This window comes from Cellulomonas fimi, from assembly GCF_028583725.1.
In the GTDB taxonomy this organism is placed as follows: Bacteria; Actinomycetota; Actinomycetes; order Actinomycetales; family Cellulomonadaceae; genus Cellulomonas; species Cellulomonas fimi_B.
Window position 1 is genome coordinate 2872170 of record NZ_CP110680.1, and the last position, 56735, is coordinate 2928904.

52 protein-coding genes, 4 tRNA genes and 1 pseudogene (2 of these 57 cut by a window edge) are annotated in these 56735 nt (G+C 75.4%); 22 read left to right on the forward strand and 35 right to left on the reverse strand.

Annotated elements, in window-relative coordinates; genetic code table 11:
- Nucleotides 1-367: the 5' portion of a DsbA family protein gene (locus OOT42_RS12975; protein WP_273651617.1), read on the reverse strand. 248 nt of this gene lie to the left of the window's left edge; the window shows 367 of its 615 coding nt (coding positions 1-367); it begins with the start codon at nt 365-367; its stop codon lies off the left edge, out of view.
- Between the two features lie 209 nt (nt 368-576).
- Between OOT42_RS12975 and pepN the strand changes: the two genes are divergently transcribed.
- The gene (gene pepN, locus OOT42_RS12980; protein ID WP_273651618.1) at nt 577-3177 is read left to right on the forward strand and encodes an aminopeptidase N; all 2601 of its coding nucleotides are present in this window, start codon (nt 577-579) and stop codon (nt 3175-3177) included.
- A gap of 141 nt (nt 3178-3318) precedes the next feature.
- Here pepN and OOT42_RS12985 read toward each other — a convergent pair whose 3' ends face one another.
- Nucleotides 3319-3900, reverse strand: coding sequence for a toxin (locus OOT42_RS12985; protein WP_273651619.1), 582 nt, complete (start codon nt 3898-3900; stop codon nt 3319-3321).
- 32 nt (nt 3901-3932) lie between these two features.
- Nucleotides 3933-6089 (reverse strand): 4-alpha-glucanotransferase, encoded by a 2157-nt coding sequence (malQ, locus tag OOT42_RS12990; protein WP_273651620.1) that lies wholly within the window; start codon nt 6087-6089, stop codon nt 3933-3935.
- A 155-nt stretch (nt 6090-6244) separates the two neighbouring features.
- Here malQ and OOT42_RS12995 point away from each other — a divergent pair, with 155 nt between their 5' ends.
- Nucleotides 6245-8416 (forward strand): prolyl oligopeptidase family serine peptidase, encoded by a 2172-nt coding sequence (locus OOT42_RS12995; protein ID WP_273651621.1) that lies wholly within the window; start codon nt 6245-6247, stop codon nt 8414-8416.
- Complete coding sequence (locus OOT42_RS13000) at nt 8413-9606, forward strand: mechanosensitive ion channel family protein (RefSeq protein WP_273651622.1); 1194 nt, start codon at nt 8413-8415, stop codon at nt 9604-9606. The genes OOT42_RS12995 and OOT42_RS13000 overlap by 4 nt, the downstream gene beginning before the upstream one ends.
- Before the next feature lie 82 nt (nt 9607-9688).
- Here OOT42_RS13000 and OOT42_RS20305 read toward each other — a convergent pair whose 3' ends face one another.
- On the reverse strand, nt 9689-9919 hold the full coding sequence (locus tag OOT42_RS20305; RefSeq protein ID WP_041553366.1) for a glucose PTS transporter subunit EIIB: 231 nt from the start codon (nt 9917-9919) through the stop codon (nt 9689-9691).
- 151 nt (nt 9920-10070) lie between these two features.
- On the opposite strand from OOT42_RS20305, the gene ptsP reads away from it, so the two are divergent.
- From ptsP to OOT42_RS13035, 6 genes are all read left to right on the forward strand, one after another.
- Nucleotides 10071-11762: a phosphoenolpyruvate--protein phosphotransferase gene (gene ptsP, locus OOT42_RS13010; RefSeq protein WP_273651624.1), complete on the forward strand. Its 1692-nt coding sequence runs from the start codon at nt 10071-10073 to the stop codon at nt 11760-11762.
- 76 nt (nt 11763-11838) lie between these two features.
- Nucleotides 11839-12222: a globin gene (locus OOT42_RS13015; RefSeq protein ID WP_273651625.1), complete on the forward strand. Its 384-nt coding sequence runs from the start codon at nt 11839-11841 to the stop codon at nt 12220-12222.
- Nucleotides 12223-12247: 25 nt separating this feature from the next.
- Complete coding sequence (locus tag OOT42_RS13020; protein WP_273651626.1) at nt 12248-13120, forward strand: acyl-CoA thioesterase; 873 nt, start codon at nt 12248-12250, stop codon at nt 13118-13120.
- A gap of 51 nt (nt 13121-13171) precedes the next feature.
- Nucleotides 13172-14170: a DNA topoisomerase IB gene (locus tag OOT42_RS13025; RefSeq protein ID WP_273651627.1), complete on the forward strand. Its 999-nt coding sequence runs from the start codon at nt 13172-13174 to the stop codon at nt 14168-14170.
- A 106-nt stretch (nt 14171-14276) separates the two neighbouring features.
- Nucleotides 14277-16034, forward strand: coding sequence for an SDR family oxidoreductase (locus OOT42_RS13030; RefSeq protein ID WP_273654840.1), 1758 nt, complete (start codon nt 14277-14279; stop codon nt 16032-16034).
- On the forward strand, nt 16031-16783 hold the full coding sequence (locus OOT42_RS13035; RefSeq protein WP_273651628.1) for a glycosyltransferase: 753 nt from the start codon (nt 16031-16033) through the stop codon (nt 16781-16783). Before OOT42_RS13030 ends, OOT42_RS13035 begins: the two co-directional genes overlap by 4 nt.
- Nucleotides 16784-16805: 22 nt before the next feature.
- Here the strand turns inward: OOT42_RS13035 and OOT42_RS13040 are convergent, their stop codons facing one another.
- The 7 genes from OOT42_RS13040 to OOT42_RS13070 form a co-directional block, all read right to left on the reverse strand.
- Entirely contained in the window at nt 16806-17306 is a 501-nt protein-coding gene (locus tag OOT42_RS13040) for an acyl-CoA thioesterase (RefSeq protein ID WP_273651629.1), read from the reverse strand.
- A 52-nt stretch (nt 17307-17358) separates the two neighbouring features.
- Nucleotides 17359-19131, reverse strand: a complete 1773-nt coding sequence (locus OOT42_RS13045; RefSeq protein WP_273651630.1) for a dynamin family protein — start codon at nt 19129-19131, stop codon at nt 17359-17361.
- Nucleotides 19128-21095 (reverse strand): dynamin family protein, encoded by a 1968-nt coding sequence (locus OOT42_RS13050; RefSeq protein ID WP_273651631.1) that lies wholly within the window; start codon nt 21093-21095, stop codon nt 19128-19130. Before OOT42_RS13050 ends, OOT42_RS13045 begins: the two co-directional genes overlap by 4 nt.
- Nucleotides 21096-21328: 233 nt before the next feature.
- Entirely contained in the window at nt 21329-23011 is a 1683-nt protein-coding gene (gene ettA / locus OOT42_RS13055) for an energy-dependent translational throttle protein EttA (RefSeq protein WP_273651632.1), read from the reverse strand.
- 115 nt (nt 23012-23126) lie between these two features.
- Nucleotides 23127-23681 carry a single-stranded DNA-binding protein gene (locus OOT42_RS13060; RefSeq protein WP_273651633.1) on the reverse strand — a complete coding sequence of 185 codons (555 nt, stop codon included), beginning with the start codon at nt 23679-23681 and terminating at the stop codon, nt 23127-23129.
- Between the two features lie 170 nt (nt 23682-23851).
- On the reverse strand, nt 23852-25372 hold the full coding sequence (locus OOT42_RS13065; protein ID WP_273651634.1) for a GTPase: 1521 nt from the start codon (nt 25370-25372) through the stop codon (nt 23852-23854).
- Nucleotides 25369-27138 carry a dynamin family protein gene (locus tag OOT42_RS13070; RefSeq protein WP_273651635.1) on the reverse strand — a complete coding sequence of 590 codons (1770 nt, stop codon included), beginning with the start codon at nt 27136-27138 and terminating at the stop codon, nt 25369-25371. Before OOT42_RS13070 ends, OOT42_RS13065 begins: the two co-directional genes overlap by 4 nt.
- A gap of 163 nt (nt 27139-27301) precedes the next feature.
- Here OOT42_RS13070 and OOT42_RS13075 point away from each other — a divergent pair.
- A tRNA-Arg gene (locus tag OOT42_RS13075) sits at nt 27302-27377 on the forward strand.
- 31 nt (nt 27378-27408) lie between these two features.
- Here OOT42_RS13075 and OOT42_RS13080 read toward each other — a convergent pair.
- The 5 genes from OOT42_RS13080 to OOT42_RS13100 all read right to left on the reverse strand — a co-directional run bounded on the left by OOT42_RS13080 (nt 27409) and on the right by OOT42_RS13100 (nt 31598).
- Complete coding sequence (locus tag OOT42_RS13080) at nt 27409-27810, reverse strand: ATP-binding protein (RefSeq protein WP_273651636.1); 402 nt, start codon at nt 27808-27810, stop codon at nt 27409-27411.
- Complete coding sequence (locus tag OOT42_RS13085) at nt 27800-28132, reverse strand: STAS domain-containing protein (protein WP_273651637.1); 333 nt, start codon at nt 28130-28132, stop codon at nt 27800-27802. The genes OOT42_RS13080 and OOT42_RS13085 overlap by 11 nt, the downstream gene beginning before the upstream one ends.
- Complete coding sequence (locus OOT42_RS13090) at nt 28132-30069, reverse strand: glycosyltransferase family 2 protein (RefSeq protein ID WP_273651638.1); 1938 nt, start codon at nt 30067-30069, stop codon at nt 28132-28134. Before OOT42_RS13090 ends, OOT42_RS13085 begins: the two co-directional genes overlap by 1 nt.
- On the reverse strand, nt 30066-31259 hold the full coding sequence (locus OOT42_RS13095; protein WP_273651639.1) for a PP2C family protein-serine/threonine phosphatase: 1194 nt from the start codon (nt 31257-31259) through the stop codon (nt 30066-30068). Before OOT42_RS13095 ends, OOT42_RS13090 begins: the two co-directional genes overlap by 4 nt.
- A gap of 96 nt (nt 31260-31355) precedes the next feature.
- On the reverse strand, nt 31356-31598 hold the full coding sequence (locus OOT42_RS13100) for a hypothetical protein (RefSeq protein ID WP_273651640.1): 243 nt from the start codon (nt 31596-31598) through the stop codon (nt 31356-31358).
- 236 nt (nt 31599-31834) lie between these two features.
- Here OOT42_RS13100 and OOT42_RS13105 point away from each other — a divergent pair, with 236 nt between their 5' ends.
- The 3 genes from OOT42_RS13105 to orn all read left to right on the forward strand — a co-directional run bounded on the left by OOT42_RS13105 (nt 31835) and on the right by orn (nt 33274).
- Nucleotides 31835-32044 carry a hypothetical protein gene (locus OOT42_RS13105; protein WP_273651641.1) on the forward strand — a complete coding sequence of 70 codons (210 nt, stop codon included), beginning with the start codon at nt 31835-31837 and terminating at the stop codon, nt 32042-32044.
- A gap of 228 nt (nt 32045-32272) precedes the next feature.
- Nucleotides 32273-32533, forward strand: coding sequence for a hypothetical protein (locus tag OOT42_RS13110; protein WP_273651642.1), 261 nt, complete (start codon nt 32273-32275; stop codon nt 32531-32533).
- 60 nt (nt 32534-32593) lie between these two features.
- Entirely contained in the window at nt 32594-33274 is a 681-nt protein-coding gene (gene orn, locus OOT42_RS13115) for an oligoribonuclease (RefSeq protein WP_273651643.1), read from the forward strand.
- A gap of 74 nt (nt 33275-33348) precedes the next feature.
- Here the strand turns inward: orn and OOT42_RS13120 are convergent.
- The 3 genes from OOT42_RS13120 to OOT42_RS13130 all read right to left on the reverse strand — a co-directional run bounded on the left by OOT42_RS13120 (nt 33349) and on the right by OOT42_RS13130 (nt 35536).
- A tRNA-His gene (locus OOT42_RS13120) sits at nt 33349-33424 on the reverse strand.
- Nucleotides 33425-33527: 103 nt separating this feature from the next.
- Nucleotides 33528-34457 carry an ATP-grasp domain-containing protein gene (locus tag OOT42_RS13125; protein ID WP_273651644.1) on the reverse strand — a complete coding sequence of 310 codons (930 nt, stop codon included), beginning with the start codon at nt 34455-34457 and terminating at the stop codon, nt 33528-33530.
- Nucleotides 34454-35536: an ABC transporter ATP-binding protein gene (locus tag OOT42_RS13130; protein WP_423775898.1), complete on the reverse strand. Its 1083-nt coding sequence runs from the start codon at nt 35534-35536 to the stop codon at nt 34454-34456. Before OOT42_RS13130 ends, OOT42_RS13125 begins: the two co-directional genes overlap by 4 nt.
- Nucleotides 35537-35658: 122 nt before the next feature.
- Between OOT42_RS13130 and OOT42_RS13135 the strand changes: the two genes are divergently transcribed.
- The 3 genes from OOT42_RS13135 (at nt 35659) to OOT42_RS13145 (ending at nt 38190) form a co-directional block, all read left to right on the forward strand.
- Nucleotides 35659-36333: an ABC transporter permease gene (locus OOT42_RS13135; RefSeq protein ID WP_273651645.1), complete on the forward strand. Its 675-nt coding sequence runs from the start codon at nt 35659-35661 to the stop codon at nt 36331-36333.
- A gap of 11 nt (nt 36334-36344) precedes the next feature.
- A complete protein-coding gene (locus OOT42_RS13140) occupies nt 36345-37115 on the forward strand; it encodes an ABC transporter permease (RefSeq protein ID WP_273651646.1) in 771 nt (256 codons plus the stop codon).
- 70 nt (nt 37116-37185) lie between these two features.
- The gene (locus tag OOT42_RS13145; RefSeq protein ID WP_273651647.1) at nt 37186-38190 is read left to right on the forward strand and encodes a glycine betaine ABC transporter substrate-binding protein; all 1005 of its coding nucleotides are present in this window, start codon (nt 37186-37188) and stop codon (nt 38188-38190) included.
- A 130-nt stretch (nt 38191-38320) separates the two neighbouring features.
- Here OOT42_RS13145 and OOT42_RS13150 read toward each other — a convergent pair whose 3' ends face one another.
- Nucleotides 38321-39799 carry a dihydrolipoyl dehydrogenase family protein gene (locus OOT42_RS13150; protein ID WP_273651648.1) on the reverse strand — a complete coding sequence of 493 codons (1479 nt, stop codon included), beginning with the start codon at nt 39797-39799 and terminating at the stop codon, nt 38321-38323.
- 158 nt (nt 39800-39957) lie between these two features.
- Here OOT42_RS13150 and OOT42_RS13155 point away from each other — a divergent pair, with 158 nt between their 5' ends.
- Together OOT42_RS13155 and OOT42_RS13160 are read left to right on the forward strand one after the other, a co-directional pair.
- On the forward strand, nt 39958-41379 hold the full coding sequence (locus OOT42_RS13155; protein WP_273651649.1) for a glutamate decarboxylase: 1422 nt from the start codon (nt 39958-39960) through the stop codon (nt 41377-41379).
- The gene (locus tag OOT42_RS13160) at nt 41376-42335 is read left to right on the forward strand and encodes a YrhK family protein (protein WP_273651650.1); all 960 of its coding nucleotides are present in this window, start codon (nt 41376-41378) and stop codon (nt 42333-42335) included. Before OOT42_RS13155 ends, OOT42_RS13160 begins: the two co-directional genes overlap by 4 nt.
- Before the next feature lie 13 nt (nt 42336-42348).
- Here OOT42_RS13160 and OOT42_RS13165 read toward each other — a convergent pair.
- From OOT42_RS13165 to OOT42_RS13175, 3 genes are all read right to left on the reverse strand, one after another.
- A tRNA-Lys gene (locus OOT42_RS13165) sits at nt 42349-42424 on the reverse strand.
- Nucleotides 42425-42500: 76 nt separating this feature from the next.
- Nucleotides 42501-42719, reverse strand: coding sequence for a hypothetical protein (locus tag OOT42_RS13170; protein WP_273651651.1), 219 nt, complete (start codon nt 42717-42719; stop codon nt 42501-42503).
- 98 nt (nt 42720-42817) lie between these two features.
- Nucleotides 42818-43114: a GroES family chaperonin gene (locus tag OOT42_RS13175; RefSeq protein ID WP_124343865.1), complete on the reverse strand. Its 297-nt coding sequence runs from the start codon at nt 43112-43114 to the stop codon at nt 42818-42820.
- A gap of 131 nt (nt 43115-43245) precedes the next feature.
- Here OOT42_RS13175 and bcp point away from each other — a divergent pair, with 131 nt between their 5' ends.
- Both bcp and OOT42_RS13185 read left to right on the forward strand, forming a co-directional pair.
- Nucleotides 43246-43713, forward strand: a complete 468-nt coding sequence (gene bcp, locus OOT42_RS13180; RefSeq protein ID WP_273651652.1) for a thioredoxin-dependent thiol peroxidase — start codon at nt 43246-43248, stop codon at nt 43711-43713.
- A gap of 68 nt (nt 43714-43781) precedes the next feature.
- Nucleotides 43782-43867: transfer RNA gene (locus OOT42_RS13185), tRNA-Leu, on the forward strand.
- 56 nt (nt 43868-43923) lie between these two features.
- On the opposite strand, the gene OOT42_RS13190 is transcribed toward OOT42_RS13185, so the two are convergent.
- Both OOT42_RS13190 and trxA read right to left on the reverse strand, forming a co-directional pair.
- Complete coding sequence (locus OOT42_RS13190) at nt 43924-46890, reverse strand: glycosyl hydrolase (RefSeq protein WP_273651653.1); 2967 nt, start codon at nt 46888-46890, stop codon at nt 43924-43926.
- 278 nt (nt 46891-47168) lie between these two features.
- Nucleotides 47169-47549 (reverse strand): thioredoxin, encoded by a 381-nt coding sequence (gene trxA / locus OOT42_RS13195; RefSeq protein ID WP_273651654.1) that lies wholly within the window; start codon nt 47547-47549, stop codon nt 47169-47171.
- 128 nt (nt 47550-47677) lie between these two features.
- Between trxA and OOT42_RS13200 the strand changes: the two genes are divergently transcribed.
- Nucleotides 47678-48232: an NUDIX hydrolase family protein gene (locus OOT42_RS13200; RefSeq protein WP_124344645.1), complete on the forward strand. Its 555-nt coding sequence runs from the start codon at nt 47678-47680 to the stop codon at nt 48230-48232.
- 53 nt (nt 48233-48285) lie between these two features.
- On the opposite strand, the gene OOT42_RS13205 is transcribed toward OOT42_RS13200, so the two are convergent.
- From OOT42_RS13205 to clpS, 10 genes and pseudogenes are all read right to left on the reverse strand, one after another.
- Nucleotides 48286-49995, reverse strand: a complete 1710-nt coding sequence (locus OOT42_RS13205; protein WP_273651655.1) for an ABC-F family ATP-binding cassette domain-containing protein — start codon at nt 49993-49995, stop codon at nt 48286-48288.
- Entirely contained in the window at nt 49992-50618 is a 627-nt protein-coding gene (gene rdgB, locus OOT42_RS13210; protein ID WP_273651656.1) for an RdgB/HAM1 family non-canonical purine NTP pyrophosphatase, read from the reverse strand. Before rdgB ends, OOT42_RS13205 begins: the two co-directional genes overlap by 4 nt.
- Nucleotides 50615-51406: a ribonuclease PH gene (gene rph / locus OOT42_RS13215; RefSeq protein WP_273651657.1), complete on the reverse strand. Its 792-nt coding sequence runs from the start codon at nt 51404-51406 to the stop codon at nt 50615-50617. Before rph ends, rdgB begins: the two co-directional genes overlap by 4 nt.
- 94 nt (nt 51407-51500) lie before the next feature.
- Nucleotides 51501-52343, reverse strand: coding sequence for a transposase (locus OOT42_RS13220; protein ID WP_273651658.1), 843 nt, complete (start codon nt 52341-52343; stop codon nt 51501-51503).
- A gap of 10 nt (nt 52344-52353) precedes the next feature.
- A pseudogene (locus OOT42_RS20310) lies at nt 52354-52560 on the reverse strand (hypothetical protein); the annotation flags it as partial.
- Between the two features lie 247 nt (nt 52561-52807).
- Nucleotides 52808-53380, reverse strand: coding sequence for a hypothetical protein (locus OOT42_RS13225; RefSeq protein ID WP_273651659.1), 573 nt, complete (start codon nt 53378-53380; stop codon nt 52808-52810).
- Nucleotides 53381-53438: 58 nt separating this feature from the next.
- A complete protein-coding gene (locus OOT42_RS13230; RefSeq protein ID WP_273651660.1) occupies nt 53439-54227 on the reverse strand; it encodes an MBL fold metallo-hydrolase in 789 nt (262 codons plus the stop codon).
- Entirely contained in the window at nt 54224-55039 is an 816-nt protein-coding gene (murI, locus tag OOT42_RS13235) for a glutamate racemase (RefSeq protein WP_273651661.1), read from the reverse strand. The genes OOT42_RS13230 and murI overlap by 4 nt, the downstream gene beginning before the upstream one ends.
- Nucleotides 55040-55049: 10 nt before the next feature.
- Nucleotides 55050-55679 (reverse strand): DUF2017 domain-containing protein, encoded by a 630-nt coding sequence (locus OOT42_RS13240; protein WP_273651662.1) that lies wholly within the window; start codon nt 55677-55679, stop codon nt 55050-55052.
- Complete coding sequence (gene clpS / locus OOT42_RS13245; RefSeq protein ID WP_124344637.1) at nt 55679-55972, reverse strand: ATP-dependent Clp protease adapter ClpS; 294 nt, start codon at nt 55970-55972, stop codon at nt 55679-55681. Before clpS ends, OOT42_RS13240 begins: the two co-directional genes overlap by 1 nt.
- Before the next feature lie 67 nt (nt 55973-56039).
- On the opposite strand from clpS, the gene OOT42_RS13250 reads away from it, so the two are divergent.
- Nucleotides 56040-56735 carry the 5' portion of a nicotinate phosphoribosyltransferase gene (locus OOT42_RS13250; RefSeq protein ID WP_273651663.1) on the forward strand. Its footprint extends 663 nt past the window's final position, so the window shows 696 of its 1359 coding nt (coding positions 1-696); the start codon lies at nt 56040-56042; the stop codon falls past the right edge of the window.

Here is a 56735-nt window from a genome sequence, read left to right on the forward strand (position 1 = left end):
CGGCGAGCTCGGGCGGCAGGCCGACCTCGGCGAGGGCCTCCTCGACGATCGCCGCCGTGTCGGTGCGCCGGTCGGTGTGGCGGCGGGACCCGAGCGCGTCGTAGAGCGGCTTGAGGACCTTGTCGCCGTGGTCGCGCGCGGCCGCGACGAGCACGCGCACCGGCGCCCACGAGTCGTCCATGAGCGCGCGGTACGTCTCCGGGAGGTCGCGCCCCTCGTTGAGGACGGACAGGCTCATGACGTGCCAGCGCACCTCGACGTCCCGCACGCGCGTCACCTCGTCCATCCAGCGCGACGTCAGCCACGCCCACGGGCAGGCCGGGTCGAACCAGAAGTCCACGACGGGGCGGGTGTCGGTGACGGTCACGGGTGCTCCTCGGGTCGGGCGGCGGTCGCGGGCGCGGCCGCCCGCAGTCTCACCCGCGGCGGGTGCCGGGCGCACATCGAGCCGTCCACAGCCCACCCCTCGGGACGGGCGTCCCACAGGCGGGCGCCGCGGGTCGGCGGACGGAACCCTCGCGCGTGCGATGATCGGTCCCGGCCACGAGCCGTACCCCTTCTCGAAGGAGAGCCAGCGTGCCCGCTGAGAACCTCACCCGTGCCGAGGCGCGCGAGCGTGCCTCGGTCGTCAGCCCGCAGTCGTACGACGTCACGCTCGACCTGACGACCGGCCCGGCGACGTTCGCGTCGCGGACCGTCGTGCGGTTCACGGCGACGCCCGGCGCGAGCACGTTCATCGACCTCATCGCACCGGCGGTGCACGAGGTCACGCTCAACGGCCGCACGCTCGACGTGGCCGAGGTGTTCGCCGACTCGCGGATCGCGCTCGACGGGCTCGCCGCCGAGAACGAGCTCGTGGTGGTCGCGGACGCCGCGTACATGAACACGGGCGAGGGCCTGCACCGCTTCGTCGACCCGGTCGACGACGAGGTCTACCTGTACTCGCAGTTCGAGGTCGCCGACTCCCGTCGCGTGTTCGCGGTCTTCGAGCAGCCCGACCTCAAGGCGACCTTCACGTTCACCGTGACCGCGCCCGCGCACTGGGTCGTCGTGTCGAACTACCCGCAGGTCGGCGAGCCGCAGCCCGTCGAGGGCGGGGTCAACCGCAACGGCGGCGTCGACAAGGGCACCGCGACGTGGCGGTTCGAGACGACCCCCCGCATGTCGTCGTACATCACCGCGGTCATCGCCGGTCCGTACCACGGCGAGCACGGCGAGCTCACGAGCAGCGACGGCCGGACCGTCCCGCTCAGCGTCTACTGCCGCGGGTCGCTCGCCGAGCACCTCGACACCGACAACATCCTCGACATCACGCGCGCCGGCTTCGCGTTCTTCGAGGACAAGTTCGGCGTCCCCTACCCGTTCGCGAAGTACGACCAGCTCTTCGTCCCCGAGTTCAACGCGGGCGCGATGGAGAACGCGGGCGCGGTCACGTTCCTCGAGTCCTACGTGTTCCGCTCCAAGGTCCCCGAGGCGACCATCGAGCGCCGCGCGGTCACGATCCTGCACGAGCTCGCCCACATGTGGTTCGGCGACCTCGTGACGATGCGCTGGTGGGACGACCTGTGGCTCAACGAGTCGTTCGCCGAGTACGTCTCGACCCTCGCGACCGCCGAGGCGACCGCCTGGACGAGCGCCTGGACGACGTTCTCGTCGCTCGAGAAGAACTGGGCGTACCGGCAGGACCAGCTCCCGTCGACGCACCCGATCGTGGCCGACATGCGCGACCTCGAGGACGTCGAGGTCAACTTCGACGGCATCACGTACGCCAAGGGCGCGAGCGTCCTCAAGCAGCTCGTGTCGTGGGTCGGCCAGGACGAGTTCTTCGCCGGTGTCCGGGCCTACTTCGCGAAGCACGCGTGGGGCAACACCGAGCTGCGCGACCTGCTCACCGAGCTCGAGACGACGAGCGGCCGGGACCTGTCGTCGTGGTCGGCGCTCTGGCTCGAGAAGGCCGGCGTCACGCTGCTGCGCCCGGAGATCGAGGTGGACGCCGACGGCACCATCACGTCGTTCGCCGTCCTGCAGGAGGTGCCCGACGAGCACCCGGTGCAGCGCCCGCACCGCCTCGCGATCGGCGGCTACGACCTCGACCCCGCCACCGGCCGCCTGGCGCGGACCCTGCACCTGGAGCTCGACGTCGACGGCGCCCGCACCGAGGTCCCGCAGCTCGTGGGGCAGCGCCGCCCGGCGCTCGTGCTCGTGAACGACGACGACCTCGCGTACGCCAAGATCCGGCTCGACGACGCGTCGCTCGCGGCGGCCATCGAGCACCTCGGCGCGTTCGACGACTCGCTGCCGCGCACGCTCGTCTGGACGGCGGCCTGGGACGCCACGCGCGACGGCGAGACGCCCGCCCGCGACTTCGTCGACCTCGTGCTCGGCAACATCCTCCACGAGACCGACTCCTCGGTCGTGCTCGTGCTGCTCCGCCAGCTCACGACGTCGCTGGACCTGTACGTCGCGCCCGAGCACCGTCGCACGACCGCCGTCGCGGCCGCCGACCGGCTGCTCGAGCTCGCCCGCGCCGCGCAGGCGGGGTCGGACACGCAGCTCCAGCTCGTCAAGGCGTTCGCCGCCCGTGCCGAGACCGACGCCCAGCTCGACGCGGTCGCCGCGCTCCTGGACGGTCGCGAGGCGCTCGACGGCCTGACCATCGACACCGACCTGCGCTGGGAGCTCCTCACGTCGCTGGTCACCGGCGGCCGCGCGGGCGAGACGGACATCGCCGTGCAGCTCTCGGCCGACGCCACCGCCACGGGCCAGCGGGCCGCCGCAGCGGCGCGTGCCGCGGTGCCGACCGCCGAGGCCAAGGCTGCCGCGTGGGCGGCCGTCGTGGACGGGGACGACCTGCCGAACGCGATCCAGGCCGCCACGATCGCCGGCTTCGGGCGCGTGCACGACCGCGGTCTGCTGCTCCCCTACGTCGAGCCGTACTTCGCCGCGCTCGCCACGGTGTGGGCTGACAAGACCAACGAGATGGCGCAGAACATCGTCCTCGGGCTCTACCCGACGGACCTCGCCGACGACGACCGCGTCGACGTGCTCGGCGCGACCGACGCGTGGCTCGCGGCCCAGCCCGACGCGGCGCCCGCGCTGCGCCGGCTCGTCGCCGAGAACCGCGACGGTGTGCGACGCGCGCTCGCCGCGCAGGAGACGGACCGCCGCAGGGCGTGACGGCCCGACGGCGGCCCGGCGGCACGCCCGCCGGGCCGCCGTCGTCGCCGGCTCGTCCCTCGTGCGTCGAGCCGAGCCCGGTGTGACGGCGCTGCGGTTCGACCGGGCTCGGGTTGCTCGCGTGCGGGCGTGGAGGGGCGGTCAGCCGGACTCGGGTGACGAGCGCGCGGCCACCGGGCGCAACGACTCCAGCCAGCGCTGGGTCTCCCGCGGGTGCCGCAGCCGGATCATCGCGACGTCGCCCGCGTCGTGCAGCGCGCCGTACTGGGCCCGGTAGCGGGCGTGCTGCGTCCACGACCACAGCACGACGTTCTCGTCGGGGTCGCGGCGCAGCAGGTTGCGCAGCCGCTCCCGGTTGCCGTGCCACAGCTCCTCGCGCAGCAGACCTCGGCGCAGCGTGCGGACGACGACGCGCCGCATGACGACCCGTCGCGGGTAGTCGAGCCAGACCAGCGCGTCGGCGTCGTCCAGCAGACCGTGCCGGTGCGAGTTCCAGTTGCCGTCGGTGACCCAGCCGTCGCGCGCCTCGGGCGAGGCGAGGAACTCCCGGACGATCGCGTGCGCCTCGGCGAGGTCGCGCTTCGTCCACTCCTCGGCCCAGAACACCGCGTCCAGCTCGAGGTGACCGACCCCCAGGCGCGCGGCGGCCGCGCGGGCGAGCGTCGTCTTGCCGGAGCCGGTGTTGCCCACCACGCGCAGGCGGCGGAGGACGGGTTCGGGCATCCGACGATGCTCCCACGCGCCCGCGCGCACGGTCAGGGTGTGATCGACCAGCGACCCTCGTTGAGCACCTGCGCGAGCGAGTGCAGCCGCGCGTTCGTGAACAGGTCGTCGACCAGCACGACCTGCCCGGAGCTGTCCGCGAGCGGCACCTTCCAGTTCGGGTACTCCTGGTCCGTGCCGGGCTGGTTCTGCGCGCGCCGCTCCCCCACGGCGTCCGCGAGCGACACCCCGACGAGCACCGACGGCGTCGCGAGCACGTACCGGTGCAGCGCCTCGACGATCTCCCGCTCGGACGGGTCGTCGCCGAGCAGGTCCCGGGCGCGCAGCGCCGCGAGCATCCGGTCGCGCTCGGCGGCGGCCGCGGCCCGGACGGTGGCGACGGGTTCGGTGAGCAGGCCGAGGCGCTCGCGGATCGCGACGTGCTCGCCCGCGAGGTAGCCGGCCGTCGGGGGCAGGTCGTGCGTCGTCACGGTCGCGAGGACGAGCTCGCGGTAGTGCTCGGGCGCGAGCGGGTCGCCGTTCATGTCCCGCTCGAACCACAGCACCGACGTGCCGAGGATGCCGCGCTCGGACAGGTAGTCGCGCACCCACGGCTCGACGACGCCGAGATCCTCGCCGATGACGATCGCGCCCGCTCTGTACGCCTCGAGCGCGAGGATCCCGACGAGCGCCTCGTGGTCGTAGCGCACGTACGCGCCCTCGGACGGCGTCGCCGCCCCCTCGGGGACCCACCAGAGACGGAACAGGCCCAGGACGTGGTCGATGCGGATGGCGCCCGCGTGCCGCAGCACGGTGCGGAGCATGTCGCGGTACGGGCGGTAGGCGGCGCGCGCGAGGGCGTCGGGCTGCCACGGCGGCTGCGACCAGTTCTGGCCCTGCTGGTTGTACATGTCGGGCGGCGCGCCGACGCTCGCGCCGCGGGCGAGCACCTCGCCGAGCGACCACACGTCGGCCCCCTGCGGGTGCACGCCGACGGCGAGGTCGTGCATGATCCCGATGGTCATGCCGTTGTCGAGCGCGGCGCGGTGCGCGGCGGAGAGCTGCTCGTCGGCGACCCACTGCAGCCAGCGGTGGAAGGTCACGCGCTCGGCGAGCTCGGCGCCCGCGGCGGCGACCGCGTCCGAGCCCGGGTCGAGCAGCTCGGACGGCCAGGTGCGCAGGTCGGGGCCGTGCTTCTCCGCGAGCGCGCACCACAGCGCGAACACGTCAAGGCCGGGTCCCTGCTCCTCGACGAACGCGTCGAACGCGGCCTGGCGCGCCGCGGACCGCTCGAACGCGAACACGACCTCGAGCGCCGCGCGCTTCGCGGTCCACGCCGCGTCGCGGTCGATCGGGCCGGGGTCGGTGTCGAGGGCGATCGCCTGCTCGCCCGCCCACTCGACGAGCGTCCGGTCGGCCGCGGACAGGTACGCGGCCTCCGGCACCTCCTCGACGCGGACGTACAGCGGGTTGACGAAGCGGCGGGTGGTCGGGAGGTAGGGCGACGGCGTGAGCGGGACCTGCGGCTCGGCGGCGTGCAGCGGGTTGATGAGCAGGAAGTCGGCGCCGCGCCGAGCGGTCATGGCACCGAGGTCCGCGAGGTCGACGAGGTCGCCGACACCCCACGACCGGCGCGATCGCACGGAGTACAGCTGGGCCATGAAGCCCCACGCGCGGCCCCCGTCGAGCGTGTCGGGCACCTCGAGCCGGTCCGGGGTGACGACGACCGCGCAGCGTGCGCCGGCACTCGGCCCCTCGGCGTGGATCTCGTGCCAGCCGAGCGGGAGGTCCGCCGGAAGCGTGAACGTCGCACGTCCGACGAGCCGGCCGTCGACCAGCCGCGGGGGCACCGGCACGTCGGCCTGCGTGACCTCGCGCCGCCCGCCGCCGACCTCGGGGTCCAGCTCGAGCCACACCTCGACGGGGTCCTCGTGCGTGACGTGCACGGGCACGTGCGCCTGCCGGCCCTCCCGGACGACGACGACTGGGGGCAGCGTGCGCCGCCACGGCGAGTCCTCGCGGTGCGCGAGCGCGAGCTCGATGCGCTCGGGGGACGACGCGTCGACGCCGAGCGCCCGGAGGACGCCCTGCAGGGTCTGCGCGGACGCGACCTTGTGCCGGCCGTCGAACCCCCAGTAGTCGGGGGTGATGTCGTAGGCGGCCGCGAGGCGCAGCAGCGCCTCGGACGGGGTCTGCTGGTCGTCGGCCACGCCCCGATCCTGCCAGAGGCCCCCGGCCGGACGCAGGACGAAGAGGGCGCGCCGACCAGCGGCGACACGCACCGTCCCGGCGGGCAGACCGCCTCCGGCGTGCGCGCGCCGCCCTGGACGCGGGTCGCCCGGAGCGCGTCGTAGCCTTGCGGACCATGACGGTCCCCGCACTGCGCCCCTACCCGTCCGCCCACCGCCTCGACCTCGTCGAGGACCTGCACGGTCATCGCGTCGCCGACCCGTACCGCTGGCTCGAGGACGCGACCGACGCCGACACCCGGGCGTGGTCGCAGGCCCAGGACGAGCTGTACGCCGAGTACCGCCAGACGCTGACCGCGCGCGTCGGCGACGGCCCGTGGTCCGCGGACCGGCTCACCGCCCGGCTGCGCGAGCTGCTGGGCGCGGGCGTCGTCGGTGCTCCGGCGTGGCGCGGCGACCGGTACTTCTTCGTCCGGCGCACCGGCGAGCAGGAGCACGCGGTCGTGCTGGTCTCCGAGCCGGACCCCGACGCGGAGGGCGGGCGCCGCGAGCGCGTGCTGATCGACCCCGTGGCGCTCGACCCCGCGGGCACGACGACGCTCGACTCGTGGCAGCCGTCGAAGGAGGGGCACCTGCTCGCGTACCAGGTGTCGCACGGCGGCACCGAGGAGAGCGTGCTCCACGTGCTCGACGTCGCGACGGGCGAGCTCGTCGACGGGCCGGTCGACCGGGCGCGCTACTCCCCCGTCGCCTGGCTGCCGGGCGGGGAGGCGTTCTTCTACGTGCGTCGGCTCGCCCCGGACTTCGTGCCCGCCGACGAGCAGCAGTACCACCGTCGTGTCTGGCTGCACCGCGTCGGCACGTCACCGGACTCCGACGTCGAGGTCTTCGGCGACGGGCTCGACCTGACGAACTACTACGGCGTGTCCGTGTCGCGCGACGGCCGGTGGCTGATCGTGTCCGCGTCGGCCGGGACGGCGCCGCGCACCGACGTGTGGATCGCCGACCTGACCGCGCCCGGAGGCGTCGAGGCGCCCGCGTTCGTCGAGGTCGCCGTCGGGCTCGACGCGCAGACGGGCGCGTGGGTCGGGCGTGACGGGCGGCTCTACGTCCACACGGACCTCGACGCGCCGCGCGGGCGCCTCGCGGTCACCGACCCCACGAGCCCCGGGGTCCCGCACTGGCGCACGCTCCTCGCGGAGGACGAGACGGCGGTCCTGGAGGACGTCGCGTTCACCGACGGGGGCGGCGACGACCGCACGCCCACGCTCCTGGTCGCGTCGTGGCGGCGGCACACGGTGTCCGAGCTGACGGTGCACGACCCGGCGACGGGCGCACCGCGCGGCACCGTCGGCCTGCCCGGGCTCGGCTCGGTGTCCGGACTGGTCACGCGCCCCGACGGCGGACCCGACGTGTGGTTCTCCTACACCGACCACACGACCGTCCCGAGCGTCCAGCGCTTCGACGCGACCACCCGCACCACGACGCTCTGGGCGGCTCCGCCCGGGACGGTCGCGGACGTCCCGCCCGTGCGGGCGCAGCAGGTCGAGGTGACGAGCGCCGACGGGACCGTCGTGCGCGCGTTCGTGCTCGCGCGGGCTGACGCGCTCGACGCCGACGGCCGCCCGCACGCGCCCGCGCCGACGATCCTCTACGGCTACGGCGGCTTCCAGATCTCGCTCGACCCGGCCTACTCGGCCGCGACGCTCGCCTGGGTCGAGGCCGGTGGCGTGTACGTCGTCGCGAACCTGCGCGGCGGCGGCGAGGAGGGCGAGGGCTGGCACCGGTCGGGCATGCGCGCCCACAAGCAGAACGTGTTCGACGACTTCCACGCGGTCGCGGAGCACCTCGTCGCAGCGGGCTGGACCACGCCCGACCGGCTCGCCTGCTGGGGCGGCTCGAACGGCGGCCTGCTCGTCGGCGCGGCCCTCACGCAGCGTCCCGACCTTTTCGCGGCCGTCGTCTGCTCGGCGCCGCTGCTCGACATGGTGCGGTACCAGCGCTTCGGGCTCGGGGTGACGTGGACCGAGGAGTACGGCGACGCCGACGACCCCGTCGAGCTCGGCTGGCTGCTCGGGTACTCGCCGTACCACCGCGTCGTCGACGGCACCGCCTACCCCGCGACGCTGTTCACCGTCTTCGACGGCGACACGCGCGTCGACCCGCTGCACGCGCGCAAGCTCGCCGCCGCGCTCCAGGCCGCGACGAGCGCCGACGCCGACCGGTCGCCCGTCCTCGTGCGCCGGGAGACCGGCGTGGGGCACGGCGCGCGCGCCCTGTCCCGCTCGATCGCGCTGACCGTCGAGCAGCTGCAGTTCGTCGCCGACCGCACCGGGGCCGCCCGATGAGCCGCACGCTCGCGGGTGCGGTCGCCGCCGCGCCGTCGCCCGCCCCGTCCGAGTCGGACGTCGTCCTGCTGCCGGACGACAAGACGTCGCCCAACGCGTGGCTCGAGTGGTTCCTCGGGCTCCCGCTGCGGATCCTCATCATCGTCGCGGTCGGCAGCATCACGCTGGTCCTGCTGCGGCGGGCGATCCGCGGCGTCACCGACCACGTCGCCGACGGCACCCCGTGGTTCCAGCGCGGCGTCATGCGCCCCCTCGGCGACTCCGACGTCGCCCGCACGCTGCTGCGCGCCGCCGACCCGCTCGCGACCGCCCGCCGCGCGCAGCGCGCCCGCACGCTCGGGTCGGTCCTGCGGTCGACCGCCACGGTGGTCGTCGGGACGATCATGGTGCTGCTGATCCTCGCCGAGCTCGGGGTCAACATCGCGCCGTTCATCGCGTCGGCCGGCATCGTCGGCGTCGCGCTCGGCTTCGGTGCGCAGAGCCTCGTCAAGGACTTCCTCACCGGCCTGTTCATGCTGCTGGAGGACCAGTACGGCGTCGGTGACGTCGTCGACGTCGGCCCCGCGACGGGCACCGTCGAGGCCGTGACGCTGCGCGTCACCAAGATCCGCGACTCCGACGGCACGCTCTGGTACGTCCCGAACGGGACGATGCTGCGCGTCGGCAACAAGACGCAGGGCTGGGCGACGGCCGTCGTCGAGATCGACGTCGACTACTTCGCCGACCTCGACGAGGTGCGCGCGCTCCTGCACGAGGCCGCCGCGCGCGTCGAGGCCGACCCGGCGCTCGGGGCGCACCTGCAGGGCACACCCACCATCACCGGGATCGAGCGGCTCAGCGCCGACGCGATCACGCTGCGGCTCAAGGTCCGCACGTCGCCCGCGATGCAGTGGGACGTCGCCCGGGCGCTGCGGACCGCGACCCGCGACGTGCTCGAGCGCGCCGACGTGCCGCTCGCGGGCCAGCGCGACCTGCTCAAGGCCCATCGTGACGCGCTCGCGGGCGTGGAGCCGGCCGCGCAGGCCGCCGAGCCGGACGACGGCCAGGACGACCCCGACCGGGCCACCGGGCCGCAGGACGAGGAGACGCGGGACGCCCCGCCGCCGCGCGACCCGCACGACACACCCGTGCACGACGCCGTCGAGCAGCGCGACGCGCGCCGTGCGGCACCGCCGAGCGACTCCGCCTGACGGTCGCCCGGTCGCCGGTGACCGGGGGCAGGAACGCCACCGGCCGGGCCGCAGGAGCGGTCCGGCCGGGAAGGTCGACGGGTCAGCGCAGCGACTCGAGCTCCGCCGCCAGGTTGTCGGCCTCGGGGCCGACGATCACCTGGACGATGTGCCCGGACCGCACGACGCCGAACGCCCCGCTGGCCTTGAGAGCCGCCTCGTCGACCAGGTGGGCGTCGCTGACCTCCACGCGCAGCCGCGTGATGCACGGCTCCAGGTCGACGACGTTCCCGTCGCCGCCCAGCGCAGCGAGGATCTGCTCTGCCTTGCTCATGGAACTCCCCACGTCAGCGGCGCCGGCCGGTCGGCGCGCATCGTCAAGCCTAACCCCGGTGCGCCCGCGGGGCCGGTGCGTGTCCGGCTGGCATCCGGGCGCCCCGACGGTCGAGACTGCCGTGCAACGTCGACGAGGAGGTCGTTGCACCGTGAGCCCCCACCCGCCCACCGTCGTCACCGGCATCGGGGTCGGCCCCGGCCGCGCGGTGGGACCCGCAGCGTTCCTGCCCGCGCCGGTCGCCGAGCCGCCGTCCGGACGCCGGCTGCCGCCGGGCACCGACTACGCCGCGCAGGCGGCGCGCGTCGGCGAGGCGTCCGCACGCGTGCAGGCCGCGCTCGACGCCGCCGCGCTGCGGGCCGAGGGCGAGAGCGCCGACCTGCTGCACGCGACCGCGGCGATCGCGGCAGACCCGACGCTCGTCGCCGACGCCGAGCAGCGTGTGCTGACGGACCGCCTCGTCCCCGAGCGCGCCGTGTGGGAGGCGGCCGACGCGGTCGCCGAGCAGTTCGCGGCCCTCGGCGGCCTGTTCGCCGAGCGGGTGCGGGACATCGAGGACGTGCGCGACCGGCTCGTCGCCGACCTGACCGGCCGCCCCGCGCCCGGCCTGCCCGAGCGCGACCACGCGTACGTGCTCGTCGCTCCCGACATCGCGCCCGCGCTCGTCGCGACGCTCGACCCCGAGCAGGTGCTCGCGATCGTCACCGGTGCGGGTGGCCCGACGTCGCACACGGCGATCCTCGCCCGCGCTCGCGGCATCCCGTGCGTCGTCGCGGCGCGCGGGATCGAGGCCGCGCTCGACGAGGGCGACGAGGTGCTCGTCGACGGCGGCGCGGGCACCGTGACCGTCACGCCGGACGAGGCCCAGGTCGCCGCCGCACGCGCGCTCGCGGCCCAGGTCCGCACGTTCGACGGGCACGGCCGCACCGCCGACGGTCACCGCGTCGAGCTGCTCGCCAACGTCGGGAGCCCTCAGGACGCGCTCGACGCCGCCGCGCAGGGGGCCGAGGGCGTCGGGCTGTTCCGCACCGAGTTCGTCTTCCTCGACCACGACGAGGCGCCCGGCGTCGACGAGCAGGTCGCGGCCTACCGCCAGGTCCTCGCCGCGTTCGCCGGCCGCAAGGTCGTCGTGCGCACGCTCGACGCGGGAGCCGACAAGCCCCTGCCGTTCCTCGCGGGCGACGTCGAGGCCAACCCCGCGCTCGGCGTGCGCGGCCTGCGGACGTCCGTCGCGCACCCCGAGGTGCTCGAGGACCAGCTCACCGCGATCGCGCGCGCCGCGGCCGCCGAGTCGGCGACCGTCTGGGTCATGGCGCCGATGGTGGCGACCGTCGACGAGGCGCAGGAGTTCGTCGCCGCGTGCGCCCGGCACGGGCTCGACACGGCCGGCGTCATGGTCGAGGTGCCGAGCGCCGCGCTCCTCGCGGGCCCGATCCTCGCGCACGCCGCGTTCGCCAGCATCGGCACCAACGACCTGACGCAGTACACGATGGCCGCGGACCGCGTCCTCGGTGCCGTCGCGCACCTGTCGTACGCGTGGCAGCCCGCGGTGCTCCAGCTCGTCGCGGCGACCTGCCGCGGCGGCGCGCAGCAGGGGCGGCCCGTCGGCGTGTGCGGGGAGGCCGCCGCGGTCCCCGCGCTCGCCGTCGTGCTCGTCGGGCTCGGTGTGACGTCGCTGTCGATGACGCCGCGCGCGCTGCCCGACGTCGCCGCGGTGCTCGCCGCGACCTCGCTCGACGAGTGCCGCCGGCTCGCGACGCTCGCCCTCGCCGCGCCGACGGCCGCCGACGCGCAGGAGGTGGTCCGCGCGGGGCTCCCGGTGCTCGCCGAGCTCGGGCTGTGACCCGTCTCCGCCGACGGCCGCCGGGGTGACCGACGCCTCGTCCGGGCGAGGACGGGAGCGTGTGAGGATGGTCGGCGTGAGACCCGACTCGTTCTACGAGGCCGTCGGCGGGCACGACACGTTCGTGCGGCTCGTCGACGAGTTCTACCGCGGCGTCGCCGACGACCCGGTCCTGCGCCCGATGTACCCCGAGCAGGACCTCGGCCCCGCGGCCCAGCGGCTGACCATGTTCCTCGAGCAGTACTGGGGCGGTCCGACGACCTACGGGGACCAGCGGGGCCACCCCCGCCTGCGCATGCGGCACGCGCCGTTCAAGGTCAACCCGGACGCGCGCGACCGCTGGCTGCGGCACATGCGCGTCGCCGTCGACTCCCTCGACCTGGCCCCGCTGCACAAGGCCGAGCTGTGGGACTACCTGGAGCGCGCGGCGCACTCCCTGCTCAACACGTTCGAGGACTGACGCGGGCCGTGGGACGCTTCGGGGCATGAGCGACGCGCCCGTCTCCCCCACCGCCGCCGTGCTGGACGCCCTCGACCTCGTCCCGGACCCGGCCGTCGCGGACCAGTTCTCGGGGCACAGCCTGCCCCAGCCCAACGGGCGGGTGTTCGGCGGCCAGGTGCTCGCGCAGGCGCTGCTCGCCGCGGGGCGCACGGTCGACGCCGACCGGCTCCCGCACTCGCTGCACGGGTACTTCCTGCGCGCGGGCGTCGTCACGGAGCCGATCACGTTCGCGGTCGAGCGGCTGCGCGACGGCCGCTCGTTCACGGCCCGGCGGACGCACGCGCTGCAGGGCGGCCTACCGATCCTGTCGCTCATCGCGTCGTTCCAGACCGAGCAGGACGGCGTCGACTACGCCGACGAGATGCCGCACGACGTCCCGGCCCCGGAGGACGTGCCCTCCGCGCTGGACCTGCTGGGGACCATCGACCACCCCGCGGCGAAGTTCTGGGCGCAGGAGTCCGCGTTCGACGTGCGGCACGTCGGCGGCTCGATCTACCTCGGCCGCGCGGCGGAGGTGACCGGACGGCAGCAGGTGTGGTTCCGGTCGCGCGACCCGCTGCCGGACGACCGCCTCCTGCACCGGGCGCTCCTGGCGTACGCGTGCGACCAGGTGATGCTGGAGCCCGTGCTGCGACGCTCCGGCCGGTCCTGGGTGACGCCCGGCATGTCGATCGCGAGCCTCGACCATGCGATGTGGTGGCACCGCGACGCGCGCGTCGACGACTGGCTGCTGTACGTGCAGACGTCGCCCAGCGCGCAGGGCGGTCGCGGCCTCGGGGCGGCGCGGGTGTTCACGCGCGACGGGACGCTGGTCGCGTCGATCGCGCAGGAGGGCATGGTCCGCTTCCCGGACTGACGGTGACGCGCTCGCCGCGCGGGACGCGCGTCGTCGGGTGACACTCCCGGCATGGTCCGCCTCCGACGTGTCCGCATCGACGCCCCCGGCTGGACGCGCCGTCGCGCCGGCAAGGGCTTCGTCTACCTCGACCTGGAGCGCGTGCGGATCACGCAGGACGAGCACCTCGAGCGGATCGTCGGGCTCGCGATCCCGCCCGCGTGGCGCGACGTGTGGATCAGCCCGTGGCCGAACGGCCACATCCAGGCGGCCGGGCTCGACGACGCCGCGCGCCGCCAGTACCTGTACCACGCGCAGTGGCGGCTGCGCCGCGACCGGCTCAAGCACGACCACGTGCTCGACGTCGCCCGCCGCCTGCCCGCCGCTCGGCGCCACGTCGAGCGCGACCTCGCCGTGCCGGGCATGCCGAAGCAGAAGGCGCAGGCGCTCGCGTTCCGGCTGCTCGACCTCGCCTACCTGCGCGTGGGCGGCGAGGGGTACGCCGCGAAGCACGGCTCGTTCGGGCTCGCGACGCTGCGCAAGGACCACGTGCGGGTGCTGCCGCCCGAGCCGGGGTCCGACGAGGGGCGCGTGCACCTGCACTTCCCCGCGAAGTCCGGGCAGGTGCGGGACACGGTCGTCGAGGACGACGTCGTCGCGACGCTCGTCCGCACGCTCGTGCGGCGGCGCGACGACATGGACGACCTGCTCGCGTGGCAGGACGACGACGGCGTCTGGCACGACCTGACGAGCGTCGACGTCGGGCAGTACGTGAAGCTGCGGCTGGGCGACGACGCGTCGGCGAAGGACTTCCGGACGTGGCACGCGACCGTGCTCGCGGCACGCGGCCTGGCCGCCGCCGGGCCCGCCCCGCGCAGCGACCGGGCGCGCCGCAGCGTCGTGACGCAGGTCGTCAAGGACGTCGCCGAGGAGCTCGGGAACACGCCCGCGGTCTGCCGGGCCTCGTACATCGACACGCGCGTCGTCGACCTGTGGGAGCGCGGGGAGACGATCCGCCCGACCCGGTCGCAGCGCGTCGCGGAGCGCGAGACGTTGCGGCTGCTCTCGTGACGCCCGTCCGCCGGCCCGACGTGCGGGCCGCGCGCCGTCCACGGAGACTGCCTCGATGAGCCCCCACGACGCCGCACCGCCACCCACCCAGCCGTCGGACGGCTCGATGGTGGCCGACGCGCCGGGTGCCGACGACGCCGCGCTCGCGCCCGAGCCGGTCGCCGCGACCCTGCCCGGGCTCGTGCCGGGACCCGGTCCCGACGGACGCCCGCGCCCGGACGCCCCGCTCGTCGCGGTCACGGGCGTCACCGGCTACGTGGGCGGTCGGCTCGTGCCCGAGCTGCTGTCCGCGGGGTACCGGGTGCGCGCGCTCGCGCGCTCGCCGCAGCGCCTGCGCGGGCGGCCCTGGGTCGGCGACGTCGAGGCGGTCGAGGCCGACGCGTCGGACCTCGACCAGATCCGGGCGGCCCTGGAGGGGGTCGAGGTCGCGTACTACCTCATCCACTCGCTCGGGTCGGGTCGCACGTTCGAGTCGCGGGACCGCACGACCGCGCTCACGTTCGCCCGCGCGGCGCGCGAGGCGGGCGTGCGACGAATCGTCTACCTCGGCGGCCTGTACCCCGAGGGCGAGGACCTGTCGCCGCACCTCGCGTCGCGCACCGAGGTCGGCGAGATCCTGCTCGCGTCGGGCGTCCCGACGACCGTCCTTCGCGCCGCCGTCATCCTGGGCTCGGGCTCGGCGTCGTTCGAGATGATGCGCTACCTCACCGAGCGCCTGCCCGCGATGACGGTGCCCCGCTGGGTCGAGAACCGCATCCAGCCCATCGCGATCCGCGACGTGCTGCGCTACCTCGTGGGCGCCGCGTCGATGCCGCCCGCGGTCAGCCGCGGGTTCGACATCGGCGGCCCGGAGGTCCTCACGTACCGCGACATGATGCAGCGCTACGCGGCCGTCGCCGGCCTGCCCCGCCGCGTGATCGTCGGCGTCGGCGTCCTGACGCCGCGGCTGTCGAGCCTGTGGGTCTCGCTCGTGACTCCCGTGCCGGGCGGGCTCGCGCGGCCGCTCGTCGAGTCGCTCGTGCACGAGGTCGTGTGCGACGAGCACGACATCGCCCGCTGGGTGCCCGACCCGCCCGACGGGCTCGTCGGCTTCGACCGGGCCGTGCGCCTCGCACTGCGTCGCGTCCACGACGCGGCCGTGTCGACGCGCTGGTCGTCCGCGTCCGCGCCGGGCACGCCGAGCGACCCGCTGCCGTCCGACCCGGGCTGGGCCGGCGGCTCGCTGTACGTCGACGAGCGGCGGGTCACCGTCGACGCGTCTCCCGCGGCGCTGTGGCGCGTGCTGGAGTCCGTCGGCGGCGAGAACGGGTGGTACTCGTGGCCGCTCGCGTGGCGCGTGCGCGGGCTGGGCGACCGGCTCGTCGGCGGGCCGGGGCTGCGGCGCGGGCGGCGCGACCCGTGGCGGCTGCTCGTCGACGACGCCGTCGACTTCTGGCGCGTCGAGGAGGTCGAGCCGGGACGGCTCCTGCGGCTGCGGGCCGAGATGCGTGTCCCCGGTCTGGCGTGGCTCGAGCTGCGCGTCGAGACCGACGACGACGCGGGCACGGACCGCGACGGCGCCGCGGAGGACCGCTGGCGTCGGCCGCCCGCCGTGTTCGCGCAGCGCGCGCTGTTCCACCCCCGCGGGCTCCTCGGCCAGCTCTACTGGTGGTCGGTCGCGCCGTTCCACGGCGTCGTGTTCGGCGGGATGCAGCGCAACGTCGCGCGCGCCGCCGAGCGCGCGGAGCGGGCCCGCACGGACCGGGTGCGCGCGGACCGCCCGGCGTCGGCACCGGCGGGGACGGCAGCGGCGGGAACGGCACCGGTGGGAACGGCACCGACCAGCGACGACCGGCGGCCGTCGGACGCGGCGGCGGGCGCATGACCGCCCCGAGCGTCTCCGTGGTCGTCCCCTCGCGCGACGACGCCGCGCTGCTCGACCGGTGCCTGACGGCACTCGCGGCGCAGACCGTGCCGCCCGTGCAGGTCGTCGTCGTCGACAACGCCTCGCGTGACGACACCGCCGCCGTCGCGCGCCGGCACGGGGCCACCTGCCTGCACGAGCCGACGCCGGGGATCTGGGCCGCAGCCGCGACCGGCTACGACGCGGCCGTCGGCGACGTCATCGCCCGCTGCGACGCGGACAGCGTCCCGCCGCCCGACTGGATCGAGCACCTCGCGTCCGCGTTCGCCGCCGACCCGGCGCTCGCGGCGGTCACCGGACCGGGGCGTTTCGTGGGGCTGTCGCGCCTCTGGCGCGTGCTGGCCGACGTGCTGTACATGCGCGCGTACCGCGTCCTCATGGGCGGCGCCCTCGCGCACCCGCCGCTGTTCGGCTCGAACCTCGCGATGCGGCGGTCGGTCTGGGAACGCGTCGCCGGCTCGGTGCACCGGACGCGTCAGGACCTGCACGACGACGTCGACCTCAGCTACCACGTCGGCGACGTGGGGACGATCCGGCACGACCCCACGCTCGTCGTCGGCATCTCCGCGCGGCCGCTGCGGGACTGGCGCGGGCTGTGGGGGCGCGTGCGGCGCGGGCTGCGGACGATCGACGTGCACCGCCCCCACGACGCGCCGTCCCGGCGGCACCTGCGCCGCTGGCGCGCCCGGCCGGGCCGCGCGACGCCCTGAGGCGCCGCCCCGACCGCCGGGGTCAGGCCTCCGGGCGCCGCCGGTGCCGCACGGGCTCCTCGACGTAGCGCTGCCACGCCTCCCGCTCGGCGTCGCCCAGGCGGCGCGGTCGGCCGGTCGCGGTGTCGACGAGCACGAGCGTGGTCGTCGCCCGCGCGTACACGGTGCTGCCCGGGTCGGCCGCGGGCCGGTCGCGCACCTCGTAGCAGACGTCGAGGCTCGCCCCGCCGAGGTGGCCGAGCCACATCTCGACCAGCACCGGCGAGCGCCGGTAGCCGAGCGGGACCAGGTACTCGATCTCCTGCCGCGCGACGAGCGTCGACGTCTGCGCCCCCGGGCCGGCGTCGAGCACGGCCGTCGGCCAGGTGCCGTCGGGACGCGTGCCGTCCTGCGCCTCGGGGTGGCGCCAGAACGCCTCGATCCGCGCCTCCTCCAGCAACCGCAGCATCTCCACGTTGTTGACGTGCGCGTACGCGTCCATGTCGGACCAGCGCAGCTGCACGGGGACCTCGAGCCGAGCCACACGACCTCCTTCGCCGACCAGCGATCCTACGAGCCCGGCGGGCGCCCGCGCCTCACGCCGCGGCGCGGCTCGCGGCCGACGCGCACGCGGCCCACGCGCCCAGCTCACCGGTCACCGGACGCACGACGAGGTCCCGGGCGACGTCGTCGACGCCGGCCCGCAGCCGTCGCCGCACGCGGGCGGCCCGCCGGCGCGCGCCCACGCCCGCGAGCACGCGCGACACGAGGGCGAGCAGCACGCCCAGGAGCACGCCGCCGACGGTCAGCACGGTCGGCCACGGCACCTCCCCCCACGTCGGGGTCGGAGGCTCCGGCAGCCGGAGGTACGCCAGCCCGGCGAGCGCGGCGAGCCACACCGCACCCGCGATCGCGACCGTGAGGAGCACCCACTGGACGACCCCGACCGCGCGCCACCACCGCGGGTCGCGCGCACCCGCCGGGGCCGACGCGACGACGACGCGGTCCAGCGCGTCCGGGATCGCGTCGCGCGAGACCGCCGCACGCGCGGCGAGCGTCCACGCGTCCGGGACCCCGGTCGTCGCCGCGTCCAGGAAGTCGCGGACCGCGATCGAGACCTGGGCGCCGGCCGTGGTCGCCGGGCGCGGCAGGGACGACCGGCGCGACGCGGCGTCCTCGTCCGACGGTGCCGCGCCCGTCGAGGTCGCGCGGCGCCCGGTGAGCGCGTCGAGCGCCGGCGGGCGTCCGAGGCCGAGCCTGCGCAGCGGGTCCGCGCGCAGCCGCCCGACCCACCGCGTGACGGGCCAGCCGGTCGCGGCGCGCGCCTGCCCGAGCGCGGACCGGCGCGTCGCGTCGACGACCAGCGGGACGCCCGCCGCGACCTCGAGCGCGTCGACGAGCCGCGACGCCGCCCGGTCGGTGCCGGACGCCGCCCCCTGCGCGCTCCCGCACGCGTCGCGCAGCGCCGCACCCGCGGCCCGCACGTCCGCGACGACACGCTGCGTCGCGGCCCGGCGGCGGCGCGCGGCGTCGGCGAGGTGGTCGCGCAGCGCGTCCACGCCCTCACCCGTCACGGCGCTCACGGGGACGACCGTCACGTCCCGCAGGCCGTCCTGCGCGGCGATCCGCCGGACGTCCGCCACGACCTCGGTGACCTCGCGCGGTGTCAGGCGGTCGGCCTGGTTGAGCGCGAGCAGCAGGACCGCGGCGTGCCCCGCCATCGGCCGCAGGTACCGCACGTGCAGCGCGGCGTCCGCGTACTTCTGCGGGTCGACGACCCACACGAGCAGGTCCGCGCGCGCGTACAGCCGCTCGGCGACCGCCCGGTGCTCGGCGACGACCGAGTCGTGGTCCGGCAGGTCGAGCAGCACCGCACCGGTCGGCAGGTCGGGCAGCCCGTCGACCGGCCGCGGGCGTCGCCGCACGAGCGTGCCGAGCCCGCCGAGCGCGCCCACCCGGCCCCGGGCCCGCACGACGTCGGTGGCGTCCTGACGCTCGCCGCCGACCACCACGCGGTCGCTCACCTCGAGCCAGTCCAGCAGGTCGTCGGGGCCCGATCCGGCCGCGGGCGCCGCACCCGGAGGCGGCAGCACGACTGCGAGCGGGCGCCCCGTCGTCGGGCGCGTCACCCCCGGTCGGGCGATCTCGGCGCCGACGAGCGCGTTGAACAGCGACGACTTCCCCGACCCGGTGGCGCCCGCGAGCGCGACGACCGTGTACTCGCCGGACAGCGCGAGCCGTTCGCGCGCGCGAGCGAGGACCGCCGCCGCCGACGCCTCGACCTGGGGATCCACCCGGCCGGTCGCGAGCCGCACCGCCTCGTCGAGGGCGGCCAGGCGCGACCCGGGGTCGACGTCCGCGGGGCTCATGACCGGCCGCCCCGACGCACGCGCGCCCACCACCCGCGCAACCCGCCCTCACCCGCGTCACCGGGTGCCACCTCGCCGGCCGGGACCGCGGTGTCCTGCCGACGGCCGTCGCGCCGGCGCTCGCCGAGCCCCGACCCGCGCAGCCGTCCGCCACCGTGCCCCGTCGCCGACGGCGACGCGGTAGCGCGCGCCCCCGGCTCCGCGGGCGTACCCGTCACGACGGACGGCGTCCGGGCCGCGACCTCGACGAGCGACGCACGCGCGCGCAGCGCCCCGCCGTCGACGACGCCCGCGGCGAGCGGCTCGAGCACCGACGTGAACCGCGACGCCTCGGAGTCGAGGATCTGCGCCACGCGTGCGTCCAGGCGCTCGTGCGCGGTGCGGGTCAGGCGGCGCACCGCCTCGTCGCCGAAGACCGCCTCGAGCAGCCGCTGCGCGAGCAGGGCCGTGCCGCCGACGATGCCGACCTCGGCGCCCGTGAGCCCGCCGGTCGACGCGAACACCGCGACCATGAGCGCCGCGCCGAGCCCGTTGACCCCGAACGAGACCGCGCGTGCAGTCGCGCGCTTCTCCGCGCCCTCGCCGCGCACGAGTTCCAGCACGTCGTCCTGCCAGGCCCGGACCTGCTCCTCGGCCCGCACGCGCAGGTCGGCCGACGCGCGCGACAGCGCGAGCCCCTGCAGCAGCGGCTGCCCGGCGGGGTCGTGGTGCCAGTCGGCGTGCGCGCGCGACGCGGCGTCCTCCGCGGCGTCGACGACCAGGGCCGTCACGCCGTGCCCGACGGCCTGGGCGAGTCCCGGGTCGGCCGCCCGACGGCCCGTCATCGCCCCCACGACGCGGTCCCGGACGCGCGACACGCCCGCCTCCAGGCGCCGGAACCACTCACCGGTCCCGACGACGTCCTGCCAGCGCGCCAGCACCTCGCCGCGCAGCATCGTGCCGTCGGACGTCTGCTCGGCCACGCGGGTGCGGGCGGCGGCGTAGGCGGCGACGGCCGCGTCACGCAGACGGTCGGCCGCGACCCGCTGGTCGTCGGCCGCGTCGGCGACCACCCGGGCGCGCACCGCCACGTCGAGCACGGCCCCGTCGCGGGTCGCGGCCACCGCGCGGGCGCGCACGTCCGGGTCGAGCGCGAGCGCCATCAGCCAGTCGGCCACGGCGGCGATCTCGACCTCCGGCAGCAGGCCGTCCTCCAGCGCGCTCTCGCGCACCACGTGGACCGCCGCACCGCCCAGCCCGCGGTCCGCGAGCATGCGGCGCAGGTCGGCGGCCACGGCGTCCTCCGTACCGGCGTCGACGCGGTCGAGCACGAGCGCGAGGTGCGTGCGGCGCCGCTGCGCCTCGGCGAGCAGCTCCCACGGGACGGCGTCGGCGTAGCGGGCGGCAGTCGTGACGAACAGCCACGCGTCGGCGGCGCGCAGCAGCTGACCCGCGAGGTCCCGGTTCGCCTCCTCGACCGAGTCGACGTCGGGCGCGTCCACGAGCGCGAGCCCGCGCGGCAGGGTCGTCGAGGCGACGGTCCGCAGCGCGCGGCCGTCGGTGCCCAGGTCGGCGCGTCGGGGCCCGCCGGGCGCCCCCGTGTCGCCGCCGTGCTCGCGCAGCCGGGCGAGCCCGGGCAGCACGCGTGCCGCGTCGACGTCGCGCGCGTCGTCCGGGTGGTGCACCAGCACGGGGCTGCGCGTCGTCGGCCGCAGGACGCCCGACGTGCTCACGTGCGCGCCCAGCAGCGAGTTGAGCAGCGTCGACTTCCCGGCGCCCGTCGAGCCGCCGACGACGACGAGCGTCGCGGCGTCGGGGTCGCGCACGCGCGGCAGCAGGTGGTCGTCGAGCTGGTCGAGCAGCCGCCGGCGCTCCGCGTCCGCGGGGGCCGCGGCGGGCGTCGCGAACGGCAGCGACACCGCGGCGAGCGCGTCACGGAGCCCGAGGAGCGCGTCGACGAGGCTCGGGGTCTCGCTCGTCGCCACGCGCCGTCCTCCTGTCGTCCGTCGTCCGTCGGCCGCGCCGCCCGTGCGGGGTCGGCCGTGCCGCCCCAGCCTGCCTCCTCGCGCCGCGCGACGCGCGCCGACCACGCCGCCGACGCGCCGGGAGACACCGACACCGCGCCGGACCCCGCCACCCCGCGCACGCCCCTCGCACGACCCCGCGCACGACGACGGGCCGCGCGGATCGCTCCGCACGGCCCGTCGTCGGCAGGGGGTCAGTCGCGCCGCAGCTTGCGGTACGTCACGCGGTGCGGGCGCGCCGCCTCGGCACCGAGGCGCGCGACCTTGTTCTCCTCGTAGGACGCGAAGTTGCCCTCGAACCAGTACCAGCTCGCCGGGTTCTCCTCGGTGCCCTCGTAGGCGAGGATGTGCGTCGCGACGCGGTCGAGGAACCACCGGTCGTGCGACACGACGACCGCGCAGCCGGGGAACTCGAGCAGCGCGTTCTCGAGCGAGCCGAGGGTCTCGACGTCGAGGTCGTTGGTCGGCTCGTCGAGCAGCAGCACGTTGCCGCCCTGCTTGAGCGTGAGCGCGAGGTTGAGGCGGTTGCGCTCACCACCCGACAGGACGCCCGCGGGCTTCTGCTGGTCCGGGCCCTTGAACCCGAACGCCGCGACGTACGCGCGCGAGGGCATCTCGACGTTGCCGACCTTGAGGAAGTCCAGGCCGTCGGAGACGACCTCCCACAGCGTCTTCTTCGGGTCGATGCCGCCGCGCGACTGGTCGACGTAGGAGATCGACACGGTCTCGCCGATCTTCAGGTCGCCGCCGTCGAGCGGCTCGAGCCCGACGATCGTCTTGAACAGGGTCGTCTTGCCGACGCCGTTCGGACCGATGACGCCGACGATGCCGTTGCGGGGCAGCGTGAAGGACAGCCCGTCGATGAGGGTGCGGCCGTCGAAGCCCTTCTCCAGGTCCTTCGCCTCGAGGACGATCGACCCCAGGCGCGGGCCCGGCGGGATCTGGATCTCCTCGAAGTCGAGCTTGCGCGTGCGGTCCGCCTCGGCGGCCATCTCCTCGTAGCGGGCCAGACGCGACTTCGACTTGGTCTGGCGACCCTTCGCGTTGGACCGGACCCACTCGAGCTCGTCCTTGAGGCGCTTGGCGAGCTTGGCGTCCTTCTTGCCCTGGATCGCGAGGCGCTCCTGCTTCTTCTCCAGGTAGGTGGAGTAGTTGCCCTCGTACGGGTAGAGGCGCCCGCGGTCGACCTCGCAGATCCACTCCGCGACGTGGTCGAGGAAGTACCGGTCGTGCGTGACCGCGAGGATCGCGCCCGGGTAGTCCTTGAGGTGCTGCTCGAGCCAGAGCACGCTCTCGGCGTCGAGGTGGTTGGTGGGCTCGTCGAGCAGCAGCAGGTCGGGCTTCTCGAGGAGCAGCTTGCAGAGCGCGACGCGGCGACGCTCACCACCGGACAGGACCTTGACGTCGGCGTCCGGCGGCGGGCAGCGCAGCGCGTCCATCGCCTGCTCGAGCTGGGCGTCGAGGTCCCAGGCGTCAGCGGCGTCGATGGCCTCCTGCAGCTGGCCCATCTCGGCGAGCAGCGCGTCGAAGTCCGCGTCGGGGTCGGCCATGAGGGCCGAGATCTCGTTGTAGCGGTCGAGCTTGCCCTTGATCTCGGCGACGCCCTCCTCGACGTTGCCGAGCACGGTCTTGTCCTCGTTGAGCGGCGGCTCCTGCTGGAGGATGCCGACCGTGTAGCCGGGGCTCAGGCGCGCCTCGCCGTTCGACGGCTGGTCGAGCCCGGCCATGATCTTGAGGATCGTCGACTTGCCGGCGCCGTTGGGGCCGACGACGCCGATCTTCGCGCCGGGCAGGAAGTTGAGGGAGACGTCGTCGAGGATGACCTTGTCGCCGTGCGCCTTGCGCGCCTTGTACATGGTGTAGATGAACTCAGCCACTGGCCTGTCGTCCGCCTCGGTGTCGTGGTGGTGGACGACGTCGGCGGGCCGCTCGGGGTGTCGGCCACCCGGCGGCCCGGCCGCGTCGTCGGTTGCGGTCCCCCAGCCTAGGCGATCACGCCACGACGACCGGAGCGAGCGGCCCGTCGACCCGTCCGGAGACCACGCCCGGGCCGTCGTCGTCGACGTGCTCGCCGGGCACCATGTCGTCGCCGGCCTCGGCGAACCCGGTCACGTCGACGGGCGCGCGCGTCCCGCCGTCCGCGGCGTCCCCCGCCTGCCCGTCCGCCGCGTCGGCGCCGGTCGTGACGGTGCGCGCGAACCGCGCGGTGCCGAACGTGAGGTCGTGGCCGACCGCGCTCGCCTCGACGACGAGCGACGTGCGCGGCCCGTCGTCGGCCTGCCACTCCTCGGTGGACAGCCGCCCGTGCACCACGACGGGGTCGCCCTTGCGCAGCGACTCGGCGACGTTGAGCGCCCCGGACCGCCAGATCTTCACCGTGAACCACTCGGTCCGGCCGTCGCGCCAGGCGCCCTCGCGCCGGTCGAACCACCGCCGCGTGCTGGCCATGCGGAACGACGTGAAGGGCACCGTGCCCGGTGCGTTGAAGTGCCGGACGTCGCTGCCGACCCACCCGACGAGCGTCAGGTCGAGGGAGTGCGTGCTCATGCTGGTCTCCTGTGCCGCGGCCCCGCCGGTGCGGGGCGTGTGCGGCCAGCGTCGGGCGCGCACCCCGAGCGGCGAGGCCGCGAGGTGCGAACCGGTGGACCAGCGTGCGGCACGGCGGGCTGTGGGCGGCTCGGCACGTGGCCGCCGAGCCCGACGACCCGGGGGTGCGGTCAGCCCCGCGCGGCGTCCACGAGCTCGCGCACCGACCGGTGCTCGTCGAGCACCGCACGCGTCGGGTCGGCCAGCCGCCCGCGCGCGACCCGCTCGAGCGCGGCACGCCCGTCCCGCAGCACCCGCGCCGCGCGTCGCCGCGCCGCCGCCCGGCGCGTCGAGAACGACGCGACCACCGCGAGCACGGCCGCCGCCAGCAGCACGAGCGCCCCCGCGGGCGCCCACGGGTTGGCCCGCACGCTCGCGAACCCGGACCCGAGCGCGACCGACCCGATCGTCACGGCGCCGGCGGCCAGCACCACGCCGAGCCCGAGCAGCCACGCCGCGGCGACCGAGCGCCGCGCGACCACCGTCACCTGCGCGAGCGCGTCCGTCACCGCGAGCCGCAGCTCGGGCGTCGTCGCGACGCGGTGCGCGACGTCCTGCTTCCACGACCGCGGCAGCCCGGCCGTCGACGCCGCGAGCCAGTCGGACCGGGCCAGCGCGACCGAGTCCTCCTGCACCGGCCCGAACGTCGGCGACGCGGACGACCCTCCCCGGACGACGGCGGCGACGGCCCCGGCGACCGCGGGCAGCCCCGCGGCGTCGGCGAGCGTGTCGACGACGCCCCCCAGCGCGAGCGCCGCGGGCGCGGGCTCGCGGTCCGCGACCTGCCCCGCGAGCGCGGCCGCCGCGTCGTTGACCTCGGCGCCCGCGCGTCGCGCGGCCGCGGAGCGCCCCTCGACGGTCTGCGCGAGCCGGGCGCGCAGGTCGGCGACGCCCTCGCCGGTCCGCGCCGACGCCGCGAGCACGGGCACGCCCGTCAGCCCGTCCTCCTCGAGGAGCCGGTCCACGTCGGCGACCAGCTCGGGCCGCACCTCGGGCGGGACGGTGTCGACCTGGTTGAGCACGACGACCATCGACGCCTCGTGACCGACGAGGCGGCGCAGGTAGCCGGAGTGCAGGGCGTCGTCGGCGTACTTCTGCGGGTCGACGATCCAGACCAGCAGGTCGGCCTGCGGCAGCAGCCGGTCGACGACCTCCCGGTGCTCGGGCGCGATCGAGTCGTGGTCGGGCAGGTCGAGGAGCACCAGGCCGCGCAGCGCCGCCTCGCTCTCGCCGTCGAGCAGGCTCTCGCGCACGGTGCGCCGGTCGGGCCTGACGCCCAGCCAGTCGAGCAGCGGCCCGCCGTCGGTGGCCCACACGCACGCCGTCACGTCCGACGTCGTCGGGCGCTTGACGCCCACGTCGGCGAGCGGCAGCCCGCACACCGCGTTGAACATGCTCGACTTCCCCGACCCGGTGCCCCCGACGAGCGCGACGACCGCGTGGTCGACGCCGAGCTCGAGCCGCTCGCGCACCCGGTCGATGGTCTGCCCGACGCGTGCGACGACGGGCGGCTCCAGCCGCGCCCCGCCGACGACGAGCGCCTGGTCCAGCGCGCCGACCCGCTCCTCGAGGCGCACCGTCTCGTCGCCGTGCAGCGCCGCCTCCAGCACGTGCCGGTGCACGGCGTGGCTCCGCGTCCCCTCGGTCGTCACGTCAGTCCCTTCAGCACGGCCAGCCGGAGGCGCAGCAGCGAGGCCGCGTCCTCGGCCAGGTCGGGGTCGGCGAGCACCTTGCCGACCGACGCGCGCTCGAGCGCCACCTGGGCCTCGACGCGCGACTCGAGGTCGTCCCGCAGGTCGGCGACCACCTTGTGCCCCGCCGCGCCGAGCAGGTCGACGAGCAGCTCCGTGGCCTCGTCGACGCCGGCGGCCCCGGCGAGCGCGAGCGCGGCGAGACCGTCGGTGCCGAGCGCCTTCTCGGCACGCTGGCGGCGACGGCCCTCGCGGGCGACGTCGCGCGGCTTGCGCGGCCGCCCGTCCTCGTCGCTGGTCGGCGGCGGCACGGCGAGCGCGGCGCGCAGGGCACGAGGCCCCTGCGCGGTCCACGCCCGGGCGGTGAGCTCGGCGCTGCGCAGCCGCACGGGACGGTCGGCCTGCACGTCCCAGGCGGCGTCGACGGACGGGCCGCCCTCGGGCGCGGCGGGACCGGTCAGCGTCTCGTGCAGGACCTCCTGCGCGTGCGCGCCGGCGGCACCCAGCACGGCGGCGGCCGAGCGCATGAGGTCCTCGACGAGCGGCCCGACCGCGGTGGCGCGCGCACGGCCCTCGCGTGACGACCCCGTCACCCGGCCCGACGCGCGCAGCACGGACGCGAGCGGCGCGCCGTCGGCGGTGAGCTCGGCCCACCGGGCGCGCACCGCCCCGTCGGCCACGGCACCGTGCCGCAGCGACGCCACGGCCTGACGCGTGGGCGCGTCCAGGGCGTCGTCGAGCGTGCGGGCGATCCGGGCCGCGGCGTCGGACTGCGCCTGCACGGCCTCGGCGAGCTCGTCGACCCAGGGGCGCAGCGCAGAGAGCGACCCGCGCAGGGTGCGCCCGACGACGGTCCGCGCCCGGTCGGGTCCGGCGAGCATCATGAGCCAGCGCTGCACGGGCGCGACGACGCCCGACGACAGCAGTCCCTCGTGCGGCCCCAGGTCGGGGACGACGAACAGCGGCGAGCCCTCGAGCCCGTGCGTGCGCAGGCGGTCGAGCAGGTCGCCCCGGACGGTCGGCAGCGACGCGGGCGGGACGCGGTTGAGGACCATGGCGATCGACGTCCCGCGCTCCACGGCGGCCTCCAGCACGCGCCACGGCAGGGCGTCGCCGTACCGCGCGGCGGTCGTGACGAACAGCCAGAGGTCGGCGGCCTCCAGCAGGCGGTGCGCCTGCTCGCGGTTGGAGTCGAGCACCGAGTCGAGGTCGGGCGCGTCGAGCAGCGCGATCCCGCGCGGGACGGCTTCGTCGGAGACGACCTCGACGAGCTCCAGCACGGGGTGGTGCGACAGCAGCTCGTCGTCGAGCGGGTGGTGCACGAGGACGGGGCGGCGGGTGGTGGGCCGCAGGACGCCCGCCTCGCTGACCTCGCGCCCGACGAGCGAGTTGACGAGCGTCGACTTGCCCGCGCCCGTCGAGCCGGACACGACGACGACGGCCGGGGCCGACAGCTCCGTCAACCGGGGCACGAGGTGCTCGGCGAGCTGGTCGACGAGCCGGGCCCGCGACGCGCGCGCGGAGTCGGTGCCCGCGAGGTCCAGCGGGAAGCCCGTGCGCTCCACGTCGCGGCGCAGGTCCTTGACGGCGTCGAGCAGCGAGGTGGCCGCCAGCGGCCGCGCCAGGACCTCGCGCGGGTCGCTCGCGGCGTGCCGCGCACGGCTGGGCGGCGCCGCGTGCGACCCGTGCGCCGGCGGCGCGGGGACGGTGCCGGGCTGCGCGCTCACGCGCTCATTGTCGTGGCGCGATCTGACCTGGACAAACGCGCCACGCTGTGACACGTGCCCCGATCCTGACCGGATGCAGGTTGTGCAGGCCTCGTGCGGCGCCTCACGACGCCCCGTCAGGACCGTCGCCGACGCCCGCGAACACTAGGCTGGGACGTCGCTGGCCCCCGTAGCTCAACGGATAGAGCAACGGCCTTCTAATCCGTCGGTTGCAGGTTCGAGTCCTGCCGGGGGCGCCACCCGATCGTCCGCGGTCCGCCGCGCCCGGCGTCACACCCGCCTCCTCCGCGACAGGGTCCAGAGCGTCGCGCCGCCCCGGTCGGTGCAGGTCAGGTCGACGAGCATCCGCGTCAGCGCGAGGCCGCGCCCCGACTCGGCGTCCGTCCCGGGCATGGGCGCCTCGAGGTCGACGGCGGGAGGCGGCCCGACGTGCGTGATCTCCGCGACCAGACCGTGCGCGTCGGCGCGCAGGAGCAGGTGACCGCCGCCGGGCCCGTGCCGGACGACGTTGCCGGCGACCTCGACGACAGCCGTCTCGAGCGCGATCCGGTCGCTCTCGCCGACGTCCCCCGCGGACCGCCACAGCCGGTCGAGCGCGTCGTGGACGCGCGCGAGCACGACCGCGCCGTCGGCCCCGCCGAGGTCCTCCTCGACGCGGACGTCAGGAGGCACGCAGGGCGTCCTCGACGGTGTCGTAGGGCCGCAGCACGCGGTCCATCGTCGTGAGCTGGAGCACCGTCCGGATCTGCGCGCCGGGGCGGGCGATCCGCAGGTCGCCGCCCACCTCGCGGGTGGCGCGCAGACCCCCCACGAGCGCGCCGAGCCCGGACGAGTCCATGAACGTCGTGTCCTCCAGGTCGAGCACGACGACCCGGTGCCCGGCGGCGACGGTCTCGTCGACGCGGGCGCGCAGCTCGGCGGCGGTCACCATTGTGAGGCGCCCGGCGGGCCGCAGCACGGCGGCGTCGGGTCGCAGGTCGGTCTCGATCTCCATCAGTCCATCCTCTCCGCGCCCGTGTACCCGCGGTACCGGAGCGCCTGCACGATCACGCTGAGCACGACGAGGTCGTACGCCACCCAGAGCAGGTTGACGGACGTGCCGACCCACGGCGCGTGGCCGAGCCCCCAGCGGACGACCCCGACGACCGCTGCGAGCACGAGCACCGCCATCGCGGTGAGCTGCGGCACGACGAGCCGCCACGACCCGCCGCCGTCCTGGCGCACCTTCGGGGTGACGGCGAACCCGAGCGGCCGGCCGAACCACACGTTCGCGGCCGCGGTCCACGTCGCCTTGATCCACACGGGGAACAGCGCGAGCGAGTACTGCTGCCCGCGCCACGTCCGGATCCCGCGCGCCGCGACGAGGAACAGCACCTGGCTCGCGATCTGGAACGGCAGGAACCGCGCGAAGAAGTCCCACGTCCAGGCGGTGACGGGCAGGACGCCGAAGCACAGGAAGATGACGGGCGCCGCGAGGTACACGACCGCTGCGAAGCCCGACAGGTAGCTCCACATGGTCGCGAAGTACATGAGCCGCTGCCCGAGCCGCAGCCCGCGCACGGTGAGCGGGTTCTCCTGCAGGAACACCTGCATGGTGCCCTGCGCCCACCGCAGCCGCTGCGTGATCATCGTGCCGAGGTCCTCGGGCGCGAGACCGTGCGCGAGCACCTCGTGGTGGTAGACGGTCCGCCAGCCGAGCGTGTGCAGCCGCATCGCGGTCGCCATGTCCTCCGTGACCGACAGCGTCGCGACGGGCATGACGGGCTGTGCCTCGTCGCCGCGGTCGACGTCGACGGCCCGCACGAGCGCCTGCACCGACGCGAGCGCGCCGAGCGGCGACAGGTCGCGGTCGGTGAGGCGCGCGAGCGCGGCGTCGTCCACGACGGGTGCGCCGAGCTCCGAGTCGGTGTCGATCGGCCACGCGCCGATCGCGTCCAGGTCCGCGCGGATCGCCGCGAGGTCGGTGTCGACGAGCCCGCCGGACACCTCGTCGACGCGCCGCTGGAACGCGTAGGTGACCTCGCCGAGGGGGCTGCCGGCGTCGAGCTCGGCCAGCGACGTGCGGGCCGCGACCGCGACCTGGTCGACGGCGGCGGCGACGCGCGGGTCGTCAGCGCGCCGGCGGGCCCGGGCGAGCACGGTGCGTGACGTGCGCAGCGCGTCCCGGATCGCAGCCTCGGTCGCGCGCACGTACCCGACGAGCCCGAGCTGCATGAGGGCGTCGCGGCGCAGGATCGCGTTCGACCCGCAGAAGAACGCCGCGTTCCAGCCGTCCTTGCCCTGCTGGATCGGCCCGTAGAACAGCGGTGCCTGACTGCCGAGCGGGTCGGCGTCGGGCACGTTCGTGAACCACTGCGGCGTCTGCACGAGCGCGACCTGCGGGTCGGCGAAGTAGCCGAGCGTGCGGTCGAGCAGCGCCGGGTCCGGGATCTGGTCGGCGTCGAGCACGACGAGCAACTCGCCGTCGGTCCGGAACAGCGCGTTGTTGAGGTTGCCCGCCTTGGCGTGCCGCGGGCGGTCCTGCCAGTCGTCCCCCCGCACCAGGTACCCGACGCCCGCGTCCCGCGCCGCGGCCTCCAGCGCCGGCCGGGCGCCGTCGTCGAGGACCCACGTGCGGTGCGGGTAGCGGATGTCGCGCGCAGCCACGGCGGTGCGCATCACGAGGTCCAGCGGCTCGTCGTAGGTCGTCACGAACACGTCGACGGTCAGCCCCTCGGGCGGCGCGTCGGGCTGCGGCCGGGGGGTCGCGCGCCACATGGTCACGCCGAACAGGGCGACGTCGACGAAGCTGTACGTCTCGGCGATCACGAGCGGCACGGCGATCCACCACGCCGACCAGTTCACGGACTCGAGCCAGCGCCACACGACGTAGTTCGCGCCCAGCAGGATCGTCAGCGCGACGACGACCCGCAGCAGCAGGAGCCGGCTCACGACGCCTCGCGGTGCACCGCGACGACCGTGAGGTCGTCCGGCCGGTCCGTCGCTCCGCGCGCGAGCGCGAGCACCCGGTCGACGGCGTCGGTGGCACCCGCGGCACCGGCGAGACGACGCGCGACCTCGTCGACCGACGCGACCGTCCCGTCGAGGACGTCGAGGACCCCGTCGCTGAACGCGACGAGCACGTCGCCGGGCGCCAGGTCGACGTGCGCGGCGTCCCGGACGGGCGGGGGCGAGTCCGGGTCGAGCGCGGCGGCGAACCCGAGCGGCGGACCCCCGGGCTCCAGACGGGTGGTCCGCCCGTCGGCGCCGACGACGACCGCGAGCCCGTGCCCGGCGTCGACGTACTCGACGCGTCCGGTGCCCGGGTCGAGCTGTGCGTGGAACGCGGTCGCGAACATGGACGTGCCGGACAGGTCGAGCGCGAGGCTCTCCTCAGCGGTCGCGACCGCGTCGGCCACGCCACCCCGCCGGGAGGCCGCCCGCAGGACCGCGCGCACGGTCGCGGCGATGATCGCCGCTCCCCCGCCCTTGCCCATGACGTCCGCGAGCGTGAACGTGAGCCGGCCGTCCGCGAGCGCCCAGTCGAAGAAGTCGCCGCCGACGCCGCGCACCGGCAGGCACGCACCGGCGACGCCGTACCCGGGCACGTCGGGGACGGTGCGCGGCAGCAGCCCGGCCTGCACCCGGGCGGCGCGCTGGAGCTCGTCGTCGACGACCAGCTCCTGCTCGACCCACGACGCGAGGTCCCGCAGCAGCGCCGCCTCCTGCGCGCCGAACGCCCGCGGCTGCACGTCCATGAGGCACAGCGTCCCGACCCGGTGACCGCCGGGTGCGACGAGCGGGTGCCCCGCGTAGAAGCGCAGGAACGGGTCGTCGACGACCCACGGGTTCGCGTCGAACCGGGGGTCGGCGGTGGCGTCCTCGACGACGAACGTCCCCGGCTGCTCGATCGTCAGCCGGCAGAACGACGTGTCACGCGGCGCCTCGTCCTGCTCGAGCCCGACCTTCGCCTTGTAGAACAGCCGGTCACGGTCGACGAGCGACACGAAGGCCGTCGGGACGCCGAAGAGCTGCTGCGCGAGCCGCACGACCCGGTCGAACCGCTCCTCCGGCGGCGTGTCCAGGACGTCGAGCCGGTGCAGCGCCGCGAGCCGCGCGTCCTCCACGCTGTCCACCCCCATGCGACCGACCGTAGCCAGGGGCGACGACCGCCCGCACACCGAGCGCACGCCCGTCGACCGGTTCGTCCCGATGTGTCGGCGACGACCCGGCAGGAATCACCCGGCGCCGGTGCCGCGCCCGTGCGGGACGCCGTCGAGCGGCGTGGTGCGGCGGCGCGCCGTCCGAACGACGACCGCGACGACGGCGAGCCCGGCGGGCACGAGCAGGTGGGCACCGGCGAGCACCAGCAGGACGACCACGAGGACGCCCGCGACGACCGCCGCCCACCACCCCGGGCTTCCACGCCGGAGCAGCCGCAGCGCGGCGAGCACGCCCGTCCCCCTCTCCCACCGCGTCACGCCCGGTCGAGACGGCGCGCGGACGACGACCGTCGAGGTCCTGCCACGTCGGCGGGGCGACCCGACGCACGGCCCGGAACCGGGCGAGCAGGCCGGGGAAAACCCTGTGACACACGTATCTGGCGCGTGGTTCGGTGTCCTTGATCCACCGACGACCGGGCCAGCAGGGCCCGGCTTCGCCATGCCCACACCCACCACCGGCGACGGTCGCGTCGCCATGCCCGAGGAGCCTCACCGTGCATCCCACCATGACCTACGAGCTCGCCCGCCAGGAGAACGCCCGCCGCCTCGAGGAGGCGACGATCGCCCGTGCCCGTGCGCGCGTCACCGCCGCGAGACGCGCGTCCGACGCCTCGAGGCGACCGCCGCATACCGAGCGCGTCGCGCTCCCCCTGGTCCTCGCCGGTCTGTTCTCCGGCAGCTGGTCCGGCGCCGTCGCCCGCTGACGACCGCCGCACCGAGGCCGGTGCCCCGCCCGGGGCACCGGCCTCCGTCATGTCCCCGGCGGGGTCGTGCCGGGCGACGCGGTCCGCCGCCGTCGCCGGCACACGGCGCCCGGCGTCACCCGTCGGCAGGACCGCGGCAGGACGGCGACCTCCGCCGCCCGCCCGCCGTGCCACCATGTGCGCCATGCCGCACCGCCCCCACCTCCGCCGCACCCGCGGGGCGCGCTGATGGGGCGGCACGCGACGGGAGGCGCCCCGGTCCCCGCGCCGCGCGGCGCACGTGCCCGGGCGGTCGTCGTGCGGTGGCTGGAACGGCTCCTGATCGCCCTTGGGGCCGGCGCCGCGACGCTCGCCGTCCTGCGCTGGTCCGGCGTCGGCTGGACGACGACGTGGTGGTGCGTCGGCGGCGTCGCCGTCCTCGTCCTGGTCGCCGGCGCGCTCGCCTCGACCGTCCCGCCGCCTCACCCGGGCGACCCGCGCCGCCGCTGACGCGGCGCCCCGTCCGCGCGGGTCCGGCGGGCGCGACCGCTGCACCCGTAGGCTGGCCCGGTGACCAGCACGCCGACCCCCGCGACGCCCCCCGCCACGACGCCGAACGGCCACGAGAGCGCCGAGCGCATCGTCTGGATCGACTGCGAGATGACCGGGCTCGACCTGGTCGCCGACGCGCTCGTCGAGGTCGCGGCAGTGGTGACCGACTCCGAGCTGCGCGTCCTCGGCGGCGGCGTCGACGTCGTGATCAAGCCTCCCGCTGCAGCCCTCGACCAGATGAACGACTTCGTGCGCGCGATGCACACGACGTCCGGGCTGCTCGACGAGCTCGCCGGCGGCACGACGCTCGAGGAGGCGCAGGCGCAGGTCCTCGACTACGTGCGCACCTGGGTCCCGGAGCCGTCGAAGGCCCCGCTCGCGGGCAACTCGGTGGGCACCGACAAGACGTTCCTCGACCGCGACATGCCCGAGCTGGTCGGGCACCTGCACTACCGCGTGGTCGACGTGTCGTCGATCAAGGAGCTCGCCCGCCGCTGGTACCCGCGCGTGTACTTCGCGTCGCCGCGCAAGAACGGTGGGCACCGCGCGCTCGCGGACATCCTCGAGTCGATCGACGAGCTGCGCTACTACCGCGCGGCGCTGCTGCCGGCGCAGCCCGGGCCGGACTCGGCGACGGCGCGGCAGATCGCGGCGGAGGTCGTGCGGACGTCGGTCAAGGGCACGGTCACCGAGGCCTGACCGCGGCCAGGGCCCGGGACGCGGCCGGAGAACGACGAAGGGCGTCGACGGGAGACCGTCGACGCCCTTCGTGCTGGGGTGGCTAACGGGACTTGAACCCGCGACCCCCTGGACCACAACCAGGTGCTCTACCACCTGAGCTATAGCCACCACGTTCCGCCCGCAGGTGGTGGTACCCGCGGACCGGTCCCGACGCGAACGTCAGGGCCGACGAGAAGTGTACCGGGTGCCGGAGGGTGGTCCGGAACCCGATTCAGAGACGGCGGACCAGCGCGTCGGCGAACACGTCGACCGACCCGGGCGCGTAGCCGAAGAAGAACGACGGCTCGGTGAGCTCGACCTCGAGCACCACGGGACGGCCCTCGTCGTCGGGGATGAGGTCGACGCGCGCGTACAGCAGCGGGTTCGCGTGCTCGGGGAACAGCTCGCCGAGCGCGGCGACCACCCCGTCGGCGAGCGCGCGCTCGGCGTCGCTCGCCTCCCGGGCGGACATGACCTCGCGCCGGTACAGCACGCCCTCGGTCTCGCCCTCGCGGTACGGGCCCTCGAGCAGCGCACCCTTGCGGACGGCGTGGCTGAACTGCCCGTCGACGTAGACGAGCGCCGTCTCGCCGACCGTGTCGACCTGCTTGAGGTACCGCTGGATCATGACGTGCCGCCCGACGCCGAGCAGGTTCTTGGCGTGCCGGATGGCGAGCGCGCGCGACGGCGTCTCGTCGGCCTGGTAGCGGCCGGTGTCGCGCGAACCGGCGCTCACCGTGGGCTTCACGACGAAGTCGCCGAACGCCGGGAAGCGCGTGTGGATCGCGCGCGCGTCGAAGTTGCGCTCCGGGTCGAGCCAGATGGTCGGGACGATCGGCAGGCCGCGCTGCTCGAGGGCGCGCAGGTACGTCTTGTCGATGTTCCAGACGACGACGTCGGCGGGGTTGAGCAGCACGCTCGTCCGGCCGACGCGGCGCGTCCACTCGGTGAACAGGCGCGGGCGCTCGGTGTAGTCCCACGTCGAGCGGATGAGCACGTGGGAGTACGTCGACCAGTCGACCGTCGGGTCGTCCCAGACGACGACGTCGGTCGCGACGCCGCGCGCGAGCAGCGCCTCGCGCAGCGGCTGGTCGTCGGGGTCGAGCTCCGGGAGCGCGGAGCAGGTCGCGATGGCGAGCCGGGCGGTCGTGGGCGTGGTCACGTCGGCAGCGTACCGACGGGGTCGCCGCCCGTCGCCGGGTCCGCGGACCGGTCCGGCAGGCGGTCGCCGCCGGAGTCGTCGACGGCGGCCTCGTCGGTGAGCCGGCGGAGCGCACGCAGCACGGTCGCGGCGGTCGCGGACCCGACGACGCGGTCGCCGTCACGCACCGTCACGCGCCCCTCCGACCCGCCGTCGGGCCCGGCGAGGATCGTCGCGAGGACGTCGCCGAGCTCGTCGCCGACCGCCACGCCGGGAGCGCCGGCCGGCCCGGGGGTCGGGGCGTCGAGGTCGTCGGCCGCGAGCCGGCCGAGCGCGAGGAGACGGGCCAGGCGGCCCCGCCCGACGAGGTCCGCGACGGCGTCGGTGGCGGGCCGGGCGACGACGTCGAGCGGGGTCGCGAGCTGCTCGACGTGCGCGCCGGCCGACAGGACCGCGACGCGGTCGCCCATGCGGACCGCCTCGTCGATGTCGTGCGTGACGAGCATCACGGTCGTGCCCACCTCGCGCTGGATGCGCGCGAACTCGGTCTGCAGCCGGCGCCGGCCGACCGGGTCGACCGCGCCGAACGGCTCGTCCATGAGCAGGACGGGCGGGTCGGTGGCGAGCGCGCGGGCGACGCCGACGCGCTGCCGCTCGCCGCCGGACAGCTCGTGCGGATAGCGACGGCCGTACGTCGCGGGGTCGAGGCCGACGAGCGCGAGCAGCTCGTCCGCGCGCGCGGACGTGCGGCGACGGTCCCAGCCGAGCAGCCGCGGGACGGTCGCGACGTTCTGCGCGACCGTGCGGTGCGGGAACAGGCCGACGTCCTGGATGACGTACCCGATGCGGCGTCGCAGGGCGACCGGGTCGACGTGCGTGACGTCGTCGCCCTCCAGCAGGATCCGGCCCGACGACGGCTCGACGAGCCGGTTGGCCATGCGCAGCGTCGTGGACTTGCCGCAGCCGCTCGGGCCGACGAGCACCAGCACCTCCCCCGGCCGGACGTCGAGCGTGAGGTCGTCGACGGCGGCACCGCCGCGGCCGTGGGCGGCGGGGTACTGCTTGCGGACGTGCTCGAACGCGATGGCGGGCTGGACCACCCACCGGACGCTACTGCCCGCGTCCGACACCCGCCTCCCCCGGGCGCTCCCGCAGGTCGCGGGCGGAGTCGTCGGGGCGGGCGCCGGGTGCGGGTGTCGGTGGTCGCGGTTACCGTCGGCGGATGCTGTCAGCAGCACAGCCGGACAACCCGTGGTTCTCGTGGGAGTACCTGCAGCGCAACGCCGAGGACGTCCTCGCCGCGCTCGGTCAGCACGCGTCCCTCACCGTCCAGGCCGTCCTCATCGCGTCGCTCGTCGCGCTGCCCCTCGGCGCGTGGGCGCACGTCCGCCGCCGCTGGGCGGGACCGGTGCTCGGCGTCGCTGGGGTGCTCTACACGATCCCGTCGCTCGCGCTGTTCGCCGTGCTGGCGCCGTACACCGGCATCGGACGCACGACCGTGCTCATCGGGCTCGTCGCGTACGCGCTGCTCGTCCTCACGCGCAACGTCGTCGTGGGGCTCGAGGGCGTGGACCCGGCGGTGCGCGACGCGGCGCGCGGCATGGGGTACGGCCGGGCGCGGCTGCTGCTGACGGTCGAGCTGCCGAACGCGCTGCCGAGCATCGTCGCGGGGCTGCGGCTCGCGACCGTGACGACCGTCGCCCTCGTGACCGTCGGCGTCGTCGTGGGCTACGGCGGGCTCGGGCAGCTGATGTTCCGCGGCTTCCGCAGCAACTACCACGCCGAGATCATGACCGCGACGGTGCTCTGCCTGCTGCTGGCCCTGGTCTGCGACCTCGTCCTCGCCGGCGTCGGGCGGCTCGTCACGCCGTGGGCCCGCACGGCGCGGCCGGTCTGAGGGGGGCGCGCGTGGACATCCTGGCCGAGGCGTTCGCCTGGCTCAACGACCCGCTCAACTGGACCGGCCGCAACGGCGTGCTCGCGCTCACCTGGGCGCACGTCGTCGTGTCGGTGCAGGCGGTGCTGCTCGCCGCCGTGGTCGCGCTGCCCGTCGGGCTGTGGCTGGGGCACCGCGGGCGGGGCGCCACCGTCGGGGTCGTCGTGGCGAACACGACCCGTGCGCTCCCGACGCTCGCCCTGCTCACGCTGCTCGCCGCGAGCGGCGTGTTCGGCAACCCCGCGACCGTCCTCGCGTGCGCGGTGTTCGCCGTGCCGCCGCTGCTGTCGGGCGCCGTCACCGGTCTCGGCGAGGTCGACCCGGGCGTGCGTGACGCGGCACGCGGCGTCGGCATGTCCGGCACCCGGCGGCTGTGGGCGGTCGAGCTCCCGCTCGCCGTGCCGCTCCTCGCCGCGGGCGTCCGTACGGGCGCGGTGCAGGTGCTGGCGACGGTGCCGCTCGCGGCGCTCGTCGGCGGCCGCAGCCTCGGCACGATCGTCGTGACCGGTTTCGGCACGCAGCGGTACGGTCAGGTGCTCGCGGGCGGCCTGCTCGTGGCGGCGCTGTGCCTCGTCGCCGAAGGGCTGCTCGCCCTCGCCCAGCGGGCGGTCACGCCCGCCGGCCTGCGGTCCCGCGACCGGGCCGCGCGTCCGACCGCCGGTCGACGCCGGCTCCGCCGCGGGGCACCACCGGTTGCCGCCGCCGCGCCCGACCTGTCCAATGAACCCGCCCCATCGAGATGACCCACTCCGCACCCTCGACCAGCGGGGCCACCCACCCGTGACCGTCGTCGGCAGACGTCAGGAGACCGCCATGCGCACGACCCGTCCCGCCCGTCTCGCGATCATCGCCGCCGCCGTGCTCGTGCTCGGCGCGTGCGGCACCCCCGGCTCCGGCGGCGGCGAGGCCGACCCGACCTCGTCCGGCTCGTCGGGCAAGCCCGTCTGCGACCCCGTCGCGGGTGAGCAGCTCGTCGTGCTGGAGGACGACGGGGGCCTGCAGAACGCCGACAACGTCATCCCCGCGGTCAACGCCGGGGTCGCGCAGCAGAGCCCGGCGGTGATCGAGCTGCTCGACACGGTGTCCGCCGCGCTCGACACCGACAAGCTCATCGACCTCAACAAGGCCGTCGACATCGACCGCCGCACGTCGAGCGAGGTCGCCAAGGAGTTCGTCGCCGACGAGGGTCTCGCGGCGGACGACGCGTCCACCGGGGCCGGCCTCTCGCTCGTCGTCGGCGCCGCGAACTTCTCCGAGAGCGTGACGCTCGCCGAGATCTACGGCGAGGTCCTGCGGTCCGCGGGGTACCAGGTCGAGGTCCGCACGATCGGCAACCGCGACACGTACCTGCCCGCGCTCGTCGACGGCACGCTGTCGACCGTCCCGGAGTACGCGGCGACCCTCGCCGACTTCCTCAACGCCCGCGTCAACGGCGCCGACGCCCCGTCGGTGTCGAGCGACGACGTCGACGAGACCGTCGCGGCCCTCACGCCGCTCGCGGAGCAGTCGGGCCTCGCGGTCGGCCAGCCGTCGGCCGCGCAGGACCAGAACGCGTTCGCCGTGACGAAGGCGTTCGCCGACGAGCACGACGTGACGACGCTGACCGAGCTCGCCGACGCGTGCGGCGGCCTCGTCCTGGCCGGCCCGCCGGAGTGCCCCGAGCGCCCGTTCTGCCAGCCCGGTCTCGAGGAGACGTACGGCATGGAGATCGGCGAGTTCAAGTCGTACGACTTCGGCCTGATCGGCGCCGCCGTGCGGCAGGGCGACGCGGCGATCGGCCTGGTCCTGTCGAGCGACGGCTCGCTGGCGACCGACTGACGCACGTGCGACGGCCCCGTCTGACGGTCGGGCTGAGCCCACCGGCCGGCGGGGCCGCGGCGTGCCCGGGCGCGGGCGCGGGCGGGAGCGTGCCCGGCGGGGCCGCGGCGTGCCCCGAGGGACCGCGCGGTCAGAGGTCTGCGGCCTCCAGGAGCCGCAGCCACACCTCCGACACCGTCGGGTACGACGGCACCGCGTGCCACAGGCGGTCGAGCGGGACCTCGCCGACGACGGCGATCGTCGCGGCGTGCAGCATCTCCGCGGCGTCGGGTCCGACGAACGTCGCCCCCACGACGACGCCGCGCGACCGGTCGACGACGAGCTGCGCGGCCCCCGGGTAGTCCTCCGACGCGACGGACGCGCCCGCGACGTCGGCCAGGTCGTACCGCAGCACGTGGACGTCGACGCCGTCGCGACGTGCCTGCGCCTCGGTGCGACCGACCCACGCGACCTCGGGACGGCTGAACACGACCTGCGGCACGGCGTGGAGGTCGGCGGTCGCGCGGTACCGGCTCCAGGGTGCGGCGTCGCGCTCGCCGGCCGGGCCGCCCTCGGCGTCGTCACCGCCGGGGTGGAACCGGGCCGCGACCACGTCGCCCACGACGCGCGCGTCGTACTTGCCCTGGTGGGTGGTCGCCGTCCGCCCGGTGACGTCGCCCGCGGCGAACAGCCAGCCGTCGTCGACGCCGGCGACCTGGAGGGCGTCGTCGACGCGCAGCGGCTCCCCGGGCGTGAGCCCGACGGTCTCGAGGCCGAGCTGCGAGGTGCGCGGCCGGCGACCCGTGGCGACGAGGACCTCGGACGCGTGCACGACGCTCGCGTCCGGGTGCGGGCCGCCCGACGTCGCGGCGACGTCGAGGTGCACACCGCCGTCGTCACGGCGCACGCCCGTCGCCTCGGCGTTCAGCAGCACGCGCACGCCCGCGGCGCGCAGGTCGTCGGCGACCGCCTCGCCCGCGAACGGCTCGGCGTTGCCGAGCACCCGGCCACCCCGCACGAGCAGCGTCACCTCGGACCCCAGGTCGGCGTAGGCGCGGGCCATCTCGACGCCGACCACGCCCCCGCCGAGCACGGCGAGCCGGGCCGGGACGTGCTGCGCGGCGGTCGCGTCGCGGCTCGTCCAGAACCCCGCCTCGGCGAGGCCCGGGACGTCGGGGACCACCGGCTCCGAACCGGTGGCCAGCACGACGGCGTGCCGCGCGCGCACCTCGGTCTCCGTGTCACCGGAGACGAGGAGCGTGCGCGGACCCGTGAGCCGGGCGTGCCCGCGCAGCAGCGTCAGCCCGACGGACTCGACCCAGGACACCTGGCTCGCGTCGTCCCAGTGGTGCACGATCTCGTCCCGGCGCGCGAGCACCGCGGCGGCGTCGACCGTGGCGTCGGCCACGGCGGCCTTCGCACCCGGCACGCCGCGGGCGGACGCGAGCACCGCGCCGGCGCGCAGCAGCACCTTGGAGGGCATGCACGCCCAGTAGGAGCACTCGCCCCCGACCAGCGCGTGCTCGACGAGCGCCACGCTCAACCCGGTACGGCTCGCACGGTCGGCGACGTTCTCGCCGACGGCCCCGCCGCCCACCACCACGACGTCGAACTCCTGCTGACTCGGCATCGCCCCATCGTGGCGGCAGCCGCGTCCGAGCGCAGGTGCAGGGGTCGGCGTGTCCGTTCTGGGTGCTGCCGTCCGGATCGCGCTGCTACGTTCGCACCGAGGGTCCGCCGGAGACGGCAACCAGCCGTGAGCTCCGGCGTCGACGACGGAGGGGCGACGTGAGCGAGAAGGCACAGAGCAACGGCGCGCTCGGACCGATCCACGGTCGGCCGAGCTTCCGCGAGCGGTTCGACCGGTCGAGGTTCCCCGAGCACGGGCTCGGCGCGGACGAGGTGTACGAGCTCCTGCACACCGGGCTCATGCTCGACGGCCGCGAGACGCTCAACCTCGCGTCGTTCGTCACGACGTGGATGGAGCCGCAGGCCGAGCAGCTCATCCACGACTCGCTGCGCAAGAACCACATCGACCACGAGGAGTACCCCGCGGCGTCGCTCGTCGAGGAGGCGTGCGTGCACATGCTCGGCGACCTCTTCCACGCACCGGACCCCGCGAAGGTCGTGGGGGTCGCGACGATCGGCTCGTCGGAGGCGATCATGCTCGGCCTGCTCGCGCACAAGCGTGCGTGGCGCGACCGGCGCCGCGCGGCCGGGCTTCCCACCGACCGGCCGAACGTCGTGTTCGGGGCGGAGACGCACGTCGTGTGGGACAAGTTCGCGAACTACTTCGACGTCGAGATGCGCAAGATCCCGATGCGCCCCGACCGGTACGTGCTGAGCGCGCAGGACGTCGAGGCGCACGTCGACGAGAACACGATCGCGGTCGGCGCCGTGCTGGGGACGACGCACATCGGCGAGGCCGACCCGATCGAGGAGATCGACGACCTGCTCGTGCGGATCAAGGCGGAGAAGGGCTGGGACGTCCCGCTGCACGTCGACGGCGCGAGCGGCGCGTTCGTCGCGCCCTTCGCCGAGCCCGACCTGCGCTGGGACTTCCGGCTGCAGCAGGTCGCGTCGATCAACGCGTCCGGGCACAAGTACGGGCTCGTCTACCCGGGCGTCGGCTGGCTGATCTTCCGCGACGCGTCGCGGCTGCCCGAGGACCTGGTGTTCAGCGTCAACTACCTCGGCGGCGCGCAGCCGACGTACACGTTCAACTTCTCGCGCGGGTCGGCGATGATCCAGGCGCAGATGTACAACTTCCTGCGCCTCGGGCGGGACGGGTACTCCGCGATCGTCGCGACGATGCTCGCGAACGCCCGTCACCTCAACGAGGCGCTGGAGGCGTCCGGACGGTTCGAGATCCTCAACCCGGGTCTCGCCGAGCCCGTCGTGACGTTCCGCATCAAGGGCGACCCGGGCTTCGACGTCTACCACCTCTCCGCGCGGCTGCGGGAGAACGGGTGGATCGTGCCCGCCTACAGCCTCCCGCCCGACGCGCAGGACGTGCACCTCATGCGCGTCGTCGTCCGCCTCGACCTCAGCCGCACCATGGTCGAGATGCTGCTGCGCGACCTCGACCACGCGTGGGAGTCGCTCGCCGCCGAGCAGCCGACCGCGCGCCCCGCGGCCAAGCCCGACGTGTGGACGGCGCCCGACAAGGCCGCGGCGCACGCGAAGGCGCGCACCGGTCTGCGGGCGTGACGCGCACCTCGGCGCTGCCGGACCTGCCGGACGGCTGGGCCGCGGTCGACGCGCGCGGGCCGGGTCCGTTCGTGACACACGCCGTCCTGCGGCGGCCGGACGGCGCCGAGGTCGAGTGGACGTCGCGACGGCACCGCAAGGGCCTCGGTCTGCGGGCCGGCGCTGCCGTGCCCACCGCGCCGGCGGACGCGGCCCCGGTCGCGGTCCCCGCGGACGCGAGACCCCACCACGGGGCCGACGCGTGGAGCTGGTGGATCGGCGCGCTCTTCGCGATCGGCTCCGTGTGCTTCGCCCTCGGGTCGCTGCCCGCGTTCTTCCAGGCCGTCGCACCTGCCGTGACGGCCTGGACGTTCGCGGTCGGGTCGGTGTTCTTCACGAGCGCCGCGTACCTGCAGTACGACGAGGCGGCTCGCGCACCGCGGGACGTCCTCGCGACCGCGCCGCCGCGCGGCAGGCTCGCGGCGCTCGTCGGGTTCCGCGCGGACCGCATCGACCTGTGGGCGTCCGCCGTGCAGCTGGTCGGCACGGTGCTGTTCAACGTCAGCACGTTCAGCGCGACCCGGACCGGGCTCACCGTCGCGGGCGACAAGTCGCTCGTCTGGGCGCCGGACGTGCTGGGCTCGGTGTGCTTCCTGGTGGCGAGCTGGTTCGCGTACGCGGAGGTGAACCGCGGCGTCCTCCCCCGCCCGGACCGGTCGGTCGGCTGGACGATCGCCGGGCTCAACCTCGCCGGGTCGGTCGCGTTCGGCGTCGCCGCCGTCGCGGCCCGGTACCTGCGCGGCACCGACGACGTGGCGAACATCGCGGCCGTCAACGCCGGGACGTTCGTCGGGGCCGTCTGCTTCCTCGTCGGGGCGGTCCTGCTGCCGGTCGAGTCCGCGCGCGACCGGGCGCCGACGACGCCCGCCGCGACAGCCGTCCCGCACGACGAAGGCCCCTCACCGACCGTGCGGTGAAGGGCCTTCGCGCTGGTGCGCCATCAGGGACTCGAACCCCGAACCCGCTGATTAAGAGTCAGCTGCTCTGCCAATTGAGCTAATGGCGCGCGGTTGAGAACGTTAGCAGCCGTCCGGCCTGCGAAGCCAATCGGATCGGGCCGGCGTGACGACCGTCACGCGGGCTCAGGGACGCGTGTCCCCGCTCGCCTGCGCGGTGCCGTTCTCGGGGTCCCACCACGCCTCCTCCGGCAGCCCCTCCTTCTCGAGGATCTCCTGCGACGGCACGGCCTCGGCGGCCGTCAGGTCGGCGATGAGGGTGAGGGGCACGTGGGCCTCGAGGAGCTCGCGGACACGCTCGGCGTCGGGCGCGGCAAGGGTCTCGGGCTGGTCGTCGCGAGGCATCGTGCGCTCCTGGTGGTCCTGGTCAGGCGTCCGGCTGATTCCATGGCACACCACCGCGACGCGACGTGCAAGGTGCCGGGCCCGGCTCCCCAGGATCGTCACAGGTACAGACCGGTGCCCTCACCGGAGCCGCGGTCGGTCGCGACGGCGTGCACGTCCTTCTCGCGGAGCAGCAGGTACGTCGCGCCCGCGAGCTCGACCTCCGCGCGGTCCTCCGGGTCGAACAGCACGCGGTCCCCGAGCTCGACCTGCCGGACGTGCTGGCCGACCGCCACGACCGAGGCCCACGCGAGCCGCTTGCCGACCGCCGCGGTCGCCGGGATGACGATGCCCGCCGAGGACCGGCGCTCCGCCGGGTCGCCGTCGACGGAGACGAGCAGGCGGTCGTTGAGCATGCGGATCGGCAGCCCGGGACGGGTGTCGGGGGTGGGAGCGGTCACCCGCACGACGCTACCGTGCGCGCGACGTAGGCTGACCGCGGCGTCGACCGGCCGGCGCCTCCCCTGCGACCACCCGGAGCGTCCTCGTGCCTCGTCTCGCCGTCGGCGACCTCGCCCCCGACTTCACGCTGCCCACCGCGGACGGCGGAAGCGTCACGCTGTCCGACCTGCGCGGCGAGCACGTCGTCGTCTACTTCTACCCGGCCGCGATGACGCCGGGCTGCACGACGCAGGCGTGCGACTTCCGCGACTCGCTCGCGTCGCTGCAGGGTGCCGGCTACAAGGTCGTCGGGGTCTCCCCCGACCCGGTCGACAAGCTCGCGCAGTTCGCGAAGGCCGAGCACCTGACGTTCCCGCTCGCGTCGGACACCGAGAAGTCGGTCCTCGAGGCGTGGGGCGCGTGGGGGGAGAAGTCGCTCTACGGCAAGACCGTGACCGGCGTGATCCGCTCGACGGTCGTCGTCGACCCCGAGGGCAAGGTCGAGCTCGCGCAGTACAACGTCAAGGCGACGGGGCACGTCGCGAAGCTGCGCCGGGACCTGAAGATCGCCTGACGCGGGCCTGCCGTGGCGGCGTGCCCGCGGTCGCGTGGGGGTGCCGCCCGGTGTGCCACACTCGGCGCGCGGGAGTGGTGAAACGGTAGCCACGCCAGGTTTAGGTCCTGGTGCCCGAGAGGGCGTGCGGGTTCGAGTCCCGTCTCCCGCACCACGACGACGGGCCGGCACCGGGGACAGTCCCGGCGCCGGCCCGTGGTGCGTCCGCCGTCAGCTCGCCGCGCGCAGCGGGAGCCGGACGACGGAGTCGGCGAGCCGGACCGTCGACGGGCCCGACCCGATCGCGTTCCACACCGCGACACGGACCGTCCCGTTCGTCAGACGGCCGAGCGTGCCCGTCACGCGTTCCGCGCCCACGGCCTCGGTGTACCGCTCGACGCCTGGCACCGGGTCGGTCGCGAAGTAGCGGTAGACCTCGACGCGGTCCCACGTGCCGTCGCCCGTGAGGTCGTACGAGACCGACACGCGCGTGCCGTTGCCCACGACGCCGCCCGCGTCGAGGGCCAGGTCGAACCGGGTGCCCGCGGTCGTCGGGGTGCCGCTGACCCCGTCGACGGTCGCGACGACCGCGTCGGCCGGCTCGGTCGCGGTGTCGATGCCCGCCGCCCGCGGCACGGTGAGCGTGGCCGGCGACGCGACCGGGCTCGTCACGAGGCCACCCTCGCCGTCGAGGTAGAGCGTCGAGGCGTCCGCCGGCGGCACGGTCGGCGTCGGGGACGGCGTGGGCGTGGGCGTCGGCGTCGGGGTGGGCGTCGGCGTCGGCGTCGGAGTGGGTGTCGGCGTCGGGGTGGGCGTCGGGGTCGTCGTCGGCCCGCCCGGCCCGTTGCCACCGCTCCACGCGAACGCACCCGACGTCACCGTCCGCCCCGCCGGGACACGCAACGACGTGCCGTCGGAGAACCGCACGGTGAGGGTCGTCGCGGTGACGTTGGACGCGACGTAGGTCCGGCCGGACGCCCCGCGGAACACCGCCGCGAGCGGGTGGTCGGCGCGGACCGTCGCGTCGAGCGTGCCGAGCGCCGCGAGGTTCGCCACCCAGTGGTAGGTGTGCGCGCGCGACTCCCCCTCCTCGACCGTGTAGCCGGGGTGGGCCTGGAGCTCGCGGAGCGCGGCGGGACCGTCGCCGAGCGCGAGGTAGCTCCACAGGACGTCCTGCCACACGGTCGGCGGGCCGCCGTTGGTGCGGACGAGCTCGGCGTAGTTGGCGCGGACGTCGTCGGGCCGCAGGCCCAGGTACAGGTGCCCGCCCGTGATCGGGAGGGTGTTGATGCCCTGGATCATCTCGGCCTCGCCGCTGAACCACGTGGCGTACGCCCCGCCGTCGCCCCAGATCATGCCGACGGTGCTGTGCCCGAACCCGTCGGGGATCGCCTCCGCCCGGTCGAACCAGTAGTCCTGGATCGCGGCCGCCTGCGTCGCGTACAGGTACGCGCCCGCGTCGCGGACGGCCTGTCGCCCGGTGGCCTCGCCCCACTGCACGAGCGCCGCGGCGAAGTTCATGCCCTCGGAGCTCGACTCCTGGTTGTTGCCGGCGGCGAAGGCACCGTGCCCGGACGCCCAGTCGTGCCCCGCGTAGGGGTCGAAGTCGCGCAGGAACGGGAACCGCGTCTCCGACCGGTCGTACCCGTTGGCGTCGCGCACCAGGACGTCGACCATGCCGCCGTAGTCGGCCGCCCACTGCGGGTCGAACCGCGCGAGGGTCGCGGCGGCCGCGACGTAGTAGCCGTAGTGGAAGTGGTGGTCGTTGAGCTCGGTGTCCGAGCCGTACGACGCGGGGTAGCCGATGAGCGTGCCCCAGCGGGCGTCGTAGGCGAAGACGCGTTCGCGCTTGCCGCTGGACGCGGTGAACCACTCGGTGAGCGTCGCGCGCATCGCGCCGAGGGTGCGGTCGCGGACGTCCGTGCGGCCGAGCTGGTCGGCGATCTCGGCGATGCGGGCGGCGCGACCGAGTGCCTTGCCGGTCCAGTAGGTGTCGGCGCGCAGGACGGGCAGGGTGTCGGTCGCGGCCTCGTCGAGCAGCGCGTCGAGGCGGTCGCGCGCGGCGCCCGTCGAGGTCGCGACGGCCGGGACCTCGGGCAGGATCCCCGTGAACGGCGTGGTCGTGGTGAACGCGGTGGCACCCGTGTACGCGGTCATGGTGCCGCGCGGCGAGACGTAGGTGCCGAGCCGGCTCGTCGCGGCGGGCCCGGTGGTGGAGGTGACGTAGCGCTCCTGGTGCGGGTAGAGCGCGACGACCGTGCCGCGGGACTGCCCCTGCAGCGGCGTCGTCGTCAGGGCGTACGTGGTCCGGACGCGCGACGCACCCTCGTCGTAGGCCCAGGAGACGCGCGCGTCGGTGACCTCGTCGAACGCGTACGGCGCGAGCGCACGCGCCTGGGCGGTGCGCTGCGTGTCGGTCGACCCGGCCGCGGTCGTGAGCGCGGCGACCGCGAGGAAGCCGCGCCCCGCGAGGCCGCTCGTCAGGGTCGTGCCGGAGACCTGCCACGACGCGCCCGTCGGTGCGTACGCGACGTAGTCGCTGCCGCCGGCCGTGAAGCCGAGGGTCGCGCCGTCGCGCAGCCAGACGCGCAGGTCGGCGGCGGCGGTGAGAACCGCGTCGCCGCCCGTCACGTGGTACCAGCTGATCGGCAGCCCGTGCCCGATCGTCGCGCGCAGCCGCGTGCTCCCGTTCTCCCACGACGGGGTGACGGTCCAGTCGCTCCAGCCCGCGACCTCGACGACGGGCGCGCGCAGGCCGGCGACGCCGACGAGCACGTCCTGGCTGTACGGGTAGTGGAACTCACCGATGCCGCCGGGCGTGCCGGACAGCACGGTGTCACGTGTCACCGAGAGCCCGAGACCGATCTCGGTCGGCTGGTACGACACCGGGTGGGCGTGCAGCGGCTCCGACGCCGTGCAGTTCCACCGCTTGAACAGCAGCGAGGACCACCAGTCGTTGGTCGGCAGCGGCCCCGTCGGCGCGTCGTCGGTCAGGTACACCCGAGGGTCGGCCTCCAGGGCGTCGCAGCCCTCCGGGGTCGGGCCGGGCGGCGTCGTCAGGTAGCTCCCCGACCCGACGGGCACCGTGTCCGCGGCGGTGGCGGTCGGTGCGACGACGACGGAGCCGGCCAGGAGGCCGGCGGCGATCAGGACCAGTGCGCTCGGTGCCGGACGACGCCGGCGTGGTGATGTGCTCATGTCAGCCCCTCTGGGCAGGGGTGACCGGCACGACGTCGTGCGGTGGCCCCCTGCGTCCCCGGCCGGTCGCGCCGTTGCGACCCACCGTGACCGCTCCCCGCGCGGCCCCCTCTGGACGCGCTCGGTGTGAGAGCGGTGTCAGGAAACCGTAACCCCGGGTCAGGGCACCGGCACGCCGGGCACGACGACGGCCCGGCCCGGGGTCTCCCCCGGACCGGGCCGCTCGTGTCCGTGCGGTCGCCGCGACCGCCCGAGGTTGTCGCGCGGCGACGCGGGCGTCAGGCCTCGGCGCCGGCCGACTGCTCGGCGGCGGCGATCTTCTCGCGCACCTCGTCCATGTCGAGGTCCTTCACCGCGGCCACGACCTTCTCCAGCAGCGGGCCCGGCAGGGCACCGGACTGCCGGTACACCGGCACGCCCTCGCGGAAGGCCATGATCGTCGGGATCGCGGAGATCTGGAGCTGCGCCGCGATGAGCTGCTCGGCCTCGGTGTCGACCTTGCCGAACACCACGTCCGGGTGCTCCTCCGACGACTTCTCGAAGATGGGGCCGAACATCTTGCACGGTCCGCACCACTCGGCCCAGAAGTCGATGAGCACGATGTCGTTCTCGTTGATGACCTGGCCGATCGTCTCGGCCGTCAGCGTGGTCGTCGCCACGTGGCACCTCCTGGTTGTCAGGTCCGCCCGGTAGAGCGCGCGTCGCCCGGCCGATATTCCCGGGCCCCGCGTGACCGGCGGGCGCGCGCCTGGCGCGGTCGGCGCGCGGCACGGGGTAGAACTGCACCGTGACCGACACCGCCGAGTTCCCTCCCGGACCCGAGCGCCCCGCGGGCTGGCTCAGCCCCGAGCGCATCGCGAAGGTCCGCTCGCAGATCCCGATCCTGTACGTCGACGCGGTCCCCGTGCGCGTCGACGACTCCGGCGACGTGGTCGCGGTCGGGCTGCTGCTGCGGGTCACGCCCGAGGGCGTCATGTCGCGCGCGCTCGTGAGCGGCCGGGTGATGTACCACGAGCGCGTGCGCGACGCGCTCGTGCGGCACGTCGAGAAGGACCTCGGGCCTGTCGCGCTGCCGCAGATCCCCGCGTCGCCGCAGCCGTTCACGGTCGCCGAGTACTTCCCCACGCCGGGCGTCACGCCGTACCACGACCCCCGCCAGCACGCGGTGTCGCTCGCCTACGTCGTGCCGGTGTCCGGTGACTGCCGGCCGCAGCAGGACGCGATCGACCTCGCGTGGCTCACGCCCGAGGAGGCGTGCGCCGAGCAGGTCCAGGTCGAGATGAACGGCGGCCAGGGCTTGCTGCTGCGCCAGGCGATGGCGCACGTCGGCCGCCTGCCCTGACCTCGGCGACCCGCACCTGACGAACCTCGACGGACGCCCCGACCGCGCCACGCTCAGTCGAGCGTGAGCTCCGGCCAGTCCGCGAGGTCCGCGCGCATCCTCCGGTCGTGCGTCGCGACGACGACGGCCGCCGACGTGAGCCGCAGCGCGTCGGTCAGCTCGTCGACCAGCCCGACGGACAGGTGGTTGGTGGGCTCGTCGAGGATCAGCACGTGCGGCGCGGCGAGCAGCGCGCACGCGAGGTCGAACCGGCGGCGCTGACCGACGGACAGCTCGCGCAGGGGCCGCTCGAGGTCCGTCTCGCTCAGCAGGCCGAGCGCCGCGACGGGCACGAGCTGCTCGGGGTCGATCCGGCCCGCGGCGAGCAGGTCGAGCGCGTGCCGCGCGTACGCGTCGAACGCGCTCGGCGACGACCCGTCGGCCGCGGGCGGCGCCGCGTGCTCCGCGGGGCCTTCCTGGGCGAGCACCCCGAGCCGGGCACCGGGTGCGAGCGTCCGGGTGCCGCGGTCGAGCGCGACCGACCCTGCGAGCGCCGCGAGCAGCGTCGACTTGCCCGACCCGTTCGGGCCGGTGACGAGCAGCCGCCCGCACGGCGGGACCTCGATGCGCCGCCCGGGCAGGTCGAGGCGCGGGCGGCCGCCGGGGCCCCCGTCGACCCGGGGCGCGCGCAGCTCGAGCAGCGGTCCGCCACCGCCACGGTCGCCGGCAACGGGCCTGGGGACGGACGGGAGGTCGGGGAACGCGAGCGCGGGCGGCGGCACGGGTACCTCGACCGCGTCGGCCTCCAGGCGCTGGATCAGCCGGTCGGCGGCCTTGACGTGGACGCGGGCGCGCGTGCCGCGGCGGTGCTTCTGCGAGCCCTTCGGCGGGCGCCACTCGTCGGACAGCCCCTCGTACGCGGTGTCGAGACGCTCGGCGAGGGCGAGCGCGCGCTTGCGCTCCGCGCGGTACCGCGCGCGCCAGCGGCGCAGCATCTGGTCCTTCGCGAACCGGTAGTCGGCGTAGCGCGTCGCGCCGTAGAGCGCCGGCCGGCCGTCCATCGACGGGTCGAGGTCGAGGATCGCCGTCATGACGTCGTCGAGCAGCCGCCGGTCGTGCGTGACGATGACGACCGCGCCCGGCCAGTCGCGCAGCTGCGCGGTGAGGTAGTCGACCCCGCCCGCGTCGAGGTGGTTGGTCGGCTCGTCGAGCAGCAGCACGTCGGCGCGCTCGCCGATCCGGCACGCGAGCCGCACCCGGTACCGCTCCCCCACGCTCAGCCGGTCGAGCGGCCGGTCGCGGTCGCGCGGCGCGCCGAACCGGGTGAGCGCCTCGTCGACGCGCCGGTCGGCGTCCCATGCGGCGAGGTGCTCGTAGCGGGCCATCGCGGCCGTGAGGCGGGCGAGGTCGCCGGACTCGTGGTCGAAGCCCTCGATCGCGGTCTCGAGCTCGTCCGACGCGACCCGCACGGCCGCGAGCGCGCGGTCGACGAGCGTCCCCACGGTGGTCCCGGCGGGCTCGTCGAGCTCCTGCTCGACGACCGCGAGCGTGCCCGCCCGGCGGACCGTGCCGGACAGCGGTGCGAGGTCGCCCGCGAGCAGCCGCAGCAGCGTCGTCTTGCCGGCGCCGTTCTCCCCGACGAGCCCGACACGGTCGCCCGCGGACACGACGAGGTCGACCGCGTCGAGGACGACCTGCTCCCCGTACGCGAAGGTCACCGCGTCGGCGACGACGTGCACGTGGTCGACGACCGTGTGCTCGTCCCGCCGGGCGGGCGGCGTCATCCGCCCAGCACCCGCACCAGCGTCGGGGCGAGCGCGCGGAACGCCTGGCCGCGGTGGCTGATCGCGTTCTTCTCGGCCGGGTCGAGCTCGGCGCACGTGCGCTCCTCGCCGAGCGGCACGAGCACCGGGTCGTAGCCGAAGCCGTGCGTGCCGCGCGGCGCGTCGGCGAGCGTGCCGACGAGGGCTCCCGTCTCGACGTGCTCGAACCCGTCGGGCGTGACGAGCGCGGCCGCGCACACGAACCGGGCGCCGCGGTGCTCCGCCCTGACGTCGCGCAGCTGCGCGAGCAGGAGGTCGAGGTTCGCCGCGTCGTCGCCGTGCCGGCCGGCCCAGCGGGCGGAGAAGATGCCGGGCGCGCCGCCGAGCACGTCGACCGCGAGGCCCGAGTCGTCGGCGACGGCGGGCAGGCCGGTGAACGCGGCGAGCGCGCGGGCCTTGAGCAGCGCGTTCTCGGCGAACGTGACGCCGTCCTCGACCGGCTCCGGCGCGCCTACGTCACCCGCGCCGACGACCGCGGCCGGGTCGAGGTCGGGCAGCGACGGCGTGAGGATCGCGCGGAGCTCGCCGATCTTGTGCGCGTTGTGGGTCGCGAGGACGAGCCGCGCCCCGGGGGGCACCGTCACGCGTCCACCTCGGCCACGAGGCGGGTCGCGGATCCGTCGCCGGGCGCCGACGCGAGGGCCGCCTGCTGGAGTGCCGTGAGCTGCGCGCCACCGGCGACCGCGAGGTCGAGCAGCGCGTCGAGCTCGCGACGGTCGAACGGGGCGTGCTCGGCGGTGCCCTGCACCTCGACGAACGCGCCCGAGCCGGTGACGACGACGTTCATGTCCGTCTCGGCGCGCACGTCCTCGACGTACGGCAGGTCGAGCACGGGGACGCCGTCGACGATGCCGACGCTCACGGCCGCGACCGAGTCGCGCAGCACCGTGCGGCCTGCCTTGACGATCCGCTGCTCGGTCGCCCACGCGACCGCGTCGGCGAGCGCGACGTACGCGCCCGTGATGGCCGCGGTCCGGGTGCCGCCGTCGGCCTGGAGCACGTCGCAGTCGAGCACGATCGTGTTCTCGCCGAGCGCCGACACGTCGACGACGGCGCGCAGCGACCGGCCGATGAGGCGCGAGATCTCCTGCGTCCGGCCACCGACGCGGCCCTTGACCGACTCGCGGTCCGAGCGCGTGGTCGTGGCGCGCGGCAGCATCGCGTACTCCGCGGTGACCCAGCCCTCGCCCGAGCCCTTGCGCCAGCGCGGGACGCCCTCCGTGAACGACGCCACGCACAGCACCTTGGTCCCGCCGAACTCGACGAGGACGCTGCCCTCGCCGGCGTCGAGGAAGCGTCGGGTGAGCGTGACGGGGCGCAGCTCGTCGGGGCGTCGGCCGTCCGCGCGGAGCGCAGGGGTGGTGGCGGTCATGCGGACGAGCCTAACCGCGCAGGCCGACGCGCCCGGCCGGGCGTCCGCCCCCCGCCCGCGTGCGGGCGCGCCGTCCGGACGCTCCTATGGATCGTCAAGCCGGTTGTGGGCCGTGTTCGAGCTGTCGAAACAGGTCGCGGGCGATGTAGCGCTTGAGGCAGCGGCGGATCTCGCGGTCGGTCTTGCCCTGCGCGCGGCGGCGTTCGATGTAGTCGCGTGTGGGCTGGTGGTAGCGGGTGCGGGACAGGGCGATGACGTGCAGGGCGCGGTTGAGCTGGCGGTCACCGGTCCGGTTGAGGCGGTGGCGGGTGCGCAGCCCGGAGGAGGCGGGGATGGGTGCGGTGCCGGCGAGCATCGCGAACGCGGCCTCGGATCGGATCCGGCCCGGGTGGGACCAGCTGGTCAGGACCTGGGCGGCGACGATCACCCCGACGCCGGGCGCCTCGAGCAGGTCCGGGCGCCAGGCCCGCACGATCACGGCCATGGCCTGTTCGTGCCCGCGGGCCTCGGCTTGCAGCGTGATCACGCGTCGGGCCAGGGCGCGCAGCACCGTGGCGGTCGTCGCGGTGTGGCCGTCCCAGGCGGGCCGTGCGCGCAGCCGTGCGGCGGTCGTGGTCATCGTTGCCGTCGACCGGCCGCGGAATGCCGCCCGCAGGACCTCCGGGGCGGCGACCACCAGCGCGTGCAGCTGACGTTGCGCGAGCGTGGCGGCCTCGACCGCGGAGCGACGCGCGGCCATCAACGCGGCCAGCTGGGCGCGCGGCCCGTCGGTCTTGACCTGTGCCAGGTGCTGGCGCCCCAACGCCTCCCGGGCCGCGCGGGCCGCGTCCAACGAGTCGGACTTCGCGCCATGGCGACGCGCCGCACGAGCCGGCCGGTCGAGGCTCGATGACCTGCTCACCAGCGGCGCACAGGTGGCGGGCCAGGCCAGCGCCATAGCCCCCGGCGCCTTCCAACGCCCACACCCGCGCGCCACCGTGGCCGCCAGCCCACCGCAGCAGCTGGTCGTAGCCGGCCGGGTCGGTCGCGACCGTGACCTCGGCCAACACCCCACCGGTGGTCGCGGCCACGACCGCGGCGGTGTGCGTGTGCTTGTGAGTGTCGACCCCGATGACGACGTCGACGAGTTCGGCAAGACTGGGCATCGCGTTCATCTCCTTGAACCGGGGGAACGTAGGTTCCGGTCCGGTCGGAGACGGCAGGACTGTGACGGGACACGCACCGCTGCAACGGTGCGGTCAAGCTCCTGATCAGGCCAGCAACTCCGGTCGGGCCGGGGCCGGCAACCACACGCGGACAAGTCCGCTCCAAGGCACGAGACCAGTCAGACGAAGGGTCACACGCGCAGTCACCGAGCCACAGCCCACCGCACCCATCAAGGCTGCGTCGAGATCCTCACAGTCAGACGAGCGGGCCGGTGGGACCCGTCGCCGCGACCGCGGCGGCGACGCCGCGCGGCCGCACCGCCGTGTCGCCCAGCGCGACGTCGAGCACCGCCTGCTCGGGCGACGCACCGGCGGCCAGGCGCCCGCCGATCGCGTCGCGCACCCGCAGCGCGCGGCGCCAGCCCATGACGTCGGCGACCGCGACGGCGGCGGCGTCGTCGTCGCCTGCGGGCGTCACGGCGACGGCCCAGGGGCGGCGGAGCAGCAGGCGGCCGACGAACGCGAGCACGAGCACGACGACCACCACGAGGAGGTCGAGCACGACGAGCAGGAGAGGCACGAGGAACAGCCAGACCAGCAGCACGCCGAGCACGAACGCGACCGCGCCGACGATCCACACGACGATCCCGCCGAGGTCGTCCAGGCCACCGGCGAGCTCGCCGACACCGTCGAGGGCGACGTCCGCCCCTTCCCGGTTGCGGCGGTGCGACCTGCGCAGCCGCCGGAACACGCGGGCCCACCGGGGTGCCCACTGCACGGCGACGTCGAAGGCCGGTCCGACGGGCGTGCGGACGGTACGGGTGCGCATGACCGCACAGCGTGCCAGGTGCGGGCGCGTGCTGTGGGAGGTTCCCGGCGGGACCGGCTCAGAGGGTGTGCACGTCGCCCGGGCGGGCGAGCGCGACGGGCCCGTCGTAGACCGCCCGTGCCTCCGCGACGGCGACCTGCGGGTCGTTCCACGCGGGAATGTGCGTGAGCACCAGCGAGGCCGCACCGCCGCGGGCCGCGGCCTCGCCCGCGCGCCGGCCGGTGAGGTGCACGCCGCGCACCGCGTCGTCACGCCCCTCGACGAACGCGGCCTCGGCGAGCAGCAGGTCGGCCCCGTGCGCGAGCGTGTCGAGACCGGCGCACGCGTCTGTGTCCCCGGTGTAGGCGAGCGTCACGCGCCGCGACGGGTCCGCCTCGGACGGTCCCTCGACGCGGATGCCGAAGGCCGGCACCGGGTGCTCGACGGGCACGGGCGTCAGGGTCAGCGGGCCGACGACGACGGGCGCCGACGGGTCCCACGCGTGGAACGTGAACTGCCCGCCGACGTCGGTCGCCGGGTCGCCGCCCGCGATCTGCGTGAGCCGCTGCGCGGTGCCCTCGGGGCCGTGCACGTCGACGGGCGGCAGCGCTCCGTCGGGGTGGTACCGCCGCAGCACGTTGAGCACGACCATGTCCGCGACGTGGTCCGCGTGCAGGTGGGACAGGCCGATCGCGTCGAGCCGGGTCGGGTCGCCGAACCGCTGCAACGGGCCGAGCGCGCCGTTGCCGAGGTCGAGCAGGACGGTCCACGTGCGGCCGTCCGCGTCGTCGGCCTGCACGAGGTAGCCCGACGCGGCCGAGTCCGGCCCCGGGAACGACCCGGCGCACCCGACGACGACGAGCCTCATCGCAGCGCCATCCGCGACTCGACCGACCCGACCTCCGGGCCGAGGAAGCGGCGCGCGAGCGCCTGGAACGAGTCGGGGTCGCCGGTCGCGAGGAAGCGGTGCGTCGGCGGGCCCGCCGCCGGGTCACGCTCCAGGCCGTGCGCGACGAGGGTCCGGTAGACGTCCTTCGCGGTCTCCTCCGCGCTCGACACGAGCGTCACCTCGTCGCCCATCACGTACGAGATCGCCCCGGTCAGCAGGGGGTAGTGCGTGCAGCCGAGCACGAGCGTGTCGACGCCCGCGTCCTTCACGGGCTCCAGGTACTCGCGCGCGACGGCCAGCACCTCGGGCCCCGACGTGATGCCGGCCTCGACGAGCTCGACGAACCGCGGGCACGCCTGCGTGGTGAGCGTCACGCCCGGCGCGACGGCGAACGCGTCGTCGTACGCCCGCGACTCGACGGTCGCGCGCGTCCCGATGACGCCGATCCGGCCCGTCCGCGTCGCGGCGACCGCGCGCCGGGCGGCGGGGAGGATGACCTCGACGACGGGGATGCCCCGCCGCAGCGTGTACCGCTCGCGCGCGTCCCGCAGCATCGCGGCCGACGCGGTGTTGCACGCGATGACCAGCAGCTTCACGCCCGCGTCGACCAGGTCGTCCATGACCTCCAGCGCGTGCGCGCGCACCGCGGCGAGCGGCTTGGGGCCGTACGGCGTGTTCAGGGTGTCGCCGATGTAGAGCGTGGACTCGTGCGGCAGCTGGTCGAGGATGGACCGTGCCACCGTGAGACCGCCGACGCCGGAGTCGAAGATGCCGAGGGGGGCGTCGTTCACGGGCGAGAGCCTAACCCTCGTGCGACGGACGCCCGGACGCCCCGCCGCGCCGCGCGTGGTCGAGCATGAGCCCGACCAGCGACTCCTGCAGCCAGCTCAGCGCGCCGTACAGCGACACCAGGTAGCGGCGGACGTCGACGTCCTGTCCCTCGGCGTCGTCGGAGAGCACGTCGTACAGCGCCTCGGCGTCCTGGTCGGTCCGGACGTCGAGCCGTTCGGCGAGCACGAGGCGCAGGTCGGTGATGGCTGCCGCGAGCTCGGGGGCGTCGTTCGGCGCGACCGTCAGCAGGTCCTGGCGTCGCCCGTCGCCCGGGGTCGTCAGCAGCGTCCACATCGCCCCGAGCCGGGCCACCTTGCGCGCGCGCAGGTCGTCCTCCGTGAGCCGGCGGAACTCGGCGGCCACCTCGGCGTCGTCCTGCGACGCGTCGGGCAGGAGGCGACGCACCGCGGGGTCCTGCGGCGGCGGGATCCGCTCGGCGCGCACGAGCGGCACGTCGGGCGCGGCGGCCGGACCGGACTCCTCGAACCGCGGCGCGCCCAGCAGCTGCGCGACGTCGGCGACGAGCGCCGCGACGACCTCCCGCTCCGTGGCGTCGAGCCGTGCGACGAACGCGCCGTGCTTCTCCGTGAACGCGCGCATCAGACCCCGCTGCGCTGCAGCGTCGCCCACAGGCCGAAGCCGTGCATGGCCTGCACGTCGACCTCCATGCCCTCGAGCGACCCGCTCGACACGACCGCCCGCCCCTCCTCGTGGACCTGGCGCATGAGCTTCTCGGCCTTCTCGTGCGGGTGGCCGAAGTACGTCTCGAACACGTAGGTCACGTAGGACATCAGGTTGACGGGGTCGTTCCACACGATGGTGACCCACGGGTCGGCGACGGCCGCCTGCTCGGCGGCCTCGACGCGCTCGTCGGGGGCGGTCTGCACGGGCACCCGACCACTGTAGGTGCCCGTGCGCGCCGGGCGCGCCGCCCGGTCCCGGGCGCCCTACGTTGGCGGCATGACGCACCCGCAGCCCGCCGCCGTCCCCGTGACGTCGCTGCTCACCGACCGCTACGAGCTCACGATGCTGCAGGCGGCGCTCGCCGACGGCACCGCGCTCCGCCGCTGCGTGTTCGAGGTGTTCACGCGCCGGCTCCCGCCCGGCCGCCGGTACGGCGTCGTCGCCGGCACGGGCCGGCTGCTCGAGGCGCTGCCCGCGTTCCGGTTCACGTCGCGCGAGCTCGACTGGCTGTCCGACGAGGGCGTCGTCGACGACGCGACGCTCGCCTTCCTCGCGGACTACCGGTTCACGGGCTCGGTCCGCGGGTACGCCGAGGGCGAGGTGTTCTTCCCGCAGTCGCCGCTGCTGGTCGTCGAGGGCACGTTCGCGGAGGCGGTGCTGCTCGAGACGCTCGCGCTGTCGATCCTCAACTACGACTCGGCGGTCGCGTCCGCGGCGTCACGCATGACGAGCGCCGCGGTCGACCGCCCCGTGCTGGAGATGGGCGCGCGCCGCGCGCACGAGGAGGCGGCCGTGTCCGCGGCCCGCGCCGCGGTCGTCGCGGGGTTCGCGGCGACGTCGAACCTGGAGGCGGGACGGCGGTACGGGCTCGAGACGATCGGGACCGCGGCGCACGCGTTCACGCTCCTGCACGACGACGAGGAGGCCGCGTTCGCGGCGCAGGTGGCGGCCCAGGGGCCGGGCACGACGCTG

Excerpts from the sequence above, each read along its gene's own strand:
- OOT42_RS12985 (WP_273651619.1), bottom strand. The coding sequence starts at position 3,900 with ATGCCCGAACCCGTCCTCCGCCGCCTGCGCGTGGTGGGCAACACCGGC.
- OOT42_RS12995 (WP_273651621.1), top strand. The coding sequence starts at position 6,245 with ATGACGGTCCCCGCACTGCGCCCCTACCCGTCCGCCCACCGCCTCGAC.
- OOT42_RS13000 (WP_273651622.1), top strand. The coding sequence starts at position 8,413 with ATGAGCCGCACGCTCGCGGGTGCGGTCGCCGCCGCGCCGTCGCCCGCC.
- OOT42_RS20305 (WP_041553366.1), bottom strand. The coding sequence starts at position 9,919 with ATGAGCAAGGCAGAGCAGATCCTCGCTGCGCTGGGCGGCGACGGGAAC.
- OOT42_RS13020 (WP_273651626.1), top strand. The coding sequence starts at position 12,248 with ATGAGCGACGCGCCCGTCTCCCCCACCGCCGCCGTGCTGGACGCCCTC.
- OOT42_RS13025 (WP_273651627.1), top strand. The coding sequence starts at position 13,172 with ATGGTCCGCCTCCGACGTGTCCGCATCGACGCCCCCGGCTGGACGCGC.
- OOT42_RS13030 (WP_273654840.1), top strand. The coding sequence starts at position 14,277 with ATGGTGGCCGACGCGCCGGGTGCCGACGACGCCGCGCTCGCGCCCGAG.
- OOT42_RS13035 (WP_273651628.1), top strand. The coding sequence starts at position 16,031 with ATGACCGCCCCGAGCGTCTCCGTGGTCGTCCCCTCGCGCGACGACGCC.
- OOT42_RS13045 (WP_273651630.1), bottom strand. The coding sequence starts at position 19,131 with ATGAGCCCCGCGGACGTCGACCCCGGGTCGCGCCTGGCCGCCCTCGAC.
- OOT42_RS13060 (WP_273651633.1), bottom strand. The coding sequence starts at position 23,681 with ATGAGCACGCACTCCCTCGACCTGACGCTCGTCGGGTGGGTCGGCAGC.
- OOT42_RS13085 (WP_273651637.1), bottom strand. The coding sequence starts at position 28,132 with ATGGAGATCGAGACCGACCTGCGACCCGACGCCGCCGTGCTGCGGCCC.
- OOT42_RS13095 (WP_273651639.1), bottom strand. The coding sequence starts at position 31,259 with ATGGGGGTGGACAGCGTGGAGGACGCGCGGCTCGCGGCGCTGCACCGG.
- OOT42_RS13110 (WP_273651642.1), top strand. The coding sequence starts at position 32,273 with ATGGGGCGGCACGCGACGGGAGGCGCCCCGGTCCCCGCGCCGCGCGGC.
- OOT42_RS13135 (WP_273651645.1), top strand. The coding sequence starts at position 35,659 with ATGCTGTCAGCAGCACAGCCGGACAACCCGTGGTTCTCGTGGGAGTAC.
- OOT42_RS13145 (WP_273651647.1), top strand. The coding sequence starts at position 37,186 with ATGCGCACGACCCGTCCCGCCCGTCTCGCGATCATCGCCGCCGCCGTG.
- OOT42_RS13150 (WP_273651648.1), bottom strand. The coding sequence starts at position 39,799 with ATGCCGAGTCAGCAGGAGTTCGACGTCGTGGTGGTGGGCGGCGGGGCC.
- OOT42_RS13170 (WP_273651651.1), bottom strand. The coding sequence starts at position 42,719 with ATGCCTCGCGACGACCAGCCCGAGACCCTTGCCGCGCCCGACGCCGAG.
- OOT42_RS13175 (WP_124343865.1), bottom strand. The coding sequence starts at position 43,114 with ATGCTCAACGACCGCCTGCTCGTCTCCGTCGACGGCGACCCGGCGGAG.
- OOT42_RS13190 (WP_273651653.1), bottom strand. The coding sequence starts at position 46,890 with ATGAGCACATCACCACGCCGGCGTCGTCCGGCACCGAGCGCACTGGTC.
- OOT42_RS13205 (WP_273651655.1), bottom strand. The coding sequence starts at position 49,995 with ATGACGCCGCCCGCCCGGCGGGACGAGCACACGGTCGTCGACCACGTG.
- rph (WP_273651657.1), bottom strand. The coding sequence starts at position 51,406 with ATGACCGCCACCACCCCTGCGCTCCGCGCGGACGGCCGACGCCCCGAC.
- OOT42_RS13220 (WP_273651658.1), bottom strand. The coding sequence starts at position 52,343 with ATGGCGCTGGCCTGGCCCGCCACCTGTGCGCCGCTGGTGAGCAGGTCA.
- OOT42_RS13225 (WP_273651659.1), bottom strand. The coding sequence starts at position 53,380 with ATGCGCACCCGTACCGTCCGCACGCCCGTCGGACCGGCCTTCGACGTC.
- OOT42_RS13230 (WP_273651660.1), bottom strand. The coding sequence starts at position 54,227 with ATGAGGCTCGTCGTCGTCGGGTGCGCCGGGTCGTTCCCGGGGCCGGAC.
- OOT42_RS13240 (WP_273651662.1), bottom strand. The coding sequence starts at position 55,679 with ATGCGCGCGTTCACGGAGAAGCACGGCGCGTTCGTCGCACGGCTCGAC.